Here is a 47596-nt window from a genome sequence, read left to right as displayed (position 1 = left end):
GCGGCGGCCTTGCCGTTCTGCGCCTCCTCGACCAGCCTGGCCATCCGGGACAGCTGGGTGTCCGCTCCGACCCGGGTCGCCTCGACCACCAGCCGCCCGCCGGCGTTGACGGTGCCGCCGGTGACGGCGGCGCCGACCCCGACCTCGACCGGGACGGACTCCCCGGTCAGCATCGAGGCGTCCACCGCGGAGCCGCCCTCGACCACCACGCCGTCGGTCGCGATCTTCTCGCCCGGCCGGACCACGAAGCGCATGCCGACGGCCAGCCGGTCCACCGGCAGGCGCTCCTCGCGCGCCCCCCGCAGCACCGTGACGTCCTTGGCACCGAGGTCGAGCAGGGCGCGCAGCGCGGCGCCCGCCCGGCGCTTGGAGCGGGCCTCCAGGTGGCGGCCGAGCAGGATCAGCACGGTGACGGCGGCGGCGGTCTCCAGGTAGAGCGTGGAGGAGGCGTCGGTGTCGGCGACGGAGAGCGAGAAGTCGTGGTGCATGCCGGGCATGCCGGCGTGGCCCCAGAACAGCGCCCAGAACGACCAGCCGAAGGCGGCCAGGGTGCCGAGCGAGACCAGGGTGTCCATGGTGGCGGCGCCGTGCTTGAGGTTGGTCCAGGCGGCGCGGTGGAACGGCAGGCCGCCGTACACCACGACCGGGCCGGTGAGCGCGAAGGCGAGCCACTGCCAGTTGGTGAACTGCAGGGCCGGGACCATCGACAGCATGACCACCGGAAGGCTGAGGAGGGCGCTGGTCAGCAGCCGGTCGAGCTGGGGGTACCCCCGGCCGAAGGCTGGGGGAGGGTCGGCGGCGGGCTGCCCGGGTGCGGCGGCCGGGCCTTCCGGTCCGGGGGCGGCGGGTGCGGGGGGCGGGGGGAGCTCGGCGGTGTAGCCGGTGCGCTCGACCGTGGCGATCAGGTCCGCCACCGTGACCCCGGGGCCGTGGACGACCCGGGCCGTCTCGGTGGCGTAGTTGACAGTCGCCTCGACGCCGTCCATCCGGTTGAGCTTCTTCTCGATCCGGGCCGCGCAGGAAGCGCAGGTCATCCCGCCGATCGACAGCTCGACCCGGTCCCGGGCCTCGACGTCCGGGGCGGAGGTGCTCATTGCGGATCAGCTCCTTCGTGGGGCCGTCCGCCGGCCCCGCTGCACCGGCCCCGCCGCACCTCGGCGGTTCAGGCGCTACGGCCGACCAGCTCGTAGCCGGCCTCGTCGACGGCGGCGCGGACCTGCTCGTCGTCCAACGGCGCGGCCGAGGAGACCGTCACGGTCCCGGCCTTGGCGTCGGCGGCGACCTCGGTGACCCCGGTCAGGGCGGAGAGCTCCTCGCTGATCGCCTTCTCGCAGTGGCCGCAGCTCATGCCGGAGACGGTGTAGGTGATGGTGCTGGACATCGGGGCCTCCGAGGTCTGGGCGGCCCGGGCGGGTCGGCCCGGGCTCGGACTCTTGTCAACGACTCTGCCGACACCATACCCCTCTGGGGTATCACGGGGATCGGTGGGGTGCGGCACACCGGCGGGCGGGCCCCGACAGCCGAGCGTAGGTGCCCGGGAACGGTGCGACGCCGGAGGGGTGGGCGGATGAGTGCGCGTCGTGATCGTCCCTTATGTTCGATATGTGTTTCCGATCCGCCGCGCCCAGTCACCCTCGGCTCCCGAAGCAGCCGGACTGCCCCCGGCCCGGCAGCGCCGCGCCCTGCTGGCCGCCGACCTCCAGGACGTGCCGCTCTGGCGGCGCGCCGCCCCGGCGCTGCTCGCCATGCTGCTGGTCGCGCTCGCCGACTTCCTCTCCGGCAAGGACCGCTACCTGGCACCGCTGATGACCGTCGTGCCGACCGTCGCGGCGCTGACCCTCCGGCCCCGCGAACTGCTCGCGGTCTGCGCGCTCGGACTGGTCGCGGTGTTCGGGCTCAGTCACTACGACGAGGTCGACAACATCAACGACGCGCGCTTCCTCTACGGCGCGATGGTCAGCTACCTGGTGGTGACGCTGTTCTCGGCCTGGGTCGCCAGGCTCCGGATGCGGCGCGCAGCGGCCTTCGCGGCCGTCAGCTCCGTCGCCGAGGCCGCCCAGCGGGCACTGCTGCGGCTGCCGGGGCCGGTCGTCGGGCCGCTGCGGCTGGCCGTCCGCTACGTGTCGGCGGCCGACGCCTCACGGATCGGCGGGGACCTGTACTCCGTCCTGGAGACACCGCACGGGACGCGGGTCGCGGTCGGGGACGTCCGGGGCAAGGGGCTGGCCGCGGTGCAGACCGCGGCGGTGGTGCTGGGCGCGTTCCGGGAGGCCGCCTACGACGAGGCCGGGCTGCGGGGCGTCGCGGCGCGGATCGAGGCCAGCGTCGAACGGCACGTACCGGACGGGGAGTTCACCACGGCGCTGTTCGCGGAGTTCCGCACGCCCGGGGTGATGGAGCTGCTGCAGTACGGGCACGTGCCGCCGATCAGGGTCGACGACCAGGGCCGGGCGCACGTCCTCGAATCGCCGGACCCGTGGGTGCCGCTCGGGCTCGGCCGGCTGGCCGCGGGGGAGCCGGCCACCTGGGGGCAGCCGTTCGGACCGGACGACGTGCTGGTGCTCTGCACGGACGGGGTGATCGAGGCGCGGCACCGGACGAGCGGGGAGTTCTACCCGCTGGCGGAGCGGGTCGGGGCGCTGGTCCACGGAGCCGCGCGCTCGGAGGGCGAGCTGGAGGCGGCGGTGGGGCGGGTCTACGGGGACCTGCTGGCGCACACGGGCGGGGACCTGCGGGACGACGCACTGCTGTTGCTGATCGCGCGGACGGACGGCTGACCGGCCTCGGCGGGGGCGGTCGGTGCCCGGCGGGCGGTCGGTGCCCAGGGGTCGGCCCGGGGCCGGGCGGCTCGGCGGAGGGGCCCGCGCTTCCGGCTGACTTCCGGTGCTCCCCGCCGCCGTCCGCCGCCGTCCGCCGGCTCCCGCTGTCCCGCGCCCTGGCCGGAGCGCGGGAAGCGGCAGGGGGCCGGCGGTCCGTCGGCGCGGGTCAGCCGGCGGTGGCGTCGGTGGCGTCGGCCGTGGTGTCGGCGAGGCTGCGGAAGATCAGCGCGGTGGAGGTGGCGCCGGGGTCCTGGTGGCCGATGCTGCGTTCGCCGAGGTAGGAGGCGCGGCCCTTGCGGGCCTGGAGGGGGATGGTGTCGCGGGCGCCCTGTTCGGCGGCGTCGGCGGCCGCGGCTGCGGCTCCGGGGAGGGTGGCTCCGGCGGCGGCCGCGGCCCGGAAGGCGGCGACGGCCGGGGTCCAGGCGTCCACGATGGTCTTGTCGCCGGGTTCGGCCCTGCCCAGGAGGCGGACGGCGTCCAGTCCGGCGGAGAGCGCCTCGGCGAGGGCGGCCGGGTCGGCGGGCCCGGGCAGGGCGGCGCCGATGGCGCGGAAGGCCTTGCCGTAGAGCGGGCCGGAGGCGCCGCCGACCTTGGAGATCAGCGTCGTGCCGGTCCTGGTGAGGACGGCGCCGGGGTCGGCGGGCCGGAGGCCGTCGAGGGCGGTGAGGACGGCCGTGAAGCCGCGCCGGAGGTTGCTGCCGTGGTCGCCGTCGCCGATCGCGGAGTCCAGCTCGGTGAGCCGGGACTGCTCCTTCTCGACGGCTGCGGCGATCGCGCCGATCCAGGCCTCGGCCAGCCGGGTGTCGAACGCCGCGGTGTCGAACGGCGTGAGGCCGGACGGCGTGAGGCCGGACGCTGCGGTGTCGGCCGGCGCGGGGCCGGACGGCGGGGTGTCGGGGTCCATCGCGAATCCTCCTCAGGCCCGCTTGAGGGCGGGGGTGTCGACCGGGGCGTCCCAGAGGTCCAGCAGTTCGGCGTCGGCCTTGGTGAGGGTGAGCGAGAAGCCCGCCATGTCGAGGCTGGTGACGTAGTTGCCGACCAGGCTGCGGGCCACCGTGATGCCGTGCTCGGCGAGCCGGGCGGCGACCTCGCCGTAGACCACGTACAGCTCCAGCAGCGGGGTGGCGCCCAGGCCGTTGAGCAGGGCGATCACCTCGTCGCCCGCGGTCAGGTGGTGGTCGGTCAGGATGGTCTCGACCACCTCCGCGGCCAGCTCGCGGGCCGGGCGGAGTTTCTCGCGCCGGCGGCCGGGCTCGCCGTGGATGCCGACGCCGACCTCGATCTCGTCCTCGGGCAGGTCGAAGCCCGGCTTGCCGGCGGCCGGGACGGTGGCGGCGGTGAGCGCGATCGCGAAGGAGCGGGAGGCGGCGTTGACCCGCTCGCCGAGGGCGGCCACCTCGTCCAGCGGGGCGCCGCGCTCGGCCAGCGCGCCGGCGGTCTTCTCGACCAGGACGGTCGCACCGGTGCCCCGCCGCCCGGCCGTCCAGGTGGAGTCCTCGACCGCGACGTCGTCGTTGACCAGGACCGTGCGGACCTCCAGGCCCTCCTCGGCGGCGAGTTCGGCGGCGAGCTCGAAGTTCATCACGTCGCCGGTGTAGTTCTTCACGACGAAGACGACGCCGGCGCCGGTCTCCACGGCCTTGGCGGCGGCCAGCATCTGGTCCGGGACGGGCGAGGTGAACACCTCGCCGGGGCAGGCGGCGTCGAGCATGCCGGGGCCGACGAAGCCGCCGTGCAGCGGCTCGTGGCCGGAGCCGCCGCCGGAGATCAGCACGACCTTGGGCCCGGCCGGGCGGGCGGCCCGGGAGATCACCCGGTTGGGGATGTCCACCGTCAGCTCCGGGTGGGCGGCGGCGACTCCGGCCAGCGCGTCCTCCAGGACGCCCTCCGGGGTGTTGATCAGCTTCTTCAACGCTCTTCGCTCCCTTGGTGACCTCGGTGACCTCGGTGGGGACGCTGCGGCCGCGGACGCCGGTGGGGCCCGTCGTGCGGGGCGGGGCCCCGGACCGACGCTACGCCAGACGGGGGCGGCGGGCACGGGGTGCGACACGCGCGATTCCGGTCACTCTCCCGGAGCAGCGGGACCGCGCCGTAGGGTCGTCGGCATGAGCGGAAACGTGGGTATCGTCCTGGTCTCGCACAGCGCCCGGCTCGCGGAGGGGCTGCGCGAACTGCTCGGCGAACTCGCCCCGGACGGCGTGCGGGTGGTGGTGGCCGGCGGGACGGAGGACGGCGGGCTCGGCACCAGCTACGAGCTGATCGCCGGGGCGATCGCGCGGGCGGACGGCGGGGCGGGCGTGGTCGTGCTGCCGGACCTCGGCAGCTCGGTGCTCACCGCCGTCACCGTGCTGGAGGACGAGCCGCGGCCGGGCGTGCGGCTGGCGGACGCGCCGTTCGTGGAGGGCGCGGTGGCCGCCGCCGTCACCGCCTCGACCGGGGCGGGGCTGGCCGAGGTGGTCGCGGCGGCCGAGGACGCGCGGGGATTCCGGAAGCTGTCCTGACCCGGGCGCCGTGCACCTGGTTCGGCGAGACTCACTTGGCGTCGGCGTAGCAGTCCACCACCGCCGTGGTGAGCGGGAACCGGACCGGGGTGTCGCCGAACACCAGCCGGCGGGCCTCGTCGGCGGCCTCCGTGACGGCGGCGGCCACCTCGTCGGCGAGGTTCGCCGGGGTGTGCACGATCACCTCGTCGTGCTGGAAGAACACCAGGTGCGGGCGGTCCGCCGGGCCGGCCGACGGCAGTTCGGCCAGCCGCCGGCGCAGGGCTGCCAGCAGGGCGAGGGCCCAGTCGGCGGCGCTGGCCTGGATGACGAAGTTGCGGGTGAAGCGGCCGCGGGCGCGGGCCGTGCGGCCGCCGGCCTCGCCCGCCGCGTCGGCCTCGGTGAGGTCGAGGAAGTCGGCGGTGGCGGGCGGGCAGACCCGGCCGAGCCGGGAGGCGACCACGCCGCCGTCCTCGCCGGTGCGGGCGGCGGCCTCGACATAGCCCATCGCGGCCGGGTAGCGGCGGCGCAGGGTGTTCAGCAGCGGGCCGATGTCGCCGCTGGTCTGCCCGTACATGGCGCCGAGGAGGCCGAGCTTCGCCTTCTCCCGGTCGCCGTGGAAGGCGGTCGCGGCGAGCGCCTCGTAGAGGTCCCCGCCGGCCGCGGTGCGGGCCAGCCCGGCGTCCCGGGAGAGCGCGGCGAGCACCCGGGGCTCCAGCTGGGCGGCGTCGGCGACCACCAGCAGCCAGCCCGGGTCGGCGACCACGGCCCGGCGCAGGATGCGCGGGATCTGCAGGGCGCCGCCGCCGCGGCTGGCCCAGCGGCCGGAGACCACGCCGCCGACGACGTACTCGGGCCGGAAACGGCCGCCGCGGGCCCAGGCGTCCTGCCAGGCCCAGCCGTGCGCGACGTGGATCCGGGCGAGCTCCTTGTAGCGGACGAGCAGTTCGGCGGCCGGGTGGTCGACGCCCTTGAGCTCCCAGGAGCGGGTGGAGCCCAGTTGGATGCCGGCGTCGGCGAAGGCGCGCAGCACCTGGGTGTGCGAGTCCGGGTTGAACGGCTTCGCGCCGAGGGCCTGCTGGAGTTCGACGGAGAGGTCGGCGAGCAACCGGGGCTGGGTGCCGGGGACGGCGGGGCGGGGGCCGAGCAGTTCGGTGAGCAGCCGGTCGTGGACGTCGGCGCGCCAGGGCAGGCCGTCCTGCGCGATCTCGGCGGCCACCAGGGCGCCGGCCGACTCGGCGGCGACGAGCAGCCGGAACCGCTGCCGGGCGGCCGGGTCGGCGATCGCGGCGATCCGCCGCTGCTGTTCGGCGTGGACGGCGACCACGGCCTCCAGCGGGTCGGCGCCGGGAGGCAGTTGCAGCCGGTCGGGGGCGAACAGGGTGTCCTGGCCGTCGTCGGCGTCGGCCGGGCCGGGCTCGGGCAGGTCCGCCGGGACGGGCAGGCCGCGCAGCCGGGCCCAGGCGGCGCCGAGCGAGCGCGGGGCGCCGAACCGGCCCTCGTGCGCCAGCAGCAGCGCCTCGACCAGCCGCAGGTCGTGGCAGCGGGCGAGCCGGTCGGGCAGGCGAGCCAGCAGCGGGGCGTACGCGGAGTCGGTGGTGGCCCAGACCCAGCGCGGCGCGGGCGGGGCGCCGCTCCCGGCGGCCTCGCGGGCGGCGACCGCGGCGGCGAGGTCGGGGACGGTTTCGGGCGGGCCGAGCGGGGCGCCCGCGTCGTCCAGCGGCTGGAGCCGGCCGCCGGGGCCGTGCGGGTCGGGCGCGAGGGCCGTCCTGGGTGCCACGGGGGCTGCTCCTCTCCGGCGCGCGGCGGGGCGTGCGGGTACGGGCACGGATGTGCGGGCTTACGGGTGTCCTGCGCTGACGTTAACGCGTGGGTACGACAACGGGTGAGGGCCGCATAGGCAGGGTGGGTGACACCGCGTATGGTCGGCGAAATGACCGAGAACCCGTTTTTCCGGCCCAGCACGCTGGACTACGAGCTGCCCCCCTTCGCGGAGATCCGGGAGGAGCACTACCTGCCCGCCTACGAGCGCGGGACGGCCGAGCAGCTGGCCGAGATCGCGGCGATCACCGCCGACCGGAACCCGCCGACCTTCGAGAACACCCTGGTGGCCCTGGAGCGTTCCGGGGAACTGCTGCACCGGGTGGACGCGGTGTTCCGCAACCAGTCGTCCTCCGACACCACCGACCTGCTGGACGAGGTGGACGCCAAGGTCAGCCCGCTGCTCGCGGCCCACCACGACGCGATCCACCTGGACCGCGCGCTGTTCGCCCGGATCGAGGCGTTGTACGGGACCCGCGACGCGCTCGGCCTGGACCCGGAGTCGCTGCGGCTGCTGGAGCGCCGGTACACGAGCTTCGTGCGCTCCGGCGCCCGGCTGGGCGAGGCCGAGCAGGACCGGCTGCGCGGGCTGAACGCCGAACTCGCCGCCCTGGGCACGACGTTCCAGCAGAACGTGAACGCCGCGACCCGCGCCGCCGCGCTCGTCCTGGACTCCGCCGAGGAACTGGCCGGCCTGTCCGAGGGCGCGATCGCCGGTGCGGCGGAGAACGCCCGGGTGCTCGGTCACGAGGGCAAGTACGTGCTGAGCCTGCAGAACACCTCCACCCAGCCCGAGCTGGCGCAGCTCACCGACCGCTCGGTGCGCGAGCGGCTGCTCGCCGCCTCGCTCGGCCGCGGGAGCGGGGACAACGGGCCGATCGCGATCAGGATGGCCGGGCTGCGGGCCGAGCGGGCGGCGCTGCTGGGGCACGCCAGCCACGCCGCGTACGTGGTGGCGGACGAGACGGCCGGCACGGTCGGGGCGGTCTCCGCCCTGCTGGCCCGCCTGGTCGGGCCGGCCGTGGCCAACGCCCGCCGGGAGGCGGCCGAGCTGGCCGGTGCGGCCGCCGTGGACGGGATCGGGGAGATCGCCGCGCACGACTGGGCGTACTACTCGGAGAAGGTCCGGCAGCGCTCCTTCCAGGTGGACGCGGCGGCGCTGCGCCCGTACTTCGAGCTGGAGCGGGTGCTGCGCGACGGCGTCTTCTTCGCGGCGAACCTGGCGTACGGACTGAGCTTCACCGAGCGGCCGGACCTGACGGCCCACCACCCGGACGCGCGGGTCTTCGAGGTGTTCGAGGAGGACGGCACCCGACTGGGCCTGTTCATCGGCGACTTCCACGCCCGGGCGTCCAAGCGCGGCGGCGCCTGGATGGACTCGCTGGTCGTCCAGTCCGGGCTGACCGGGCAGCGGCCGGTGGTGCTGAACAACCTCAACATCCCGCGCCCGGCGCCCGGCGAGCCGGTGCTGATGTCCTGGGACGAGGTGCGCACGCTGTTCCACGAGTTCGGGCACGCGCTGCACGGCCTGTTCTCGGACGTGCGGTACCCGCTGTTCTCCGGCACCGCGGTGCCGCGGGACTTCGTGGAGTTCCCGTCACAGGTCAACGAGATGTGGATGGTCCGGCCGGAGGTGCTGGCCAACTACGCCCGCCACCACGAGACCGGGGAGCCGCTGGCGACCGAGCTGGTCGAGCGGATGACGGCGGCCGAGGGCTTCGGGCAGGGCTTCCGGACGGTGGAGTACCTGGCGGCCACGCTGCTGGACTGGGCCTGGCACACCGTGCCGCAGGGCGAGGAGATCGCGGACGCCGAGGAGTTCGAGGCACGGGCGCTCGCGGCGGCCGGCGTCGCGGTGGACGCGGTGCCGCCGCGCTACCGCACGACGTACTTCCAGCACGTGTTCGCCAGCGGCTACAGCGCGGCGTACTACGCCTACATCTGGTCGGAGGTGCTGGACGCCGACACCGTGCAGTGGTTCGAGGGCAACGGGCGGCCGGTGCGGGAGAGCGGCGAGCTGTTCCGGCGCGAGCTGCTGGCCCGCGGATTCGCCCGGGACCCGCTGGAGTCCTTCCGCGCCGTGGTCGGCCGGGCGCCGGAGACCGGGCCGCTGCTGGCCCGCCGCGGGCTGCTGTAGCCGCGGGTCACCACCCGGGGCCGCCGCGGGCTGTGTAGCCGCGGGTCACCACCCGGGGCCGCCGCGGCGGGGCGTCAGCGCGCCGTGAGGGTGACCTCCACGGGGGTGCCCGGGCGGGCGTGCGGGAGCCGGATCCGTACGGTTCCCGCACGCCCGGCCGCGGGCTGCTCGACCTCGACGCGGGCACCGGCGGGGGAGACCGCGACGCCCGCGCCGTGCGGGAACGCGTCCGGCGGCAGGACGAGTTCGCTGTCCTGCCCGGTGCCGTCGGAGCTCCAGCGGACGGTGCCGCCGTCGGTGCGGACGCCGCTGCCGGCCACGGCGGCCGGGAACGGGCCGAAGGCGGGCTCGTCGCCGGGGGCGGGCCGCCCGGCCGGGTCGAGCGCGCAGTAGCCGCCGGTGCCCCGGCACCAGTACCACATCGTCCAGCCCTCGGCGAAGCCGTCCATCGCGGCGACCTGCCGGCGGACCAGCTCGCGGTTGCCCGGCGTGCGGGAGTTCGGCGGTCCCCACTCGCCGACCAGGACCGGCAGGCGGTGGGCGGCGGGGTAGGCGGTGATCGCGGCGGAGTACTGCTCGACGAAGCCGTCGGACGGGTCCCAGTCGGCGCCGTTCTCGACCGCGGTGTCGTAGAAGTGCGGCGCGTAGCCGAGCCGGGGCGCGCCTGGGCGCGGGTCGGTGAATCCGGGCAGCTGCGTCGGCACGCCCTGGCCGACCAGGACCGTCGGCTCCACGAACAGCCAGGCGCGGTCGTCGGCCCGGCGCACGGCGGAGATCAGCCGGCGGTACATGTCGGCGAGCCGGCCCCGCTCCAGGGCGGCGGAGGCGGCGGCCAGCACGGCCGGGTCGCTCGGGTCGCCGTCCACCGGGCCGAACGGCTCGTTGAACAGGTCGTAGCCCAACAGCGAGCGGTGGCCGCGCAGTTCGCGGGCCAGCCGGGTGTAGAAGTCGGCCTGCCAGGCGCGCAGGTCGGGGTCGTCGTAGAGGTGGCGGAAGGCGGCCTGGACGGCGGGCTGGAAGTAGCCGGCGAACCAGTCGTCCGGGTCGGGGGTGAAGGGCAGGCCGTCGTCCCGGGTGGCCCAGACCGGGATGCCGTTGGTGCCGCCGCCGAACTTCGGCCCGTAGACGTCCTGGTGGAAGTCGACCAGGACGAGCAGGCCGAGGCGGTCGGCCCGGTCGAGGAGTTGCCGCAGGCGGTTCAGCTCGGCAGCTTCGAGGCGGCCGCGCCGGGGTTCCAGCCTGGTCCAGGAGACCGGCAGCCGGACGAGCGTGTAGCCCCGGGCGGCGACGGCGTCGAGGTCGGCAGGGGTGGCCTCGGCGTACTTGTCGAGGTTGAAGCCGCGCAGCCCGAGCCGGCGGCCCCGGGCGTCGGTCAGGGCGGTGCGGCCGTCCGGGGTGGTGGCCGTGCCGGTGGGGAAGCGGTCCCGGTGGCCGCCGGGGGCCTGGGCCGGGGCGCCCTGGGCCGGGGCGGCGGTGAGGACGGCGGTGGCGGCGAGCAGCAGGGCAACGGCGGTGCGGCGCAGGCGCATCGGGACCTCGCACGGCGGGGGGACGGGGGCCCGATGATGCCCGGCCTGTCGTGTGCCGCACAAGGGTCGTGCGCACAAGGGTCGTGCGCGGAAGGGGAGTTCGGCCGGTGGGCGGTCAGTCCGCGGCGGGCTCGACCGGCGCGGTCGGGAGGACGGCGGTCGGCAGGTCCGCGGCGGCGGCCAGGCGCCCCCAGAGCAGGTCGGCCAGGGCCTGCACCATCCGGGTCCGCGAGCAGGGCCTGGTCTCCAGCCACCAGTCCCCGGCGGCCAGCACCATGCCGGTGATGCCGCGGCCCCAGGCTTCGGCGAGCAGGTCGCGGTCGGCGCCGAGGTCGACCTGGTTCTGCACGGCCCGGGTGATCTCCTCGGCGATCTGCCGCAGGGCGGGGGCGAGCGCGTTGCCGGCGCCGCTCGGGTCGCCCGGCTCGGGGTGGGTGAGCAGCCGGTAGACCTGCGGGCGGGCCTCGATCCCGGCGAGGTAGGTGTCCAGCACGTGCTCGACCCGGTCGCGGCGCTCCAGCGGTTCGGCGAGGGCGGCCCGGACGGCGGCGAGCAGGCCGCCGGTGTGGCGCTCGGTGAGTGCTCCGATCAGGCCGTTCCGGTCGCCGAAGTGCCGGTAGAGGATCGGCTTGGTGATGCCGGCCTCGGCGGCGATGGCGTTCATGCTGGCGCCGGGCCCCTCGCGCTGGATGACCCGGTCGGCGGCGTTGAGCAGTTGCTCGCGGCGGGGCTCTCGGGACATGCGCTGCTCCTCGGAGTCGGGGGACTGACCCGGCGTCGGTACCCGGCACGGGCGTTGACACCGGTTACCAATCAGTAGCAGACTCCGACGATGTTACCCGAGGTAACACCCCGGTCGGCCGCACACGTCTTCGGAGGCAAGCACCCATGAGCAGCACGTTCTCGCTGGACCCGGGCGCGGACCAGCTCGCCGTACGCGACTGGCTGCACGGCTTCGCCGCCGACGTGATGCGCCCGGCCGCGGCCGAGTGGGACGAGCGCGAGGAGACCCCCTGGCCGATCATCCAGGAGGCCGCCAAACTGGGCATCTACTCGCTCGACTTCTACGCCCAGCAGTACTTCGACCCCTCCGGCGTCGGCATCCCGATCGCCATGGAGGAGCTGTTCTGGGGCGACGCCGGTATCGGGCTGTCCATCGTCGGCACCACGCTGGCCGCCGTCGCGGTGCTCGCCAACGGCACCGACGAGCAGATCGGCACCTGGACCCCGCAGATGTTCGGCACCCCCGACGACCTCAAGGTGGCCGCGTTCTGCTCCTCCGAGCCGGACGCCGGCTCCGACGTCTCCGCGCTGCGCACCCGGGCCGTGTACGACCAGGCCAAGGACGAGTGGGTGCTCAACGGCACCAAGACCTGGGCCACCAACGGCGGGATCGCCGCCGTCCACGTGGTGGTCGCCACCGTCGACCCGGAGCTCGGCGCCAAGGGACAGGCCTCCTTCGTCGTCCCGCCCGGCACGCCCGGACTGAGCCAGGGCCAGAAGTTCAAGAAGCACGGCATCCGGGCCTCGCACACCGCCGAGGTGGTGCTGGACGGCGTCCGGGTGCCCGGCAGCTGCCTGCTCGGCGGCAAGGAGAAGCTGGACGAGCGGCTGGCCCGGGCCCGCGAGGGCGTCAAGCGCCCGGGCGGCAAGGGCAACGCGGCGATGGCCACCTTCGAGGCCTCCCGCCCCGCCGTCGGCGCGCAGGCGATCGGCATCGCCCGGGCCGCGTACGAGGTGGCGCTGGACTACGCGAAGACGCGCGAGCAGTTCGGCCGTCCGATCATCGACAACCAGGGCGTGGCCTTCCAGCTCGCCGACATGAAGACCCGGATCGACGCGGCCCGGCTGCTGGTGTGGCGGGCGTCCTGGATGGCGGTCACCAACCAGCCGTTCACCGCGGCCGAGGGCTCGATGTCCAAGCTGTACGCGGGCGAGACGGCCAAGTACGTCACCGCGCAGGCGATGCAGATCCTCGGCGGCAACGGCTTCACCCGGGAGTACCCGGTGGAGCGGATGCACCGGGACAGCGCGATCTACTCGATCTTCGAGGGGACCAGCGAGATCCAGCGGCTGGTGATCGCCCGGGCGATCTCGGGGGTGCCGATCCGCTGAGCGGCGCACCGGCCGATCCGCTGAGCGGCGCACCGGCCGTTCCGTTGAGCGGCGCACCGGCCGTTCCGTGCCGAACCCTCGGGGGCCAGGGGCGGAACGGCCTTCGGCCGGACAGGACCTAGGGCTTGTCTGACAATTCCCGCCGCGCGCACGACGCCGGGCATCCCGCCTGGACGCACCGCCGAATCGTCCAAGTACGTCCAGTACGAGGACGCTCCGGCGGCACGCCCAGCCGGGCGCCCAACGCCGCGCGCTGATGCGACGCGAATTGTCAGACAAGCCCTAGCGGGCGGCCCAGAAGGCGAGTCCGGCGGTGAGCGCGCCCACCACCGCGCCGACGACCGTCTGGGCGACGGTGTGGTCCCGCAGCACCACCCGGGACCACCCGACGAGCGGGACCAGCGGGGAGAGCAGCAGCCAGAGCGGGCCGAGCGCGACGGCCAGGCAGACCACCGCGCCGGCCGTCACCGCGGTGTGCACCGAGACCTTCCACCAGGCGGTGATCACCAGGATCGGGATCAGTGAGGCGAACATCGCCAGCACCAGGGCGGTCAGGTCGGCCGGGGCGTCCAGCCGGATCATCACCGCGAAGCTGAGCAGCACCGAACCCATGATGAGCGGAAGGACGGTCAGCCGGCTCTGCCGGTGGCCGACGTGACGGTCCTCCACCGTGCCCTTGCGGACGCCGCGCCGGATGAACACGGTGGGGATGACGGCCGCGAACAGGGCCGCGAAGGCCGCCCAGCCGATGCCCGGCCAGCCGTAGCGCAGGCCGCCCAGCAGCGGGAGCAGGGCGATGATCACGTTCTTCGGCTCGACGCCGTCGGTGATGCGGCGGGCCCAGATCGTCCGGGGGCCGGGGGTGGTCGGGGCCTCGGTCGTCATCGGGGTGTCGCTCCGGAGTCGGGAGAAGTGGTCGGGCGGGGGCCGGGCGGAGGGCCGGGCGGAGCGGTCGGGTGGCGGTTCGACGCCGGCCGGACGATCGTACGGGAGCCGCCCCGTCTCCGGGCCGGCGGTCCCGGGTCCCCGGTCGGCAGGACGGCCGCTGCCGGGAGCGGCTGCTCAGAAGAGCGCCGGGCGGCCCTCCAGGAAGGCGGCGAGGCCCTCGTGGACGTCCGGGGCTTCGCGGGAACGGCGCTCCCAGGGGGCCAGTGCCTCGGCTGCCCGCTCGGGCGGGACGGCCAGGGCGGCCTTCACGGCGCCGATGGTCTGCGGCGAACGCTGGGTCAGCACGCGGGCGAAGTCCAGCGCGGCGGCGTCCAGTTCGGCGTCCGGCAGGACGCGCTCGGCGAGGCCCAGCGGCAGGGCGTCCCGGCCCGCCACCAACTCGCCGGAGAACAGCAGGTACTTGGCGCGGGCGGGGCCGACCAGCCGGGCCAGCCGCAGGGTCGGCACCGCCGGGTAGACCACGCCGAGCTTGGCCGGGGTGATGCCCAGCCGGGCGTCCTCGGCGACGAACCGCAGGTCGCAGGCGACGGCCAGCTGGCAGCCGCCGCCCACGCAGGCACCGTGCACCACCGCGATCGTCGGGTGCGGGAACGCCGCCAGCGCCTCCTCGGCGGCGACGTTGACCGCGTGGTAGGCGTCCGCGCGCTTCGGGTCGCCGTACACCTCGGCGAGTTCGCCGATGTCCGCGCCCGCGCTGAAGGTGTTGCCGGCGCCGGTCAGCAGCAGGGCGCGCACGTCCGTGCGGGCCGCGAGCTGCTCCAGCGCCTCGGGCAGCGCCGCCCAGATCGCCAGCGTCACCGCGTTGCGGCGGTGCGGGCGGGCGAACTCCAGCACCGCGACGCCGTCCTCGCCGACGTACGCGTGGAGGCCCTCCGCCCGGGCGGGCAGGGCGGAGCGGTCCCGTGTGAGCAGCGGCTGGTCCATGCGCACCTCCGGTCGGTCGTGGTGCGCCCACTCTCTCAGGCGGTGCCGGCGCCGTAGTCCCCGAGGCCCCGTTCGACCATGGCGAAGGCGCGGTGGGCCGCGTCGAGCGCGGCGGGCAGGGCGTCCTCGGCGCGCTCGCCGGCCAGCATCCGGCGCTGGTTGTCGGCGGTCAGGGTCAGCTGGGCCGCCAGCAGTTGGGCGGCGGCGACCTTGGCGGTGAACTCGTCGTGGTCCGGGTCCTGCGCGAGCAGTTCGGCGGCCAGCAGGGTCTGGGACTTCCGGTCGAAGCCGGCGGTGGCGCGCACGAGCAGGGTCGGGGTCTGGTGGATCACCCGGACCACGTCGAGGACGACCCGGTCGTCGGACAGGCCGGTCGAGGGGTCGAACACCGCCAGCGCGGCGAGGTAGTGCGCGCGCAGCGCCTCCACCGCGGAGCTGCCCGGGGCGCGTTCGCGCACCACCCGGGCCGGCTCGTCGATGTGCTGCTCCATCGGGCCCATGACCAGGTCTTCCTTGGTGGGGAAGTAGTTGAAGACGGTCATCTTGGACACGTCGGCGGCGGCCGCGATCTCGGCCACCGACACCTGGTCGAAGCCCCGTTCGGCGAACAGCGTGACGGCGGTGCGCCAGAGCCGGATGCCGGTCTGGATCTTCTTGCGCTCACGCAGGGGGAGCGCGTCGAGGTCGAAGCCGTGATCGAGGCCGCGTTCGAAGCCGGAGGGGGATGCCATGGGGTGACTGTACCAGGATCAAGGATTGACCAAGATTATCAATATGCCTGGATGAAATGTGTCCCGAGCCCAAGGATTGACCCGGTCCAAAAATACTGTCAGGGTGGTGCCGTTCCGCCGGGCCGACCCGGTCCGGACCGAACTCCACCGACCCTGGGGGGACCCGACGATGGCACCGACCACCCTGATGACACCGGCCCGGCGCGGGCTGGGCATGCTGATCTGCCTGGTCACGATCGTGCTGGCGGTGCTCGACATGAACATCGTGTCGGCGGCCAGCGTGCCGATCGTCCGCGAGCTCGACCCCGTCCACGGCGTCGACCGACTGCCCTGGCTGGTCAGCGCCTTCGCCCTGGCCGCCACCGCGCTGCTCCCGCTGTACGGCAAGCTCTGCGACCTGTACGGCGCCAAGCGCGTACTGCTCGGCTCGGTCGGCACCTTCCTGCTCGGCTCGGCGCTCTGCGGGGCTGCCCGGAGCATGGAGCAGCTGATCGCCTTCCGGGCCGTCCAGGGCATCGGCGGCGGCGGACTGATGAGCGTCACCATGGTGGTGATGGCCCACCTCAGGGACCCGGAGCAGGAGGGCGGGGGCAAGGGCGGGGCGGCGGGCGGCATCGTCGCCGGCCTCGGCATGGCCGTCGGCCCGCTGATCGGGGCGCTGCTCACCGACCACCTCAGCTGGCGCTGGATCTTCTACGTCAACCTGCCGCTCGGCCTGCTGGTCCTGGTCGGCGCCGCCCTGGTGCTCAAGCTGCCGGCGTCGGCTGGCCGGGGCAGCCTGGACTTCCTCGGCGCGGCCCTCGCCGCGGCCTTCACCACCGGGCTGCTGCTGATCACCGAGTGGGGCGGCAAGGACCACGCCTGGACCTCCCCGGTGATCCTCGGGCTCGGCGCCGCGACCCTGGCCGCCTTCGTGCTCTTCCTGTGGCGTCAGGCCACCGCCGCGGAACCGGTGCTGCCGCTGTCGCTGTTCCGGATCCGTGCGGTGCGGCTGGGCTTCGCGATCCAGGGCCTGGTCGGGGTGGCCATGACCGGGTCGATCGTCTACGTGATGATCTACCTGCAGATCGCCCGCGGCGTCGAGCCGACCACGGCGAGCCTCTACCTGATCCCGATGGCGGCCGGGATGACCGCGGTCGGCCTGTTGGTCGGCAGGCTGACCGCCCGCGGCCACGTGCCGCGGACCTTCCTGGTGGCCGGGGCCGGCCTCGCGGCGCTCGCCCTGGCCCTGCTCGGCCTCACCGGGCCGACCACCCCGCTGTGGGTGGTGCTGGCCGAACTCGCCCTGCTGGGCTGCGGGCTGGGCCAGCTGATCGGCCAGCTGGTCATGCTGGTGCAGGGGGCCGCACCCGCCCACCAGCTCGGCGTCGCGACCACCGGGGTGCGCTTCTTCCAGACCCTCGGCAGCGCACTCGGCGCGACGCTGTTCGGCACCGTGCTGACCCGGGTCTACCAGGCGGGCGAGCCCGGAGGGACGGTCGGTGCGCTCCGCACGCTCACCGGCGCCGCCCGTGAGCACGCTCTGGTCGGTTTCACCGACGCGGTGGACGTGGTGTTCCTTTCGGCCGGCGGGCTGCTGGCGGTGGCCCTGCTGCTGGCGCTGCGGCTGCGGTCGGCCGGGAGTGCGGGCGGCGCGTCGGAGACCGAGCGCTCCGAAGGGGAGCGGCCGGTGCTCGCGGCCTGAAGGGCCTGAAGGGCCTGAACGGCCGGGAAGCGGGGAGCGCGGCGGCCCGAGCGGTCGTCAGGGCTCGGAGCGACGAGCGGCCCGGTGGACTGCGGGGGAGTCCACCGGGCCGTCGCCGTGCGCCAGGCCCGGGCTCGGGCGGCGCCGGGGGCTCAGGCCCGGGCGGACCACTCGTGGGCCAGGATCGCCCAGATCTCCTTGTCGAGGCGGACGCCGTTGTGGAGGTACCACTCGCGCAGCACGCCGTCCCGCTTCATGCCGACCCGCTCGGCGACGGCGCGGCTGCGGGCGTTGACCGAGGTGCACCACCACTCGGCGCGGTGCAGGCCGCGGGTGACGAAGGCGTAGTCGAGCAGCTTCCGGACGGCGGCGGTGATGAGCCCGCCGCCCTCGCCGGCCGGCTCGGTCCAGGCGCCGATCTCGCAGACGCCGGACGTGGTGTCGAATCCGACGAACATCACGCCGCCGACCAGGGTGCCGTCCCGCCAGATGCCGAAGATCCGCTTCTGGTCGGCGGCCTGGCCGTCGGCGTAGCGCTGCAGGGTGGCGCGGGCCGATTCCGGGTCGGTGGAGAAGGTGGCCCACGGGATCCACGGGTCGGTGTGGGCGCGGGCCCGGTCGATGTGGGCCAGGAACTCCGGGGCCTGCCACGGCTCCAGCGGTCGCAGTTCGGCGGTGTCGGTGAGCGGTACGGCAAACACGGGCGGGCCTTTCACGGGTGGTGCGCGGCTGGTCGGAATCATTCATAACAAACGTTTGGTATGTACGATAGCCCTCATGACACCGGCCCGTGGAGACCATGACGCCCGCCGCTCGGACGTGTCCGAGGGGGTGTGGCGGGTGCTTTCCGCCCGGGGCTTCGAGGGACTGACCCTGCGCGCGGTGGCCGCCGAGCTGGGTGCCTCCACCGGACTGTTGACGCACTACTTCCCGAACAAGCGGGCACTGCTGCGGCACGCCCTGGAGGAGCTGGACCGGCGCTCGGGCGAACGGCCCCGGCGCACCGCGCCCGCCGACGGCAGCCCGCCGCCGCCCGCCGGACTGCCCCGGCTGCGGGCGGCGCTGCTGGACGTGCTGCCGCTGGACGAGGACGCCGCGGCGGGCAACCGGATCTGGGTCGGCTCCTGGGACCACGCCCTGGCCGATCCGGAGCTGACGGACGCCCACGGGGGCCGGTACGCCCGCTCGCGGGTGGCGCTCACGGAGCTCGTCGCGGACGCCCAGCGGCTCGGCGAGCTCCCGGCGGGGGCCGATCCGGCCGAAGTCGCCGCCGGGGCGCAGGCCTTCGTGCTCGGGCTGGTGGTGCAGGCGCTGTTCGCCCCGGCGGAGTTCCCGCCGGCGCGGCAGATCGCGCTGCTGGACGCCCACCTGGCGGGGCTGGCGGGCTGACCGGTCGTCGGCGGGCCGGCGGAATGTCCCGGGTGGGGGATTCGCCCGGGATTTCCGCCGTTCGCGGAGCCTGGCGGGATTGTCCGGGCCGGGCGATTGCCACCGGGGCGATTCCCGGAGCGGCGCGGCAATGGCCGCCGGGAGTTTTCGCAGCGGGCATGACACGGATTGTCACGGGTTATGCGCGGTGGGTGCCGGACATTACCGGGCGGACCCGGCCGGCTACGCATGGTCGCGAATGGCGTGGCGGCCTGCGGGAATTGCAGGGTGGTGCCCCCAGCAGGATTCGAACCTGCGACCTACCGCTTAGAAGGCGGGTGCTCTATCCGCTGAGCTATGGGGGCGGGACGGGCGACACCCTCGGTGGGCGTGACCGTGGCCGGGACCGGGCGGCTAGCGCCTGGGCGCGCGCTGTCCGCCCCGTGCCCGAGGGGTGGGGGTGGGGGTCGGTGGGCCCTCGCCCTGTCGGGGACAGGATAAGGGTGTCCAGTTCCTCGGCCGGGTGTGACGACACCGTCGCTGGTGTGTCGGTTTGGTGGAGCGGTCCGATAATCGCAGGTGAACGCCGTGAGTGCAGCGGTCTGGGAGTCTTCGGCGCCGGACGTTGTGCACTCGTTACGGGGCTGCCTCCTCACCCGTTATGGATTCGACACGGAGAATGTGCCGCCGGCGGCGAGGGTGGGGGGCGGTAATCGCGGCCGCACCGGTCGGATGACGTGCGCGGACGGTCGCCGGCGGGCGTTCCGGCGCGCGTCGGCCCCCGGCGTCGATCAGCGGGTTTGTTGTCATGGCCGCGAAGAGACGGGGGCGAAGCGCCCCCCGGAGGCTGAAATTCACCCCTGCGAGTGACAGCTGTTCCACAGGGCCGAGTTATCCACAGGATTTAGGAAGTCACTGGCCCGAATTTCTCCCGAAGTGCATGCTCCGGATGCACCGGTCGATTCCGTACGGTGCATCGGCGAGAACGGAGAGTGCGCTGTGAACGAGATGCATGTGACGGTGCTCGGCAATGTCGCGACGGAGGTGAGCTATGCGGAAACCTCCGGCGGGGTGCCGACGGCCACCTTCCGGATCGGCTGCACCGAGCGGCGGTACGACCGGCAGCGCCGGTGCTGGGTGGACGGCGGGACGCAGTGGGTGACGGTGACGGCCTGGCGGGCGCTGGCGGTGAACCTGATCGGCTCGCTGGCCAAGGGCGATCCGGTGCTGGTGAGCGGTCGGCTGCGGGTGCGGGAGTGGGTGGACGGGGAGGCGCGGCGCAGCCGGGCGGAGATCGACGCCCGATCGGTCGGACACGACCTCACCCGTGGTACCTCGGCGTTCCGTTGGGCGGCCGGGGTGCGCGGGGAGCCGGCGGTCGGTGCGAGGTCGGCCGGGGCGGAGGCCGGGGCGGAGCCCGGAGTCGAGGTGGTGCCGGAGTGGATCGTGAGCGCACTGGAGGCGCGCAGGGCGGCCGCGGCGGCGCCGGCGGTGGCGGCGGGGGCCGCTCCGGGGTCCGGCCCGCGGGCGTTGCCGCCGGGCCTGCGGTCGGTGACGGGTGGGCAGGAGGAGGTGTCCGAGGGGGATCGGGAAGGTGTCGGGCCGGATGCGCCGAACTGACGGGTCGGTGACCTTCCCTGTCGACAAATATGTTGATCGAGAAGGTTGTTGTGCCCGCACGCGCAATCCCGGCGGATAACGGAAAGTGGCCGGAGATTTTCTGGTCGACCGTCAGCTTGTGTGGAATCTGGGGGGATTGATAACGATCCAGATACGGAATCGTCCTGATTTCGCATGGGGGTTTCGGGACCTCTGGGGGTCAATAGGATTCGTCTGGTTCATACCCGCAGCAGTGCCACAGGGGGCACGCGCGGCACGGCAAGTCGGCGGGCTGCCCTTCGGAGCGGCCCGGCCCGGAGGGATCCCAGATGTTCAAGAGGCAGGGGCGGAGTCTGTCCCGGATAACCACTGTCATGCTCACGACCAGCGTGGCGTTGGGCGGAGGCCTGTTCGTCGCCGGTGCGGCAGTCGCGGCGGACACCCCGGGTTCGGGCGTGACCGCAGTGGTGCAGCCCACGATGCTCGGCGAGAAGATCGACGTCGACGGTGAGGGCACGGTCGACGGCGGCCTGTTCACCCTCAAGACCGCCGACGGCGAGCTGCAGACCTACTGCATCGACTTCGGCTTCCCGGTCGACATCCGGAAGAAGATTCAGTACCAGGAGTCCGACTGGGCCTCCAGCTCCCTCGGCGACAAGAACAAGGTCGAGGCCGCCGCCAAGATCCGTTGGATCCTGGAGAACTCGTACCCGCAGGTCAAGGACCTCACGGCGCTCGCCAAGGCCGCCGGTGCGGGCAGCCTGACCCCCGAGGACGCCGCCGCGGGCACCCAGGCCGCGATCTGGAAGTACTCGGACAACAAGAACGCCACCCCGCGCAGCCCCGAGGCCAAGAAGCTCCGGGACTACCTGACCGGCGCCGCCAACAAGGGCATCGCCGCCGAGCCCAAGCCCTCGCTGAGCCTCAGCCCGGACTCGGTCTCCGGCAAGTCCGGCGCCAAGCTCGGCCCGTTCACCCTCAACTCCAGCGCCTCCGAGGTGAAGCTGGCCGTCAGCGGCGACGCCGCCGACAAGGTCAAGCTGCTGGACAAGGACAACAAGCCGGTCGGCGGCTCGGTCGCCGGTCCGATCGCCAAGGACACCCAGCTGTTCCTGGACGTGCCGGCCGGCACCCCGGACGGCTCGGTCACGGTGAACGCCACCGCCTCCACCGTGGTCCCCAGCGGCCGTGTCTTCCTCAGCAAGGGCTACACCCGTGAGGACCACAGCCAGACCATGATCCTGGCCGGCTCCACCAAGCTGAACGTCGCGGACGCGGCCAAGGCCACCTGGAAGCAGGGCAAGGGCGCGCTGATCGACAGCACCGCCAAGGTCGAGTGCGCCAACAACGGCGTGCGCGTCTCCGTCACCAACGGTGGCGACGAGGCCGGTACCGTCACGGTCGGCAAGCAGCAGGTGACCGTCCAGCCCGGCAAGACCGAGAGCGTGCTCGTCCCGGTCGCCGAGAAGACCGGTTACAAGATCACCGTCACCGGCCCGAACGGCTACAGCCGCGACTTCGAGGGCGTCCTGGACTGCAAGACCGGCACGGGCACCCCGACCGGCACGCCGACCGGCACCCCGTCGGGCACCCCGGCCCCGACCGGCACCCCCTCGGGCACCCCGAGCACCGGCGCCGGCCACCCGTCCCCGGCTCCGACCAGCACCGCCCCGGGCACCGGTGGCCTGGCCCAGACCGGTGCCAATGACTCGACCCCGATCCTCGCCGCCGTCGCCGGTGGCCTGGTCGTGGCCGGTGGCGCCGCAGTCTTCGTCCTGCGCCGCCGCGGCCGCCACGGTCGCACCACCGCCTGACCCGGCTCCGCGGGCCCCGGGGGCGCTGACCCCCTGAAGCCCTGACGCAGAGCCCGGCCCGGCCCCCCGCAATCGCTGCGGGGGGCCGGGCTTCTGCGTTTCACGGGGCCGGGTTTCCGCGCTCCGCGGGGTCGGGTTTCCGGGCTCCACCGGGCCGGGCTTCCGCGTTCCACGGGCTCCGACCTCCGTGATCGTCCGGGACCGGGCCCGGGCGTTCGCGGGGGAGGCGGCCGGCGCGGGCCCCGGCACGCGCCGGCGGGGCCGGGGATACCCCGGAGGGGCACCACGGCGGTTCGGGACCCGCGGCCGGGTGCGGCACAATGGAACGCTGAAACCCGAATTACTCCCGACGACGCCGGAGCGATCTCACGTGGCGGAATACATCTACACGATGCGCAAGGTGCGCAAGGCTCACGGAGACAAGGTCATCCTTGACGACGTGACGCTCAGCTTCCTCCCCGGAGCGAAGATCGGCGTCGTGGGCCCCAACGGCGCCGGTAAGTCCACCGTGCTGAAGATGATGGCCGGCCTGGAGCAGCCCTCCAACGGCGACGCCTTCCTCTCGCCCGGCTTCACCGTCGGCATGCTGCTCCAGGAGCCGCCGCTCGACGAGTCCAAGACCGTTCTGGAGAACGTCGAGGACGGCGTCAAGGAGATCAAGGGGAAGCTCAACCGCTTCAACGAGATCGCCGAGCTGATGGCGACCGACTACTCGGACGCGCTGCTGGACGAGATGGGCAAGCTCCAGGAGGACCTGGACCACGCCGAGGCCTGGGACCTGGACGCCCAGCTGGAGCAGGCCATGGACGCCCTGGGCTGCCCGCCCGGCGACTGGCCGGTCACCAAGCTCTCCGGTGGCGAGAAGCGCCGCGTCGCGCTCTGCAAGCTGCTGCTGGAGGCCCCCGACCTGCTGCTGCTCGACGAGCCCACCAACCACCTGGACGCCGAGTCGGTGAACTGGCTGGAGCAGCACCTGGAGAAGTACAAGGGCACCGTCGTCGCCGTCACCCACGACCGGTACTTCCTGGACAACGTCGCCGAGTGGATCCTGGAGCTCGACCGCGGCCGCGCCTACCCGTACGAGGGCAACTACTCGACCTACCTGGAGACCAAGCAGTCGCGTCTCAAGGTCGAGGGGCAGAAGGACGCGAAGCGCGCCAAGCGCCTCAAGGAAGAGCTGGAGTGGGTCCGCTCCAACGCCAAGGGCCGCCAGGCGAAGTCCAAGGCGCGTCTGGCCCGCTACGAGGAGATGGCGGCCGAGGCCGACAAGATGCGGAAGCTGGACTTCGAGGAGATCCAGATCCCGCCGGGCCCGCGTCTGGGCAGCGTCGTCATCGAGGTCGAGAACCTCAACAAGGCCTTCGGCGAGAAGGTCCTGATCGACGACCTCAGCTTCACCCTGCCGCGCAACGGCATCGTCGGCATCATCGGCCCGAACGGCGCCGGCAAGACCACCCTGTTCAAGATGCTCCAGGACATGGAGACCCCGGACAGCGGCACGGTCAAGGTCGGCGAGACGGTCAAGATCAGCTACGTCGACCAGTCCCGCTCCAACATCGACCCGAAGAAGACCCTCTGGGAGGTCGTCTCCGACGGTCTGGACTGGATCAACGTCGGCCAGGTCGAGATGCCGTCCCGCGCCTACGTGTCGGCCTTCGGCTTCAAGGGCCCGGACCAGCAGAAGCCGGCCGGTGTGCTCTCCGGCGGTGAGCGCAACCGCCTGAACCTGGCGCTCACCCTCAAGCAGGGCGGCAACCTGCTGCTCCTCGACGAGCCCACCAACGACCTCGACGTCGAGACGCTCTCCTCGCTGGAGAACGCCCTGCTGGAGTTCCCCGGCTGCGCCGTGGTCATCTCCCACGACCGTTGGTTCCTGGACCGGGTGGCCACCCACATCCTCGCCTACGAGGGCGAGAGCAAGTGGTTCTGGTTCGAGGGCAACTTCGAGTCCTACGAGAAGAACAAGATCGAGCGGCTCGGCGCCGACGCCGCCCGTCCGCACCGGGCCACGTACAAGAAGCTGACCCGAGGCTGACACCCAGCTGTCACGACGGCCCGGCAGACTGCCCTCCGGGGCGGCCTGCCGGGCCGCGGCCCATCGCCACCGTCCGTCGTCCGCGAGGAGACGGCGGCGGCGGGCGACCGGAACCGAGGAGAACACCCGTGGCTCGCCACATCTACGCCTGCCCGCTGCGCTGGTCCGACATGGACGCCTTCGGGCACGTCAACAACGTGGTCTTCCTGCGTTACCTGGAGGAGGCCCGGATCGACTTCATGTTCACCCAGGCCGCCGCGGCCGGCGCCGGGGAGTTCGCGGGCGGTTCGGTGGTGGCGCGCCACGAGATCGACTACAAGCGCCCGCTGGTGCACCGGCCGGAGCCGGTCACCGTCGAGACCTGGGTGACGAAGATCGGTGGCGCCGCGCTGACCGTCTCGTACGAGGTCAAGGACGTCGCGGAGGACGGCACCGAGACCGTGTACGTCCGGGCGTCCACCGTGGTCGTGCCCTACGACCTGGCCGAGGGCCGGCCGCGCCGGATCTCGCCCGTGGAGCGGGAGTTCCTCGGCCGTTTCATGGAGGAGCCCGCCGAGGCGAGGACCGCCGCGGTGCCCGCCGCGGCGAAGGCCGCCGTGCCCGCTGCCGCGAAGGCCGCCGCCGTGCCCGCCGCCGTCTGACCGCCGCCGACCGACCGCCACGTGATGATTCGAGCTGAGCTGCGTTGACCGTCACCGCCCGCCTCGCCCTGACCGACGCCGGGGAGGCCGCCGACCTCTCCGCCTTCCTGCTGCGCCTGCTGCGCTTCGACAAGGCGGCCGCGGTGCGCCTGCAGGCGGTGGGGCCGGGCGGCGGGGACGGTGTGCTGGCGGTCTTCGGGCGGCTGCCGCTGGGCGGTTCGGGCGCGCTGGCGATCCGGACCGCGCGGCTGGGCGGCCTCGACGAGGCGGTGGACCTGACCGTCTCGGCGGGGCGACTGCTGGACGGCGTGGACGACGAGGCGGGCAGCGTCGCGCTGCCCGCGCCGGTGACCGGCCCGGCCTGGGCCGGACTGCTGCCGCCGCGCACCGGCTGGCGGCCGGCCGGGGCCCCGCCGGTGGCCGAGGTGTACCCGGAACTCATGGCCGGGGTGCGGGAGTTCCGCGAGCGCAGCGAGGCCGTGCCGGTGCACCACCGGACCCGTGCGGTGCTGGACGCGCTGGCCGACGAGATCTGGTCCCGGCCGGTGTCCGTGCTGCCGGAGCTGCCGCTGCGGGCGGTGCACGCCGCGCACGTGATGGGCTTCCTGAAGCCCGGTGTGCCGCTCTCCGTGCACCGGGCGGGGGGCTGGCTGCGGCTGAGCGCCCCGGCGGGCTCGGTGGCGGTGCGCACCGTGGCCGCGCCGGGCGCGGGGCTGGGGCTCAGCCCGGTCGGGTAGCACGTCCGGTCCGACAGCACGCCCGATCGGCCGACGCGGCCGGGGCCGGCAGGATCCGCGGACGGCAGGATCCAGGGCCGACAGGATCCAGGGCCGGCACGATCCGGGGCCGGTGCGGCCCGGGAGGGCCGCCGCTCCGCTCAGCCCTCGGTGTTGATCATCGAGGCGGCGGCGTACGTCAGGTAGTCCAGCAACTGCCGCTCGTGGTCGGCCTCCAGCTCCAGACCCGCGACGGCTGCCCGCATGTGCTTCAGCCAGGCGTCGTGGGCCGCGCGGTCGACCTTGAACGGCGCGTGCCGCATCCGCAGCCGGGGGTGGCCCCGCCGGTCGCTGTAGGTGCGCGGGCCGCCCCAGTACTGCATCAGGAACAGCGCCATGCGCTCCTCGGCCGGGCCGAGGTCGTCCTCGGGGTACATCGGCCGCAGCAGTTCGTCCTCGGCGATGCCCTCGTAGAACAGGTGGGCCAGACGTCGGAAGGTCGGCTCACCGCCGACCTGGTCGAAGAAGGTCTCCTCGCTCAACGTGCCCCGCCGGATCTCTCTCACCCGACCATGGTCGCAGACGCCGACGGGGTCGTACACCAGGACCAAGGGCGCGGGTCCGGAGGCGTACGACCCCGTCGGGATCGACCGTCGGTGCGGGACCGTCAGACGTCCTCCCACTTGAACAGCTTCCAGGCGACCCCGGTCAGCGCCGCCGCGAAGAGCAGCAGGCCGCCCATGGTCGGCAGGGCGTCCATGACGCCGCCGCCGCGGGTCAGCACCGTCTGGGCGGACTCGACCAGGTAGTGCAGCGGCATGACCTTGGAGACGGTCTGCAGCCAGCCCGGGGCGCCGTCCAGCGGGAAGAACGAGCCGGACAGGAAGGACATCGGCAGCACGATGACCTGGGAGATGCCGTTGGCTGCCTCCTCGGTCTTGGCGACCGAGCCGGCCAGCAGGCCGATCGACATGAAGGCGAGCGTCGCGCAGGCCACCAGCGGGATGATCAGCCACCAGTTGCCGGTGAGCTTGAGCCCGAAGAAGCTCGTGGCGACGACCAGGAAGACGGCGCTCTGCAGGAGCGCGGTCAGCAGCGAGACCACGACCCGGGAGCTGATGACCGTGCCCGCGCTGATCGGGGCCAGCCGCAGTCGGCGCAGCACCTTGGTCTTGCGCCAGTTGACCAGCGTCAGCGCGGCGCCGAACACCGCGCCGGTGGCGACGGCCCAGCCGAGCAGGCCGGGGGTGAGGAACTGGATCGGCTTGAGCGACTTGTCCTCGACCTGCTGGGCGTCCAGCACGTAGGCCGGCGGCTGGCCGGTGGCCGCCTGGTTGGCGCTCTGGACCACCGAGTCGAGGATGCCCCGGAGCGCGCCGGCGCGGACCGTGTCGGCGGCGCTGTAGCGCAGCTCGACCTTGCCGTCCGGGCCCTGCGTGATCATCGCGTCGAAGTCGCCCTTGCGGACCTTCTCCAGCGTGGCCGCCTCGTCGTCGGCCCTGGTGATGGTGAGGACCTCGTTCAGCCCGGACCGGGCGTCGCCCTGCATCGAGTCGAACAGCTTCACCGCGCCGACCTGGGCCACCTTGGCGTGCGGGCTGCCGGCGCCCTTGGTCACGGTGCCGAAGAAGACCAGGAACACCAGCGGGAAGAGCAGGATGAAGAAGGTCGCGGTGCGGTCGCGCTTCATGCCGAGCAGCATCGCGCGGGACAGGCTCCAGAACGCGCTGACCCGCTCCCGCTCGCCGGTGGCGCCGGCCGGACCGCCCCGCTGGGCGGGGACCTTCGGCTCGGTGGGGGTGGTGGCGGTCATGCGCGGAACTCCCGTCCGGTCAGCTGGAGGAAGACGTCCTCCAGGGTGGCGCCGCGCACTTCGAGGCCGCGCAGCGCGTTCTGCTCGGCCAGGACGCTGAGCACCGGGCCCGGAAGGCGGGTGGAGACGGAGAGCGAGACGGTGTCGTCCTCCAGGGTGGCGATGTCGGCGCCGCCCGCGGTCAGCAGCTCGCGGGCCCGGTCGACCGGCAGCTGGCCGGAGGCCACGCTGATCCGGACGGTGTCGTCGATCTCGCGGATCAGCGCCGCCGGGGCGCCGGTGTGCAGGATCTTCCCGTGGTCCATGATCGAGACCCGGTCGCAGAGGACCTCGGCCTCGTCCAGGTAGTGCGTGGTCAGCACGACCGTGCGGCCCTCGGCGTTGATGTCGCGCAGGAGGTCCCAGAGGTTGCGCCGGGCCTGCGGGTCCAGACCGGTGGTGGGCTCGTCCAGGAAGACGAGCTCGGGGTCGTGGGCGAGCGCGCAGGCGATCGACAGGCGCTGGGCCTGGCCGCCGGACATCTGGTCGGTCAGGGTCTCGGACTTGTCGGCGAGACCGACCCGCTCCAGCATCGCGTCGGCCCGCTTGGGGCCGACCCCGTAGAACGACGCGAAGGTGCGGATGGTCTCCCGGGCCGTCAGTTTCCGGAAGAAAGCGGAAGCTTGGAACTGCACGCCGATTCGCGGCAGCAGCTTCGGATTGCGCGGCCAGGGAGCCATCCCCAGCAGCTCGACCCGGCCCTCGTCCGGTTGACGGACGCCTTCCAGGATCTCCATGGTCGTGGTCTTCCCGGCGCCGTTGGGGCCCAGGATCCCGTAGAACTCGCCGGCCTCGACGGTGAGGGACACCCCGTCGACGGCCTGCACATCCCCGTACCGCTGACGGATGCCGTCGGCGGATATAGCTGCAGTCATGTGCCCTGAGAATAGGGGTTCCGGGGCGTCCTGTGCACACCGTGGACCGGGATTTGGGGATTCTTTGAGGAATCGGGAAGAAAGGCCGGGCCGGGCGAAATGTTGAATTCCGCCCGGCCCGGCCGGAGTTGTCGCTGACGCGCACTCAGGGATGTGTCAGGCGCGGTGCACCGTGATGGTCGTCCAGGCGCCGATGTGGATCCGGTCACCGTCGTTCAGCGGCACCGCGGTGTGCGGGGCGACCGGCTCCGCGCCGCCGTTCATGGTGGTGCCGTTGGTCGAGTCCTGGTCCACCAGCACCCAGCTGCCGTCCGCCTGCTCGGCGAGCAGCGCGTGCTGGTGCGAGGCGCCCGGGTCCTCCGGGGGGACGGACAGGTCGATCTCCGGCACGGTGCCCCGGTGCTGGCTGCGCCGGCCGATCCGCAGCTGGCCGCGGCCGGTCAGCGGGATACGGCGCTCGGGGCAGTACGGCGGGAAGAACAGGCCGGCCGCCTCGGGGCCGCTGCGGGCCATCATGTCGGTGAAGTAGTCCCGGTCGGCCGCGACCACGGCGATCCAGGTGGTCCGCACCGGCTCGGCCGGGGCGGCCTCGTGCTGGGGGTGCTGCGGCTGCGGCGGGGCGAGGTGGAAGGACGTGCCGAAGTCGCCGCCGCGGTTGTTCGGGCCGGGGCCGGCCGGCTGGGCGTACACCGGGCCGGAGTCCTCGCGGACCGGGGCCTCGGGGAACGCGGCCTCCGGCGCCGTCCCCTGCTGCCCGCCGACGGGCGGGTAGCCGTAGGTGTGCGGCTGCGCCGGGGCCTGCGACTGCTGCGGGACGGGCGGGGCGACGGCCTGCCGGCCGGGGGCCTGCTCGTGCGACGCCTGCTCGTGCGGCGCCTGGCCGTACGGGGACTGTGGCTGCTGCGGGGCGCCGCCGTACGCCGCCGGGATGTTCAGCGGGGGCGGCTGGGCCGGGCCGGGCGCGGGCGCGCCGGCGGCCGGGGCCTGGCGGTGCGAGGGCGTGGAGAGCTCGTAGTCGTAGCCGCACTCCTCGCAGAACCGGCCGGTCTGCGGGCTGCGGCAGATCGGGCAGACGGTCAGGCCCTCGGTGAGGCCCTGCGCTGCCGCGTGGCCGGCGGGCGGGTAGGCCCCGGGCGGCGGGTAAGCGCCGGGGGGAGGGTAGGCGCCCGGCGGGGGCGTCGGGCCCGCGGGCGGGAAGGGCGCGGGCGGCGGCGGGGGCACGGCCCCGGGCGGCGCGGTCGGGGGAACCGGCGGCGGGCCGTAGGGCGCACCGCCGTGCTCCGGGTGCCCGGCGGGTGCGCCGGGTGCGGGTCCGGTGCCGGGCGCACCCGGGTAGCCCCCGTGGGCGCCCGGGGCCGGGGCCGGCGGGGTCATCGGGAAGCCGCAGAAGTCGCACCAGTCCTCGGCCTGCGACTCGTGGCCCCTCGGGCAGATCGGCATCAGGTCCCCCTCGTTTCGGGCCGGCTCGGTGCGGCGCCGCGCCGGGGTGCCGGCCCGGTCACGTCTTCAGCGGTCACTTCTTCACACGTACCGTCTTGGTGGACCGGGTCTCGAGGGTCATCGAGTCGGCCTCGCTCACGTTCTTACGGAACCGAACCGTACCCTCCTTCGGGTCCACCACGTCCACCACCTTCTGCAGGAGCTTGAACGTGCCTTCGTTCCCGGTCGCGTGCGCGATCCGGACGGCGGCGCCCAGCTTGGCGGTGGCGCGGTCGACGTCGCCGGCGCGGTGGGCCTCCAGGCCCTCCTGGATGGAGGAGGCGAGCTCGGCCTGCCCGGTGTAGTGGGCGACCTGCGGGCTGATCCGGGTGGAGGACGCCAGGTCGTCGGTCCAGACCGCCTTGACCAGGCCCTGGCTGAGCACCTCGGGGGTGCCGCTGCCGACCTGCGGGGGCAGCACCAGGCTGATCCGGGCGGCGAGCATCTCGCTGCCGACCACGGCGGCCGGGACCTGCACGCAGACGTGGTAGTCGCGGCTCTCGTCGCCCCAGGAGCCGGTGGGGTAGTCGCCGGCCCGGGGCCCGGCCTCGGTTCGGCGGGCGGTCAGGTCCTCGACGGCGGGGGCGACCTGCTTGACGAACTTCACGGTGGCGTTGGCCGGGGTCCAGATCCGCAGCGCGACGTCGGCGACCTGCTTGCCCATCGCGCCGGCCATCATCGAGCGGAAGTCCTCGGCGAGGCCGGAGGGCTCGGCGACGATGTCGACGGTGCCGAGCAGCGCCGAGGAGATCGTGCGCAGTTCGTCGATCCGCCAGTCGGTGCCCACGCCTCGGCAGTCGGCGGTGAAGTGGCCGCTGACCCGTTCGACGGTGCGGGCCAGGTCCTCCGCCGACTCGTGCTCGTTGTTGCCGTCGGTGAGCAGGATGGTGTGCCGGATGGCGATGTCGCGGCGGGTCAGGAAGAGCTTGTCGGCCTTGGCCAGCCAGGTGCCCATCGCGGTGCCGCCGGCCGCGGTGAGGCGGCGCAGCGACTCCTTGGCCTGCTCGCGGGTGGCGGCGGAGGCGGTGGCGAGGGTGCCGTCGCCGGGGTAGATGTCGCGGGCCTCGTGGGTGCCGGCGACCACCGCGAAGGCGGTGCCGTCGCGCAGCGCGTCGATGGCGGCGGCGGTGGCCTCCCGGGCGCCGTTGATCTTGCTCTTGGGGTAGTCCATCGACCCCGAGCAGTCCACCAGGACCACCACGGCGGTGGCCGCCTCGGCCCCGGCCGGTCCGGCGTCGGCGATCCCGAGCGGGCGGCCGCCGGAGGTGCCTCCGCCGGTCGAGGTGACGGTGACGATGGCGTTGACCTCGCGGGCGCCGTCGGCCAGGTACTCGTTCTGGAAGATCTCCACGTCGAACCTGGGCAGGTTCGGCTTCGCCAGTGTTGCCATGGGGCGGTCGGCTCCCGTCGGGTGAGGGGGTGGATGCGATCAGGACGCGGGGCGGTCCGCCGGCCGGGCCGGCGGACCGTGGCGCAGGGCCGGCGGCCGGACGGCGGGTCAGGCCGTCGGCGGGTGCGGCGGCAGCGGCGGGACGGGCGGCGGGACGGGCGGTGCGGCGGGCGGTGCCGGCGGGACCGCCGGCGGTGCGGGCGGTACCGGCGGTGCCGGGGGCAGCGGGGCGGCGGGGGAGCCGATCACCGGGATGTCCGGCAGGGTCGGGTCGTGGTCCTCGTCGTCCTCCGGGACCGGGCGCGCGGCCGGCCCCGGGCGCTCCAGCACCGGCAGGTCCAGCGCCGTGGGGGTCGGGTCGGCCTCCTCGACGGGCACGGCGGGCGGGTCGATCGGCAGCACCGCGACGGTGATGTTGTCGTGGCCGCCGGCGGCGACCGCGAACTTCACCAGGGTCTGGGCTGTCGCCAGCGGTTCGGCGCGGGCGTCCGGGCGCACGTAGTAGGCCAGGTCGGTGGCCGCCTCGGCGTAGTTCCACAGCCCGTCGGTGCAGATCAGCACCACGCCGGGGACGTGCGGGGTGAAGTCGAGGGTGTGCGGCACGACCTCCTCGGCGTCGGCGCCGAGCCAGCCGGTGATCGCGTGCGCGCGCGGGTCGGCGTAGGCCTCGGCCTCGCTCATCAGCCCGGCCTCGACCATCCGGGCCGCCCAGGAGTCGTCCTGGGTGAGTCGGAAGGGCTCGGCGGCGGCGCGGTCGTCCGGGATCCAGTACGCGCGGGTGTCGCCGACCCAGCCGATGGTGACCCGGCTGCCCACCGCTATCGCGCTGACGAAGGTGCAGGCGGGCGCGTTGAGGTCGGGCCGGGTGGGGCCGGCGCCGTCGGTCGCCAGGTCGGCGACGGCCTTGGCGGCGTCGGCGACGGCCGAACGCATCGCCTCGTTCGGGTCCCGGCCGGCCTCCAGCGAGGTCAGCAGCGACTCGGAGGCGGCGTCGACGGCGGTTGCCGAGGCCTCGTCCGGGCGGTCGGAGGAGGAGACGCCGTCGCACACCACGGCGACCACGACCGGTTCGCCGCCGGGCAGCGAGCTCGCGGCGACGGTGAAGCTGTCCTCGTTGCGGTGGTGGCGCACGCCGCGGTCGCTGACCCCGGCGACGCCCGCGAGCGCCTTCTCCATGTGGTCGCGCGGGCGCGGCTGGGCGCCGCCGCAGCCCTCGCAGTAGCCGTCCGCGGTGACCTGCGGCTGCCCGCAGTGCACGCAGACCGGTCCGCGTTGCTGCGGTACGGCCTCACCCCGGGCGGCGGCCCAGCCCGCGGGCATCGCGCCCGGGGCGGCCCGGCCGTCCCGACCGGCCCCGCAGGAGCCGCAGTAGGCGTCCTCACGGTCCATCGGCTCGGAACAGCTCGGGCACTCGGTCTGCTGCGGCATCGGCTACACCCACGTCCTGGGACGGGCACGGTTGGCCCGCTCCACCATCTCGATCCTGATCTCCGCCCGGTCGGCCAACCGGGCGAGTACCCGGTAGGACTGTTCCAGGGCGAAGCGCAGTTCCCGCTCCTGTGCGGGACGTCCCAGTACCACCAGGTCGGCGGTCGGCCCGGCCCCGGCCGACCCGGCGCCGATCCAGCCGAGGGCCGCGCCGAGCACCTCGACCGAGAGCTCCTCGCGGCGGCGGTCGTCCAGCCGCAGCGCGGTCAGCTGAGCGGAGCTCGCGCCGAGGTCACCGGCCAGTTCGTCGGTGGCGGGGCGCTCGCGCAGCCGGGCCCGGACGGCGGCGATCCGGGCGGCGGTGTACTGGCTGGAGGTGGCCGGGACGGACTCCAGGACGCGGACCGCGCCGGAGCGGTCGTCCTCGGCGAGCCGGACCCTCGCCAGCCCGAAGGCGGCGCTCAGGTAGGCCTGGTCGGTGGCCCACACCAGCCGGTAGAACTCGGCCGCGTCGCCGCTGTCGCCGAGCAGTTCGGCGCAGATGGCGAGGGCCAGCTTGGGCGCGGCCTCGCCGGGGAAGGCGTCGTAGACCGCGTCGAAGGCCTCGGCGCCGGCCCGCAGGGCCGTGTCCCGTCCGTCCGCCTCGGGGTGCTCGGGGTCCGCCGCCCGGGGCGGGCCGGCCGGTTCGTCGCCGCCCTGGTCCGGGCAGGCCCCGACCAGGGCGGTCAGGCCGCGGTACCAGACCACCCGCCAGTCGTCCGGGTGGTCCCGCTCCAGCTCGTCGAGGCGGGTCGCGGCGTCGCGGTGGCGGCCGAGTTCGAGCAGGGCGCGCAGTTCGCGCAGCCGGCTCTCCACCGAGACGACGGGCGCGCCCGCCAGGGCGACGAGCGCCTCCTCGGGGTCGGGGGAGAGCAGGGTGGCGAGGAAGCCGGCGTTGGGGTCGCTCGGGTCGACCCGGGGGATGGGCAGGGCGAGGGCGGCGCCGGCCGGGTCCAGGCCGGCCACCCGGAGCTGCCCGGCCTGTTCGGTGGGCAGCACCAACTCGGTGTCCACGACGCGCAGTTCGGGGCCGAAGAGGGTGGAGGGTGCCGGGTAGGGGCGGTCGTTCTGGAGGGCCAGGATCTCCCGCAGCACGCCGGTCAGCTGGTCGGCCATCTCCTCGGCGGAGGAGAAGCGGCGGGCCGGGTCCGGGTCGGTGGCGCGCACCAGCAGGCGGTAGTAGGACTCGTACCGGGCGAAGACCTCGACGTCCTCCGGCCCGGGCAGTGAGTCGCGGTGGATGCCGCTGTAGCCCTGGAAGTCGAAGGTGAGCACCGCGAGGGTGCGGGCCACGGTGTACAGGTCGGAGGCGGGGGAGGGGCCGTCGGTGGCGATCTCCGGGGCCTGGTAGCCGATGGTGCCGTAGATCGGGCCGTCGTCGTCGTGGCGGCGGACGGCGCCCATGTCGATGATCTTGAGCGTGTCGCCGCTCTGGATCGCGTTGTCGATCTTGAAGTCGCAGTACACCAGGCCCCGGCCGTGCAGGTAGCCCAGGGCGGGCAGCGCCTCCAGGGCGTACGCGATCGCCTGCTCGACCGGCAGCGGCTCGCGCCGGCCGTCCGGGGTGCGGCGGTCGTTGGCGATGTCCTTGAGCGACTTGCCGCCGACGTACTCCATGACGATGTAGCCGTCGGTGGCACCGGTGCGCAGGTCCGGGTGCTCGGCGAAGTTGATGATCCGGACGATGTTCGGGTGGTCCACCTCGGCCAGGAAACGCCGCTCGGCGACGGCCGCGGCCAGCGCGTCCTCGTCCCCGGTGTCCAGCAGGCCCTTGAGGACCACCCACTTGTCGTCGAGCCGCCGGTCCACCGCCAGGTAGATCCAGCCGAGCCCCCCGTGCGCCAGACAGCCCACCACCTCGTACTGCCCGCCGACCAGGTCCCCCCGGCGCAGCTTGGGCGTGAACGAGTACGGCGTGCCGCACTTGGTGCAGAAGCCGTCCGGGCGGCCCGGGCGGCCGTTCTTCTCCCGGCCCACCGGGGCCTCGCACTTGGAGCAGAACCGCTTGCGCTCGGGCACCTCGGGATTGGCCAGCACCGCCGCGGCCGGATCGGCCGTCTCGACGGTCGGCACGGTGACCAGGCCGGCGCCCAGCCGGTTGCGGGTGCCCGCGCTGCTGCTGCCCCGGGTGGAACGCACCGAGACCGAGCGGCTGCTGCCGGTGCGGGTCGAGCGGTGCGAGCGGGAACGGCCGGACATCGAGCGGGCCGAGCCGCTGCGGGTCGAGCGGACCGAGCCGCTGCGCCCGGAGGCCGCGGAGGAGACCCGGGCGGACGGGACGTAGGGCTGGGTGACGCCGGTGTCGGGGCCGGGCGGGGTGAGGCCGCACTCGTCGCAGTAGCCGTCCGCGTCGACGGTGCCGGAGCAGTCGCGCGGGCAGGCCGACCCGGGGCCGACGGCACCGGCCCCCGCCGGCGCTCCCGTCGCCGGCCCGGCGGCTGTTCCTGCTGCCGTCCCCGCCGCGGACGCCCCGGCCGTCACGGTGGTCCCGCCCGCCGGGGCCAGCCCGCACTCGTCGCAGTAGCCGTCGGCGTCGATCCGGCCGCTGCCGGAACAGTCAGGCCGTACGCACGTCTCGCCCATCAACCTCAGCCCCCCTGAACCTGTCCGTCGACCGGCGCCTGGCCGGCCGCCTCCTGAGCCTGCGCGGCCTCGGTCTGGGCCGGCCGCAGGGACTGCTGGAACCGGGCCACCGCGGCGGCCGCCGCCCGCAGGTCGCACGGCGCGCTCCACAGCAGCCAGCGCGCCTTCTCGTACCGTTCGATCACTTCCGGGTCCTCGGAGACCCCCAGCCGGGCCGCCATCGCCTTGTAGGCGTCCAGCCGGCCGCGCAGCTCGGCGCGGACGGCCAGCGGCTGGGTCACCTCGGTGAGGGACTGCCGGGCCCGGCCCAGCTCCTTGGCGGCGGCGTCCTCCAACGCGTCCAGCAGCGGCGCCAGCCGGCCCCACTGCCCGGCCTGGCGCAGGTCCAGCGCCGCGACGATCCGCTCGCGCAGCGCCGAGGCCGGGCCGGGCACCGCCGGGACGTCACTGGCCGCTATCTTCGCCAGCACCTCGCCGCGCGCCCGGCGGGCCTCGGCCAGGGTGGCGTCGGCCCGCTGGAGCAGGTCGCCGACGCCCTGCAGCCGCTCCTCGGCCTCGTCGCGCAGCCGCAGCAGGTCCTCCAGCTCCAGCCGGACGCCGTCCAGCGCCCGCCCGGCCCGGTCGAACCGCTCGGTGTCGACCACCCCGGCGGGGCCGGCGAAGGCCGAACCCTCCGGGACCGTGCCGCGCTGGGCGGGCACCCGGGCCGGGCGCCACAGCGCCAGCGGGTCCCCGTGCACCTCGGTGCGCAGTTCGGTGAGGTCCTTCTCGATCGCTACCAGGTCGTCGGCCAGCGGGTGGCCCCCGGCCCGCACGCCGAGCGACCCGGCCAGCGTCCGCACCCGGTGGAGCTCGGCCAGCAGCAGGTCGATCCGGGCCGGCAACGCGGACCAGACCGCGTCGGCGGCGCTGACCACCTCCAGCACGGTCGCGTACCAGGAGTTCATCCGGGTCATCAGCGCGTCCAGGCTGATCCGCTCGACCAGCTTGGCGGGCGCGCCGAGCAGGTGCGGACCGTCCGGCACCGCACCGCCCGGAACGGTCACCGCGTCACCGGTCAACAGCTCGCTCAGTTCGGCGAGTTCGGGTCCGCCGGGCTTGGCCTTGCGGGCCCGCACGGCGCGTGCCGAGGCCAACGCCTCGGAGTAGCGGTCGAACAGCGCCCAGAGCAGCGGCAGACCCTTCCCGGCGACCGACCAGCGCTCCAGGGTGCGCCCGGACAGCTCGGCGCCGTCCAGCAGCCGCAGGCCCGGGTGGTCCTGCAGGGCGAGCAGCGCCGACTCGACCGCGTCCCGCTCCGCGCCGAGGCGCGCCAGCGCGCGGTCCACCTCCTCCCGGCTCAGTACCGGGCCAGCCGATGCCGCCACCGCGGTGTCCTTCCTTCCTCGCGTGCGATCCCGACGCGTACGACGGGCGATCCCACGACAACCCCCCTGTCCACCACGGGTCTCCCCGCGGTGATCGTCCCGAACCCTAGCCGGTGACCGTTCGGGCGGAACGGGCGCGGGGCGTCAAGACGGTGTCAACGCCCCGGGCCCGTGCCGCCCGAACGGTGCCCCGGCGCGGTCGTTCGTGTGGTCGTCCGTGCGCCCCCGGTCGGCCTCCGGGCCCGCCTCCCGGTCCGCCTCCTGTTCCCCTTCCCGGGCGCGTCCCCCGGTTCGGACCGGGCTCCTTCCCGCGTTCGGTCCCCGGCCCCTCCCGCGTTCGGTCCTCAGCGCGTGCCGGGCCAGTAGTGGTCGGCGTCGTTGAGCATGTACGGCTTGAGCCAGTGCTCGTACGAACGGGCCCAGTCGCCGCGCGCGTAGTAGTCGGCCAGCACCTGGTTGACCCGGGCGGTCAGGTCCGGGCTCTCCTTCAGCATGGCGACGCCGATCACCTCCGGCTGCGCCTCGCCGTCCACGATCCGCACCGTCTGGTCCTGGGCGGCCTGGCCGGCCGCCAGGCCGTTGTCGGTCATGACGGCGTCCGCCTTGCCGAGCTGCAGCAGTACCAGGCAGTCCAGCTGGTTCCCGACGGTGACGACCTGTCCGGCGGTCTTCATGCCGTTGACCACGGTCTGGGCCGTGGAGCCGTCGGCGACGCAGACCGTCCGGCCCTTGACCGCGTCGTCGATGGTCTTCGCCGGGGAGGCCTTGGGCACCAGGACGCGCTGGGTGATGTTGAAGTACGGCTTGGAGAAGGCGACGTCCTCCATCCGCTTGCAGTTGATCGTCATGGTGCGGACGATCAGGTCGACCCGGCCCTTCTTGATCGCGTCGATCCGGTCGGCCGTCGCCACCGGCTTGAGCACAACCTTGTCCGGGTCGCCGATGATCGCCGCGCCGATCGCCCGGGCCAGGTCGATGTCGAAGCCCTCGATCTGGCCGGTGTTCGGGTTGCGGGCGCCCCAGCGGTAGCTGTTCTGGTCGACGCCGATCACCAGGCTGCGCTTGGCCTTGATGGCCTTCACGGCCGGCCCGTCCTCGGTGCTCGGCGGCACGCTCTTGGTGACGTCGCAGGTGTCGGCGGGGCCCTCCTCCTGCTGCGCCGCCCGGGGCGCGGCGCCGGCGGCGGTCGTGGTCGTCGGCGCGGCGCCGACCGGGCCGCCCCCGGCGAGCACCGCGGCGCCGGCCGTCAGCAGTGCCAGGGCGGCGAAGGGCCTGGTCCGTACGGTTCTCGTGCGCATCTGTCCGTTTCCCCCTTGCCCGTTACCGGTACTCGGCCAGTCGTCGGCCCAGGCCCCGCAGCGCGGCGGCCGCGGCCACCAGCCCGAGCAGCGCGGCCGCGACGGCGGCGGTGCGCAGGTCCCCGCCGGTGCCCTTCGCGGACTGCTCGAACCGGCCCTGCTCGATGTCGGCGGCCCGGGCGAGCGCCCGGTCGGTGGCGTTGAAGGCCGCGTCGGCGGTGTGCGCGTCGGCCGCGGCCGCCACGGTCGCGTCCAGGGCGCCCTGGTAGTTCGCGTCGTCGACCTCCAGCTTCCGGGCCTCGTTGTGCCGGTCGTGCCACTCGTCGAACTGCTGCACCGCGTCCCGGACGTCCGGCTGGGCGGCCGCGGGCGCGAGCCGGACGGCCTCCGGGAGCGAACCGGTGCGCCGCTCCAGCGGATCGCCCTTGACCGCGGCCCCGTCCAGGTGTTCGGTGGCCTTCGTCCACTGGTCGGCGTACTTGGTGGTGGAGCCGCGGGCGACCAGGTGCAGGTTCTCCGAGAGCCGGGCGGTCAGCACGTCGACCCGGGCGTAGTTGAGCGACCGCAGCGGGGTCGCGCCCTCGCTGTCGCTGCGCTTCAGCGCCGCGTTGGTGGTCAGCCCGGCGACGGTGAGCCAGAGCGCCCCGGCCAGCACGGCGGCGGTGGCGCCCAGCAGGCCGACGTTGAACACCCGGTTGGTGCGGCGGAACAGCGTCAGCTGCACCCAGCCCAGTGCCGCCAGGGTGATCAGTGCCAGGCCGTACGCCCCCCACGGCACCGACTTGGCCGCCGCGTAGTCGTTCGCCAGCTCGTCGTTCTCGGTGGCGGCCAGCTCCGCGGCCGCCGGCAGCAGGACGGTCTGCATCTGCTCGGAGGCGTACCGCAGATAGGCGCCGCCGAGCGGGATGCCCTGCCGGTTGTCGGCCCGGGCCGTCTCCACCAGGCCTGCGTACACCGGGAGTTGCTGGTTCAGCCGGGCGAGCGAGTCCTGTGCGGGAGAGGTCGCGGTGGTCCGGGCGGCGGCCTGGGCGACCAGCTCGGCGGCCGTGGCGAGGTCGTGCTCGTAGCGGTCCCGGACGTCCTTCGGCTCGGCACCGGCCAGCAGGAAACCGGTCGCGGCCGTGGTGGCGGCGTCGGCCAGGTTGCGGTGGATCTCGGCGGCGTCCCGACTGAGCGGCTGACTGTACGAGACCACCCGGTCGGCGGCCTGCGCCCTGGTCTCCAACTGCCAGGCGGTGAGCCCGCCGAACGCCACCGTCGCCACCGCGAGCACCACCCCGGCCAGCCGCAGCCGGCCGGGCGCCGTCCGGGTGGCCTGCGCGAGCCGGGCGCGGACGCCGGTGGGGGCGAGCACCCCGGAGCGCCGGGCCGGCACCACGCCCGGGACGGCCGCCGGGGGCGTGCCGGGCTTCACGAGCACCGGCGCGCCGCCCCCCGCGGCCGGTGGTCCCGACGGCCGGTCCGGCCGTGCCGGGTTCGCGGCGCCCGGAGCGCCGTTGCCTACTGGTGTCGCCACCCGCCTCATCCTCCCCTGGGGCCGGACCCGTTCCCCTGGGCCCGGCCGATGGCAGCAGTATGGCCGCGACTCCCCCCGGCCACACCTGACTTGCGCCGATCTTGAGCATGTCGTGCACGGTTTCCGCACGCCTCCGCACGGGTCGCACGCGCGTCCCGGGCCGTCCGCTCGCCCGTTCGCTCGCCCGTCCGCCGCTCCGCCGCCGCCCGGGTCGCCGTCCGGTCGCGGTCCGGTCGTCGTCCGTGCCGTGATCCACGGCGTCGCCCGTGTGGAGAGGTGGCGAACCGTCCGACGCTGGCCGCACCCTACGCGGTTCCCCCGACAGGCGGAGCGCGGGGCTCCGTTCGTGGGCGCGCGCTCCCGGGTGCGGCACCCCCGTGCTCCGTACGATGGACACATGCGCCTGCTTGGAACGATCTCGCCCGACCGTCCGCTGCTCGTCGTCGCCGTCCGCGAGGAGGCCGCCCACCTGGACGACCGACTGCCCGTGCTGCTCACCGGGATCGGGAAGGTCAACGCCGCCGCCGCCCTGGCCGCCGTCCTCGCGCACGGGCAGAAGCCCGCCGAGGTGATCAACCTGGGCACGGCCGGCGCGCTGCGCCCCGGCTGGGAGGGCACCCACCACGTGGTCCAGGTGATCCAGCACGACCTCGACACGGCCGCCCTGCAGGCACTCACCGGACGCCAGTACGGCGCCCCGCTGGTCATCGGCAAGGGCGACGGGCCGGTCCTGGCCACCGGCGACCTGTTCGTCTCCGACCCGGCCGCCCGCGACCGGCTCGCCGAGCACGCCGACCTGGTCGACATGGAGGGCTACGCCGTCGCCACCGTCGCCCACCGGGCCGGGGTGCCGGTGCGACTGGTCAAGCACGTCAGCGACGAGGCGGGGGAGGGCGCCGGGCACAGCTGGCGGGAGTCGGTCGACGACTGCGCCCGGCACCTCGCGGACTGGGTCGCGGCGCAGGGTTGGTGACGCCGGCCGGTGGCGGCGATCGGTGACGGACGTTCAAACCCCGTGTTCCGCAGCGCGGGTGATAGCTAGGGTGGCGCGGTGACAGAGAACACCGAGAACGCCGGGAGCGCCGCGGCCACCGCGGCCACCGCGGCCACCGCGCCGAGCAAGCTCACCGACACCCGCCCGCCGAGCACCAACGCGGACGAGCCCACCACTCTGCTGGCCTTCCTCGACTACCTGCGCGGGGCGGTGATCGCCAAGGTCGAGGGGCTCTCCGACGAGGACGCCCGCCGCCCCGGCGTCGCCTCCGGCACCAGCCTGTTGTGGCTGGTGCGGCACCTGACCGTGGTCGAGCACAACTGGTTCGCGTGGGCCTACCGGGGCGAGGGTGAGAAGCCGCGCGCGTCGGACGACGTCCCGCTGGACGGCGCGACCGTCGCCGGCGAGGTCGCCGCCTACCGCGACGCGATCGCCCGGTCCAACGCGGTGGCGGCGGCCGCCCCGGACCTCGACCGGCCGGGCGTGCGCTCCCTGCGGCCGGACGCCGCCGAGGGGCCGTCGCTGCGGTGGGTCCTGGTCCACATGATCGAGGAGACCGGGCGGCACGCCGGGCACGCGGACATCATCCGCGAACAGCTGGACGGCGCGGTCGGGCGCTGACCGCGGCCGGGCGGGAGCGGGAGGGCGGTCGCCCGCCCGCCCCACTCCCGCCCGCTCCGGCCCGCTCCGGGCACCTACCGGTCGCGGAAGTCCGAGAGGTCCAGCGCGGCCAGCCGCTCGGGGTCGGTGAGCACGTCGATCGCGACGATCGCGCCGTCCACGACCGTGAACGCCATGACCGACAGCGCCCGCCCGTTGTCGCCGATCACCACGGCCCCCGCCGTGCCGTTGACCAGCGCCGGGCGGGCGAACGGCGACAGCGTGCCCCACAGGACGGCCTGGCCGGCCACCGTGGCGGCGCCCGAGAGCACCACCGTGTGCCGGGCCAGCACCGCCCCGCCGTCCGAGCGCAGCACCACGTCCGGGTCGAGCACGGCGACCAGCGCGTCCAGGTCGCCGTCGCGGGCGGCCGCGAAGAAGGCGTCCACGGCCAGCCGCTGCCGCCCGAGGTCCGGGTCCGGCGCGGGCGCCTGCCCCTGCACCTTGCGGCGGGCCCGGCTGGCCAGCTGGCGGGTCGCCGCCGCCGTCCTCTCGATCAGCGGGGCGATCTCGTCGAACGGCACGGCGAACAGGTCGTGCAGCACGAAGGCGACCCGCTCGGCCGGCGACAGCGACTCCATCACCACCATCAGCGCCAGCCCCACCGAATCCGCGAGCATCACCTCCTGCTCGGGGTCCGCCACGCCCTCGCGCCGCAGCAGCGGGTCCGGGATACGCGGCGGCCCCGGCTCGCCGCCCGGCCCGGCCGGCTCCAGCGGCTCCTCGCGGCGCAGCGCGCGGGTGCGCAGCAGGTTCAGGCAGACCCGCGAGACCACCGTGGTCAGCCAGCCGGCGAGGTTCGCCACCTCCGAGGTGTCGGTGCGGTCGTACCGCAGCCACGCCTCCTGCAGGGCGTCCTCGGCCTCGCTGACCGACCCGAGCATCCGGTACGCGACCGCGCGCAGGTGCGGGCGCTGCTCCTCGAAGAGCACGGTCCGGGCAGATTTCTCGTCCACCGCGTCGTCCACGTGTCACGTTCCTTCGTCGCCGGGGGTCAGGGCAGCAGGAGCCACCCAACAACGGCTGCGGCGGGGAGATCAACTCCCCGCCCGGGACGAATCGGAGACGACCGTGACGAACAACCCGGCGAACGGTGGGCCCGCGGCGGACGGCCTCGTGCTCGTCACCGGCGGCACCGGCACCCTCGGCCGGCAGGTCGTACCGCTGCTGCGCGCCGCCGGGCGGCCGGTGCGCGTGCTCAGCCGGCACGAGCGCCCCGCCGCCGACGGCGTGTCCCACGCGTGCGTCGACCTGCTCGGCGACCCCGCCGAGACGGCCGCCCGGCTGGACCGGGCACTGGCCGGCGTCGACACCGTGCTGCACCTCGCGGGCGGCCCGAAGGGCGACGACGCCGCCACCCGGCTGCTGGTCGCCGCCGCCCGGCAGGCCGGCGTGCGGCACCTGGTCCACATCTCGGTGATCGGCGCGGACCGGATCCCGCTCGGCTACTTCCGCGCCAAGCACGCCGCCGAGGAGGCGGTGGCCGGTTCCGGCCTGCCGTACACGGTCCTGCGGGCCGCCCAGTTCCACGACCTGGCGTTCACCGTCGTCGAGAAGCTGGCGAAGCTGCCGGTCGTCCCCGCGCCCGGCGGCGTCCGCTGGCAGCCCGTGGACGTGCGCGAAGTCGCCGCCCGGATGGTCGAACTGGCGCTGGCCGAACCGGCCGGGGCGGTGCCCGACCTGGCCGGCCCCGCCGTGTACGAGATGCGCGAGCTGACTTGCCGGTACCTGCAGGCCCGGGGCCGCAGCCGTCGGCAGCTGCCGGTACGGGTGCCGGGCAAGGTCGGGCGCGCCTACCGGGCCGGGGACAACCTGGCCCCGGCCGGGGCGGAGCACGGGCGGCGGACCTGGGAGGAGTTCCTGGCGGAGCGGCTGGCGGCCTGAGCGCCGCCGGCCGGGCGGCCCTCCGCCCGTGTGGTGGGGGCGTGCGGGCGGCCCGGGGCTGTCGGCGGTGCGCCGTAGGGTGGCCGCCATGTCCCTCCTCGACGCGATCCGCGCCAACGACACCGCGGCCGACTACCTGACCTGTACGGGCGAGTTCGACCCCTCCCTGCGCTACGAGCACGTCGAGGAGGTGGTGCTCGCCTCCGGTGAGGCCCTGGAGCCGGTCGCCAAGGACGGCGGGGGCGGCACCTACTTCCTGTGCGGCGAGGGCGGCGAGGAACGGCCCGTCCTGTACGCCGACTCCGAGGGCGGCGCCGCCCTGCTGGCCGTCGGGGTGCCGGAGCTGGTCCGGCTGCTGCTGGCCGTGCCGTGGTGGCGGGACTGCCGGCGGCTGACGGTGGAGGAGAGCGCGGAGGCCGCCAAGGACTACCTGGAGGAGGAGCCCGGGCACTACGCCGACCGGGACGCGGCCGCCGCCGCGCTCGGCCTCGAAGTCCCGTCCGAGGCCGAGGCGCTGGCGCGGCTGCGGGAGGTCGCGTTCGGTCTCGGGGCGTCGTACGTGCTGCTCAACGCCGAGGAGGGCAACGCGTACGAGCCGCTGCTCCGGGCCTGAGCCTTCCGGCCCTCAGGCCTTGGCCGCCACCAGTACCTGCTCCGTCGTCACCACCTTGGCGAACCGCATCGCGTGCAGCACCGTGCCCGTGGCGCGGGCGAGTTCGGCCGCGGTGAGCGTGGTGCCGTCGGGGCCGGTCATGTCGAAGGCGTGCATGGCGTCGGTCGGGAAGATCGCGTCGTAGCCGAGGTTGCCGGCCATCCGGGCGGTGGTCTCGTTGCACACGTTGGTGATGATCCCGGTGACGACCAGCTGGCGGGCGCCGCGCTCCTGCAGCCAGGCGTGCAGGTCCGGGGTGCCGTAGAAGGCACTGTTGACGGTCTTGGTGATGTGCAGGTCCGGGGTGAGCCCGGCGACGAAGTCCTTCAGCTCGTACCCCGGCGTGCCCGGGACCAGCGGCCCGGCCGCGGAGGCGTGCTGCACGGTGACGACCGGGCGGCCGGTGGCCTGCCAGGCGGCGATCAGCTCGGCCATCCGCTGCTCGGCCTGCGGGTTGTCGCGGGGACCCCAGTACTCGTGGTCCTCGAAGCCCTTCTGGACGTCGATGAGCAGCAGGACCGCGTCGGGGTCGAGGGTGAGCGGGGCGTCGAAGGCGTCGGTGTTCGTCATGTGTCCATCGTGCTCGGGTGGGTGCCGGGGCCGTGAGAGGCAGAGATGTCACCCATCGATAGGTTTCTGCCACCGGTCTGCCGTAGGGTCCTGCCATGCGAACCGTGGGTTGCCTGATCTTCGACGGCGTCCGGACCTTCGACTACGCGGTGATCGGCGAGGTCTGGGCGAACCGGACCACCCGGCCCGGACTGCCCGCCTTCGACCTGCGGGTCTGCGGCCCCGACGGCGCCCGGGTACGGCTGGGCGGCGGACTGGAACGCGTCCCCGACCACGGACTGGCCGCGCTCGCCGACTGCGACCTGGTCGTCGTCCCGGGCGTCGAGGACCCGGGCGCCGACCGCGACCCCGCCCTCCTCGCCGCCCTGCGGGCCGCCCGCGATCGGGGCGTCCCCATCGCCTCGCTCTGCGCCGGCGCCTTCGTCCTCGCCGAAGCCGGCCTGCTCGACGGCCGCGAAGCCACCACCCACTGGGCCCTCGCCCCCGAACTCGCCCGCCGCTTCCCCGCGGTGACGGTCCGCCCCGAGGTGCTCTTCACCGGCGGCGACGGCCTGTGGACCTCGGCCGGCGTCGCGGCCGGCATCGACCTCTGCCTCCACCTCGTCCGTACCGCGCACGGCCAGCAGACCGCCGCGGCCATCGCCCGCTCCATGGTGACCGCCCCCTTCCGGGCGGGTGGCCAGGCCCAGTTCATCCCCACCCCGGTCCCGGCCCCCACTGCCGACGACCCGCTCTCCCGTGTCCGGGCCGAGGTCCTCGCCTCCCTCGACACCCCCTGGACCGTGCCGCGCATGGCCGCCGCGGCCCTGATGTCCGAACGCACCTTCGCCCGCCGCTTCACCGCCACCACCGGCACCACCCCGACCCGCTGGCTCCTCGACCAGCGCGTCCTCACCGCCCAGCGCCTCCTGGAGGAGACCGACCTCCCCGTCGACACCGTCGCCACCCGCTGCGGCTTCACCTCGGCCGTCTCCCTCCGCCCGGTCTTCACCGCCCGGGTCGGCGTCGCCCCGCGCGAGTACCGCCGGGCCTTCCGCGGGCGGGAGGAGGAGGACTAGGGCGTGCCGGTCGGGGAGGGGGACGGCGAGTCGGGCGGAGGGATCAGGCAGGGCGTGCGGACGGCGAGGGAGATCCGGTTGTGCCCCTTCGTGCTGTCCACGTCCACCACGTACCGGCTGCTCGGGTGCCGTGCGGAGAAGGCGGCGATCGGCTGGGCGGAGGGGCTGTCGGCCGAGTTCTCCCGGTACTCGGTGACCTTGAGTCCTTCGCCGGTGAGCAGGTCCCGGACCTTCCGGAGGACGTCGTTCTGCTGGTCGTCCGGGACGTCGGCGTGGACGGCGTGGAACAGCGTGCAGCGGCCGTCCGACGCGTGCTCGGGTGTTGCCTCCCGGGGTTGGACGATTGTCTTGCACATATGTCTTGCACATTCGTGTGAATCGGGCGTACGGTCGTCCCATCAGCCGCTGCGCGAGGGGGAACCAGGAATGAACGACGTCGTCCGCGAGGAACTGGTCATCGAGGGCCGCCGCTTGTCCTACCTGGACTTCGGTGGGACCGGCCGGCCGTTGGTGGCGCTGCACGGGCACCTGTCGGAGGGGGCGGTGTGGGGGCGGCTCGCGGCTGAACTGGGTGGCGGGTGGCGGGTGATCGCGCCGGACCAGCGGGGACAGGGGGAGTCGGAGCGGGCCGGGGACTACTCGCGGGAGGGCTACCTGGCCGACCTGGAGGCGTTGCTGGACCACCTGGGGCTGGAGCGGGTGGTGCTGGTGGGGCACTCGCTCGGCGGGATCAACGCCTACCAGTTCGCCGCCCGGCACCCCGGGCGGGTCGAGGCGCTCGTGAACGTGGAGGCGCCGGTGGTGCTCGGGCTGGAGGGGCCGAACCCGCTGGCCTTCCTGCTGGGGCTGGCGTACAGGGCGCCGAGCCGGGAGGAGTTGGTCGCCGGGCTCGGGCCCGCGGCGCCGTTCTTCGCGGACCGGCTGCGGCAGGACGCGGACGGCGGCTGGCGGCTGCCGTTCCACCCGGAGGACATGTACGACTCGGAGGAGCTGGTCCACGGCGACCACTGGGCGGACTGGACGGCGAGTGACTGCCCCGCGTTGCTGGTGCGCGGCACCGAGGGGGTCGTGCCGGCCGGGCAGGCGGCTGAGATGGTCGCCCGCCGGCCCGCGACGGTGGCCGTCGAGCTGGCCGGCGACCACCTGCTGCCGGTCACCGCCGCCGACGAACTGGCGTGCACGGTTCGGGAGTTCCTGGAGTCCCGGTGATCCGGTGGGGAGGGGTGGATCCGGTGGGGAGGGGTGGCGGCCCTCAGCGCCGCCACCCCTCTTGCCTTCTCGGCACCCGGGTGGCACTTCGTTGAGCCAAACCCCACGGTGGGGTGAAAGCAGGTGGGGATCTCCGTGGGGTTCGGCGAAGGTCCTGCGACGTTCCTCGGACGCGGGTCCGACATCGGGTCCTAGAGTGCGGCGAGTTCGCCGGTCAGGTCGTCGAGGCCGAGGGATCCCTGGGCGAGCGCCTTCATGTGCCAGGTCTTGAGGTCGAAGGCGGCGCCCTGGCGGCGGCGGGCGGCTTCGCGGCCCTGGAGCCAGGCGCGTTCGCCGAGCTTGTAGCCGATGGCCTGGCCGGGCCAGCCGAGGTAGCGGACGATCTCGCTGTCGCGCAGTTCGGCGGGGCTGCCGTTGTAGGTGGCCATGAACTCGGTGGCGAGTTCCGGGGTCCAGCGTTCGCCGGGGTGGAAGCCCGAGTCGGCGGGGACGGCCAGGTCGAGGTGCATGCCGATGTCGATGATCACGCGGATGGTGCGCAGCATCTGTTCGTCGAGGAAGCCGAGGCGGTGGGCGGGGTCGTCGAGGAAGCCCAGCTCGTCCATGAGGCGTTCGGAGTACAGCGCCCAGCCCTCGACGTTGGCGCTGACCATGCCCAGGGTGGTCTGGTAGCGGCTGAGCCGGTCGGCGAGGGCGACCCATCGGGCGAGTTGCAGGTGGTGGCCGGGGACGCCCTCGTGGTACCAGATGCTGACGAGCTGCCAGGTGGGGAAGGAGTCCCGCCCGAGGGTGGGGAAGTAGGTGCGGCCGGGCCGGCTGAAGTCCAGGCTGGGGCTGGAGTAGTACGGCGAGGCCGCGCTCCCGGCCGGGGCGATCTTGGACTCCACGCGGCGCAGCGGGCCGGTGATGTCGAAGTGGGTGCCGTCGAGGGCGGTGATCGCCCCGTCCATGAGCTGCTGCAGCCAGTCGCGGACCGCTTCCTCGCCCTCGACCGCGTGCCCGTTCCGTTCCAGGTGGTGCATCGCCTCCAGGGCTCCGGCACCGGGCAGGACGCGGTCGGCTTCGGTGCGCATCTCGGCGGCGGTGCGGTGGAACTCCTCCCAGGCCCACGCGTAGGCCTCGTCCAGGTCGGGTTCGGCGCCGGTGTGGTGGCGTACGGCGATCCGGTAGCGGTCGCGGCCGGCGGCGTCGGGGGTGCCGAGGGTGGCCGGCGCGTAGGTGTCGCGCAGCCAGTCGCGGAACCCGGCGACGGCGGCGGTGGCCCGGACGGCGACGGCGTCCAGTTCGCCGCGCAGCCGTTCGGGGCCGGGGGAGACGAAGTCGGTGAACCACCCGGCGGTTCCGGCGTCCTCGCCGGTCCAGGCGGTCAGCTGGTCGATGA

42 protein-coding genes and 1 tRNA gene are annotated in these 47596 nt (G+C 74.3%); 17 read left to right on the top strand and 26 right to left on the bottom strand.

Going from position 1 to position 47596, the window contains the following annotated elements:
• Together ACFV04_RS20010 and ACFV04_RS20005 are read right to left on the bottom strand one after the other, a co-directional pair.
• Positions 1–1094, bottom strand: a 1094-nt coding sequence (locus ACFV04_RS20010; protein WP_380530674.1) for a heavy metal translocating P-type ATPase, incomplete at its 3' end; no start/stop codon positions are given.
• 68 nt (positions 1095–1162) lie between these two features.
• Positions 1163–1381: a cation transporter gene (locus ACFV04_RS20005; protein ID WP_360262357.1), complete on the bottom strand. Its 219-nt coding sequence runs from the start codon at positions 1379–1381 to the stop codon at positions 1163–1165.
• Positions 1382–1604: 223 nt separating this feature from the next.
• On the opposite strand from ACFV04_RS20005, the gene ACFV04_RS20000 reads away from it, so the two are divergent.
• Complete coding sequence (locus tag ACFV04_RS20000) at positions 1605–2777, top strand: PP2C family protein-serine/threonine phosphatase (RefSeq protein ID WP_380338771.1); 1173 nt, start codon at positions 1605–1607, stop codon at positions 2775–2777.
• Positions 2778–2985: 208 nt separating this feature from the next.
• Here the strand turns inward: ACFV04_RS20000 and dhaL are convergent, their stop codons facing one another.
• Positions 2986–3723 carry a dihydroxyacetone kinase subunit DhaL gene (gene dhaL / locus ACFV04_RS19995; protein ID WP_380530670.1) on the bottom strand — a complete coding sequence of 246 codons (738 nt, stop codon included), beginning with the start codon at positions 3721–3723 and terminating at the stop codon, positions 2986–2988.
• Positions 3724–3735: 12 nt separating this feature from the next.
• The gene (gene dhaK / locus ACFV04_RS19990; protein WP_380338776.1) at positions 3736–4731 is read right to left on the bottom strand and encodes a dihydroxyacetone kinase subunit DhaK; all 996 of its coding nucleotides are present in this window, start codon (positions 4729–4731) and stop codon (positions 3736–3738) included.
• 193 nt (positions 4732–4924) lie between these two features.
• Between dhaK and dhaM the strand changes: the two genes are divergently transcribed.
• Positions 4925–5320, top strand: coding sequence for a dihydroxyacetone kinase phosphoryl donor subunit DhaM (gene dhaM / locus ACFV04_RS19985; protein WP_380338779.1), 396 nt, complete (start codon positions 4925–4927; stop codon positions 5318–5320).
• 31 nt (positions 5321–5351) lie between these two features.
• On the opposite strand, the gene ACFV04_RS19980 is transcribed toward dhaM, so the two are convergent.
• The gene (locus ACFV04_RS19980) at positions 5352–7079 is read right to left on the bottom strand and encodes a bifunctional 3'-5' exonuclease/DNA polymerase (RefSeq protein ID WP_380530666.1); all 1728 of its coding nucleotides are present in this window, start codon (positions 7077–7079) and stop codon (positions 5352–5354) included.
• A 153-nt stretch (positions 7080–7232) separates the two neighbouring features.
• Between ACFV04_RS19980 and ACFV04_RS19975 the strand changes: the two genes are divergently transcribed.
• Positions 7233–9257: a M3 family metallopeptidase gene (locus ACFV04_RS19975; RefSeq protein WP_380338784.1), complete on the top strand. Its 2025-nt coding sequence runs from the start codon at positions 7233–7235 to the stop codon at positions 9255–9257.
• Positions 9258–9331: 74 nt separating this feature from the next.
• Here ACFV04_RS19975 and ACFV04_RS19970 read toward each other — a convergent pair whose 3' ends face one another.
• The gene (locus ACFV04_RS19970) at positions 9332–10786 is read right to left on the bottom strand and encodes a cellulase family glycosylhydrolase (RefSeq protein WP_380530663.1); all 1455 of its coding nucleotides are present in this window, start codon (positions 10784–10786) and stop codon (positions 9332–9334) included.
• A 115-nt stretch (positions 10787–10901) separates the two neighbouring features.
• Entirely contained in the window at positions 10902–11528 is a 627-nt protein-coding gene (locus ACFV04_RS19965; protein ID WP_380338790.1) for a TetR family transcriptional regulator, read from the bottom strand.
• Between the two features lie 146 nt (positions 11529–11674).
• On the opposite strand from ACFV04_RS19965, the gene ACFV04_RS19960 reads away from it, so the two are divergent.
• Complete coding sequence (locus tag ACFV04_RS19960) at positions 11675–12901, top strand: acyl-CoA dehydrogenase family protein (RefSeq protein ID WP_380338792.1); 1227 nt, start codon at positions 11675–11677, stop codon at positions 12899–12901.
• A gap of 282 nt (positions 12902–13183) precedes the next feature.
• On the opposite strand, the gene ACFV04_RS19955 is transcribed toward ACFV04_RS19960, so the two are convergent.
• From ACFV04_RS19955 to ACFV04_RS19945, 3 genes are all read right to left on the bottom strand, one after another.
• On the bottom strand, positions 13184–13786 hold the full coding sequence (locus ACFV04_RS19955) for a hypothetical protein (protein ID WP_380338793.1): 603 nt from the start codon (positions 13784–13786) through the stop codon (positions 13184–13186).
• Between the two features lie 177 nt (positions 13787–13963).
• Positions 13964–14773, bottom strand: coding sequence for an enoyl-CoA hydratase/isomerase family protein (locus tag ACFV04_RS19950; protein ID WP_380338794.1), 810 nt, complete (start codon positions 14771–14773; stop codon positions 13964–13966).
• Between the two features lie 35 nt (positions 14774–14808).
• Complete coding sequence (locus ACFV04_RS19945; protein ID WP_380338796.1) at positions 14809–15504, bottom strand: TetR/AcrR family transcriptional regulator; 696 nt, start codon at positions 15502–15504, stop codon at positions 14809–14811.
• A gap of 169 nt (positions 15505–15673) precedes the next feature.
• Between ACFV04_RS19945 and ACFV04_RS19940 the strand changes: the two genes are divergently transcribed.
• Positions 15674–17188, top strand: coding sequence for an MFS transporter (locus tag ACFV04_RS19940; protein ID WP_380530658.1), 1515 nt, complete (start codon positions 15674–15676; stop codon positions 17186–17188).
• Between the two features lie 152 nt (positions 17189–17340).
• On the opposite strand, the gene ACFV04_RS19935 is transcribed toward ACFV04_RS19940, so the two are convergent.
• Positions 17341–17889, bottom strand: a complete 549-nt coding sequence (locus ACFV04_RS19935) for a GNAT family protein (protein ID WP_360262378.1) — start codon at positions 17887–17889, stop codon at positions 17341–17343.
• A gap of 76 nt (positions 17890–17965) precedes the next feature.
• Here ACFV04_RS19935 and ACFV04_RS19930 point away from each other — a divergent pair, with 76 nt between their 5' ends.
• Positions 17966–18577: a TetR/AcrR family transcriptional regulator gene (locus ACFV04_RS19930; protein ID WP_380530655.1), complete on the top strand. Its 612-nt coding sequence runs from the start codon at positions 17966–17968 to the stop codon at positions 18575–18577.
• A gap of 268 nt (positions 18578–18845) precedes the next feature.
• Here the strand turns inward: ACFV04_RS19930 and ACFV04_RS19925 are convergent.
• Positions 18846–18921, bottom strand: a tRNA-Arg gene (locus ACFV04_RS19925).
• Positions 18922–19564: 643 nt separating this feature from the next.
• Here ACFV04_RS19925 and ACFV04_RS19920 point away from each other — a divergent pair.
• From ACFV04_RS19920 to ACFV04_RS19900, 5 genes are all read left to right on the top strand, one after another.
• Positions 19565–20176, top strand: a complete 612-nt coding sequence (locus ACFV04_RS19920) for a single-stranded DNA-binding protein (RefSeq protein WP_380530677.1) — start codon at positions 19565–19567, stop codon at positions 20174–20176.
• A gap of 353 nt (positions 20177–20529) precedes the next feature.
• A complete protein-coding gene (locus ACFV04_RS19915) occupies positions 20530–21969 on the top strand; it encodes a Cys-Gln thioester bond-forming surface protein (protein ID WP_380338801.1) in 1440 nt (479 codons plus the stop codon).
• Between the two features lie 370 nt (positions 21970–22339).
• Complete coding sequence (gene ettA / locus ACFV04_RS19910) at positions 22340–24004, top strand: energy-dependent translational throttle protein EttA (protein WP_360262381.1); 1665 nt, start codon at positions 22340–22342, stop codon at positions 24002–24004.
• Between the two features lie 128 nt (positions 24005–24132).
• Positions 24133–24645: an acyl-CoA thioesterase gene (locus ACFV04_RS19905; RefSeq protein WP_380338804.1), complete on the top strand. Its 513-nt coding sequence runs from the start codon at positions 24133–24135 to the stop codon at positions 24643–24645.
• Between the two features lie 44 nt (positions 24646–24689).
• Positions 24690–25382 (top strand): hypothetical protein, encoded by a 693-nt coding sequence (locus tag ACFV04_RS19900; RefSeq protein ID WP_380338806.1) that lies wholly within the window; start codon positions 24690–24692, stop codon positions 25380–25382.
• Positions 25383–25522: 140 nt separating this feature from the next.
• Here ACFV04_RS19900 and ACFV04_RS19895 read toward each other — a convergent pair whose 3' ends face one another.
• From ACFV04_RS19895 to ACFV04_RS19850, 10 genes are all read right to left on the bottom strand, one after another.
• A complete protein-coding gene (locus ACFV04_RS19895) occupies positions 25523–25927 on the bottom strand; it encodes a globin (protein WP_380338808.1) in 405 nt (134 codons plus the stop codon).
• 101 nt (positions 25928–26028) lie between these two features.
• A complete protein-coding gene (locus ACFV04_RS19890; protein WP_380338810.1) occupies positions 26029–27174 on the bottom strand; it encodes an ABC transporter permease in 1146 nt (381 codons plus the stop codon).
• Positions 27171–28088: an ABC transporter ATP-binding protein gene (locus ACFV04_RS19885; protein ID WP_380338813.1), complete on the bottom strand. Its 918-nt coding sequence runs from the start codon at positions 28086–28088 to the stop codon at positions 27171–27173. Before ACFV04_RS19885 ends, ACFV04_RS19890 begins: the two co-directional genes overlap by 4 nt.
• A 156-nt stretch (positions 28089–28244) precedes the next feature.
• Positions 28245–29528, bottom strand: coding sequence for an FHA domain-containing protein (locus ACFV04_RS19880; protein WP_380338816.1), 1284 nt, complete (start codon positions 29526–29528; stop codon positions 28245–28247).
• A 73-nt stretch (positions 29529–29601) separates the two neighbouring features.
• A complete protein-coding gene (locus tag ACFV04_RS19875) occupies positions 29602–30957 on the bottom strand; it encodes a VWA domain-containing protein (protein WP_380338819.1) in 1356 nt (451 codons plus the stop codon).
• Between the two features lie 108 nt (positions 30958–31065).
• Positions 31066–32385 carry a PP2C family protein-serine/threonine phosphatase gene (locus tag ACFV04_RS19870; protein WP_380338821.1) on the bottom strand — a complete coding sequence of 440 codons (1320 nt, stop codon included), beginning with the start codon at positions 32383–32385 and terminating at the stop codon, positions 31066–31068.
• Positions 32386–32388: 3 nt separating this feature from the next.
• Positions 32389–35007, bottom strand: coding sequence for a tetratricopeptide repeat protein (locus ACFV04_RS19865; protein ID WP_380530646.1), 2619 nt, complete (start codon positions 35005–35007; stop codon positions 32389–32391).
• Positions 35008–35012: 5 nt separating this feature from the next.
• Complete coding sequence (locus ACFV04_RS19860; RefSeq protein WP_380338827.1) at positions 35013–36374, bottom strand: hypothetical protein; 1362 nt, start codon at positions 36372–36374, stop codon at positions 35013–35015.
• 344 nt (positions 36375–36718) lie between these two features.
• A complete protein-coding gene (locus ACFV04_RS19855; protein WP_380530643.1) occupies positions 36719–37672 on the bottom strand; it encodes a glutamate ABC transporter substrate-binding protein in 954 nt (317 codons plus the stop codon).
• Between the two features lie 22 nt (positions 37673–37694).
• Positions 37695–39092: a hypothetical protein gene (locus ACFV04_RS19850; RefSeq protein ID WP_380530640.1), complete on the bottom strand. Its 1398-nt coding sequence runs from the start codon at positions 39090–39092 to the stop codon at positions 37695–37697.
• Positions 39093–39585: 493 nt separating this feature from the next.
• Between ACFV04_RS19850 and ACFV04_RS19845 the strand changes: the two genes are divergently transcribed.
• Both ACFV04_RS19845 and ACFV04_RS19840 read left to right on the top strand, forming a co-directional pair.
• Positions 39586–40161 carry a nucleosidase gene (locus ACFV04_RS19845; protein ID WP_380338836.1) on the top strand — a complete coding sequence of 192 codons (576 nt, stop codon included), beginning with the start codon at positions 39586–39588 and terminating at the stop codon, positions 40159–40161.
• 78 nt (positions 40162–40239) lie between these two features.
• The gene (locus ACFV04_RS19840) at positions 40240–40803 is read left to right on the top strand and encodes a DinB family protein (RefSeq protein ID WP_380530637.1); all 564 of its coding nucleotides are present in this window, start codon (positions 40240–40242) and stop codon (positions 40801–40803) included.
• Between the two features lie 74 nt (positions 40804–40877).
• On the opposite strand, the gene ACFV04_RS19835 is transcribed toward ACFV04_RS19840, so the two are convergent.
• Entirely contained in the window at positions 40878–41810 is a 933-nt protein-coding gene (locus ACFV04_RS19835) for a sigma-70 family RNA polymerase sigma factor (RefSeq protein WP_380338841.1), read from the bottom strand.
• 103 nt (positions 41811–41913) lie between these two features.
• Here ACFV04_RS19835 and ACFV04_RS19830 point away from each other — a divergent pair, with 103 nt between their 5' ends.
• Both ACFV04_RS19830 and ACFV04_RS19825 read left to right on the top strand, forming a co-directional pair.
• Positions 41914–42726: an SDR family oxidoreductase gene (locus ACFV04_RS19830; protein WP_380530634.1), complete on the top strand. Its 813-nt coding sequence runs from the start codon at positions 41914–41916 to the stop codon at positions 42724–42726.
• Positions 42727–42814: 88 nt separating this feature from the next.
• Complete coding sequence (locus ACFV04_RS19825) at positions 42815–43339, top strand: hypothetical protein (protein ID WP_380530631.1); 525 nt, start codon at positions 42815–42817, stop codon at positions 43337–43339.
• Between the two features lie 12 nt (positions 43340–43351).
• Here ACFV04_RS19825 and ACFV04_RS19820 read toward each other — a convergent pair whose 3' ends face one another.
• Positions 43352–43948 (bottom strand): cysteine hydrolase family protein, encoded by a 597-nt coding sequence (locus ACFV04_RS19820; RefSeq protein ID WP_380530628.1) that lies wholly within the window; start codon positions 43946–43948, stop codon positions 43352–43354.
• Between the two features lie 95 nt (positions 43949–44043).
• Between ACFV04_RS19820 and ACFV04_RS19815 the strand changes: the two genes are divergently transcribed.
• Complete coding sequence (locus ACFV04_RS19815; protein ID WP_380530625.1) at positions 44044–45006, top strand: GlxA family transcriptional regulator; 963 nt, start codon at positions 44044–44046, stop codon at positions 45004–45006.
• Here the strand turns inward: ACFV04_RS19815 and ACFV04_RS19810 are convergent.
• The gene (locus ACFV04_RS19810; protein ID WP_380530622.1) at positions 45003–45362 is read right to left on the bottom strand and encodes a hypothetical protein; all 360 of its coding nucleotides are present in this window, start codon (positions 45360–45362) and stop codon (positions 45003–45005) included. The two genes, ACFV04_RS19815 and ACFV04_RS19810, sit on opposite strands and share 4 nt — an antisense overlap.
• Positions 45363–45432: 70 nt before the next feature.
• Here ACFV04_RS19810 and ACFV04_RS19805 point away from each other — a divergent pair, with 70 nt between their 5' ends.
• Complete coding sequence (locus ACFV04_RS19805) at positions 45433–46215, top strand: alpha/beta fold hydrolase (protein WP_380338852.1); 783 nt, start codon at positions 45433–45435, stop codon at positions 46213–46215.
• Positions 46216–46406: 191 nt separating this feature from the next.
• Here ACFV04_RS19805 and ACFV04_RS19800 read toward each other — a convergent pair.
• On the bottom strand, positions 46407–47596 hold a 1190-nt coding region (locus ACFV04_RS19800), incomplete at its 5' end, for a DUF885 domain-containing protein (RefSeq protein WP_380530619.1).

Origin of the sequence: Kitasatospora sp. NPDC059599 (genome assembly GCF_042735125.1) — a bacterium.
Taxonomy (GTDB): Bacteria; Actinomycetota; Actinomycetes; order Streptomycetales; family Streptomycetaceae; genus Kitasatospora.
This window is presented reverse-complemented; position numbering and strand designations above follow the sequence as displayed.

What these genes read in the sequence shown, in the direction of transcription:
- ACFV04_RS19880 (WP_380338816.1), bottom strand. Translation starts at nt 29,528, where the DNA reads ATGCCGATCTGCCCGAGGGGCCACGAGTCGCAGGCCGAGGACTGGTGC.
- ACFV04_RS19810 (WP_380530622.1), bottom strand. Translation starts at nt 45,362, where the DNA reads ATGTGCAAGACAATCGTCCAACCCCGGGAGGCAACACCCGAGCACGCG.
- ACFV04_RS19870 (WP_380338821.1), bottom strand. Translation starts at nt 32,385, where the DNA reads ATGCCGCAGCAGACCGAGTGCCCGAGCTGTTCCGAGCCGATGGACCGT.
- ACFV04_RS19955 (WP_380338793.1), bottom strand. Translation starts at nt 13,786, where the DNA reads ATGACGACCGAGGCCCCGACCACCCCCGGCCCCCGGACGATCTGGGCC.
- ACFV04_RS19915 (WP_380338801.1), top strand. Translation starts at nt 20,530, where the DNA reads ATGCTCACGACCAGCGTGGCGTTGGGCGGAGGCCTGTTCGTCGCCGGT.
- ACFV04_RS19930 (WP_380530655.1), top strand. Translation starts at nt 17,966, where the DNA reads ATGACACCGGCCCGTGGAGACCATGACGCCCGCCGCTCGGACGTGTCC.
- dhaL (WP_380530670.1), bottom strand. Translation starts at nt 3,723, where the DNA reads ATGGACCCCGACACCCCGCCGTCCGGCCCCGCGCCGGCCGACACCGCA.
- dhaM (WP_380338779.1), top strand. Translation starts at nt 4,925, where the DNA reads ATGAGCGGAAACGTGGGTATCGTCCTGGTCTCGCACAGCGCCCGGCTC.
- ACFV04_RS19845 (WP_380338836.1), top strand. Translation starts at nt 39,586, where the DNA reads ATGCGCCTGCTTGGAACGATCTCGCCCGACCGTCCGCTGCTCGTCGTC.
- ACFV04_RS19820 (WP_380530628.1), bottom strand. Translation starts at nt 43,948, where the DNA reads ATGACGAACACCGACGCCTTCGACGCCCCGCTCACCCTCGACCCCGAC.
- ACFV04_RS19865 (WP_380530646.1), bottom strand. Translation starts at nt 35,007, where the DNA reads ATGGGCGAGACGTGCGTACGGCCTGACTGTTCCGGCAGCGGCCGGATC.
- ACFV04_RS19875 (WP_380338819.1), bottom strand. Translation starts at nt 30,957, where the DNA reads ATGGCAACACTGGCGAAGCCGAACCTGCCCAGGTTCGACGTGGAGATC.
- ACFV04_RS19945 (WP_380338796.1), bottom strand. Translation starts at nt 15,504, where the DNA reads ATGGCATCCCCCTCCGGCTTCGAACGCGGCCTCGATCACGGCTTCGAC.
- ACFV04_RS19965 (WP_380338790.1), bottom strand. Translation starts at nt 11,528, where the DNA reads ATGTCCCGAGAGCCCCGCCGCGAGCAACTGCTCAACGCCGCCGACCGG.
- ACFV04_RS19805 (WP_380338852.1), top strand. Translation starts at nt 45,433, where the DNA reads ATGAACGACGTCGTCCGCGAGGAACTGGTCATCGAGGGCCGCCGCTTG.
- ACFV04_RS19885 (WP_380338813.1), bottom strand. Translation starts at nt 28,088, where the DNA reads ATGACTGCAGCTATATCCGCCGACGGCATCCGTCAGCGGTACGGGGAT.
- ACFV04_RS19920 (WP_380530677.1), top strand. Translation starts at nt 19,565, where the DNA reads ATGCATGTGACGGTGCTCGGCAATGTCGCGACGGAGGTGAGCTATGCG.
- ACFV04_RS19950 (WP_380338794.1), bottom strand. Translation starts at nt 14,773, where the DNA reads ATGGACCAGCCGCTGCTCACACGGGACCGCTCCGCCCTGCCCGCCCGG.
- ACFV04_RS19940 (WP_380530658.1), top strand. Translation starts at nt 15,674, where the DNA reads ATGGCACCGACCACCCTGATGACACCGGCCCGGCGCGGGCTGGGCATG.
- ACFV04_RS19825 (WP_380530631.1), top strand. Translation starts at nt 42,815, where the DNA reads ATGTCCCTCCTCGACGCGATCCGCGCCAACGACACCGCGGCCGACTAC.
- ACFV04_RS19960 (WP_380338792.1), top strand. Translation starts at nt 11,675, where the DNA reads ATGAGCAGCACGTTCTCGCTGGACCCGGGCGCGGACCAGCTCGCCGTA.
- ACFV04_RS19975 (WP_380338784.1), top strand. Translation starts at nt 7,233, where the DNA reads ATGACCGAGAACCCGTTTTTCCGGCCCAGCACGCTGGACTACGAGCTG.
- ACFV04_RS19815 (WP_380530625.1), top strand. Translation starts at nt 44,044, where the DNA reads ATGCGAACCGTGGGTTGCCTGATCTTCGACGGCGTCCGGACCTTCGAC.
- ACFV04_RS19890 (WP_380338810.1), bottom strand. Translation starts at nt 27,174, where the DNA reads ATGACCGCCACCACCCCCACCGAGCCGAAGGTCCCCGCCCAGCGGGGC.
- ACFV04_RS20005 (WP_360262357.1), bottom strand. Translation starts at nt 1,381, where the DNA reads ATGTCCAGCACCATCACCTACACCGTCTCCGGCATGAGCTGCGGCCAC.
- ACFV04_RS19855 (WP_380530643.1), bottom strand. Translation starts at nt 37,672, where the DNA reads ATGCGCACGAGAACCGTACGGACCAGGCCCTTCGCCGCCCTGGCACTG.
- ACFV04_RS19970 (WP_380530663.1), bottom strand. Translation starts at nt 10,786, where the DNA reads ATGCGCCTGCGCCGCACCGCCGTTGCCCTGCTGCTCGCCGCCACCGCC.